35 protein-coding genes (1 of these 35 only partly in view) are annotated in these 57671 nt (G+C 54.1%); 12 read left to right on the top strand and 23 right to left on the bottom strand.

What is annotated here, in order from left to right:
• Positions 1 to 918, bottom strand: the beginning of a protein-coding gene (locus IE099_RS09530) for a DNA gyrase/topoisomerase IV subunit A (protein ID WP_189569692.1). The gene continues 1065 nt to the left of window position 1, outside the view; only the first 918 of its 1983 coding nucleotides appear in the window; it begins with the start codon at positions 916 to 918; its stop codon lies off the left edge, out of view.
• Between the two features lie 172 nt (positions 919 to 1090).
• On the opposite strand from IE099_RS09530, the gene IE099_RS09525 reads away from it, so the two are divergent.
• Genes IE099_RS09525 through hisH form a run of 3 tightly spaced genes read left to right on the top strand, consistent with a single transcriptional unit; the run spans position 1091 to position 3427 of the window.
• On the top strand, positions 1091 to 2224 hold the full coding sequence (locus IE099_RS09525; RefSeq protein WP_189569691.1) for a PTPDL family protein: 1134 nt from the start codon (positions 1091 to 1093) through the stop codon (positions 2222 to 2224).
• A complete protein-coding gene (hisB, locus tag IE099_RS09520; protein ID WP_189569690.1) occupies positions 2225 to 2812 on the top strand; it encodes an imidazoleglycerol-phosphate dehydratase HisB in 588 nt (195 codons plus the stop codon).
• 6 nt (positions 2813 to 2818) lie between these two features.
• Positions 2819 to 3427, top strand: a complete 609-nt coding sequence (hisH, locus tag IE099_RS09515; RefSeq protein ID WP_189569689.1) for an imidazole glycerol phosphate synthase subunit HisH — start codon at positions 2819 to 2821, stop codon at positions 3425 to 3427.
• A 117-nt stretch (positions 3428 to 3544) separates the two neighbouring features.
• Here the strand turns inward: hisH and IE099_RS09510 are convergent, their stop codons facing one another.
• Entirely contained in the window at positions 3545 to 4861 is a 1317-nt protein-coding gene (locus IE099_RS09510) for a DUF1501 domain-containing protein (RefSeq protein WP_189569688.1), read from the bottom strand.
• 27 nt (positions 4862 to 4888) lie between these two features.
• The gene (locus IE099_RS09505) at positions 4889 to 6805 is read right to left on the bottom strand and encodes a DUF1549 domain-containing protein (RefSeq protein WP_189569687.1); all 1917 of its coding nucleotides are present in this window, start codon (positions 6803 to 6805) and stop codon (positions 4889 to 4891) included.
• 199 nt (positions 6806 to 7004) lie between these two features.
• Here IE099_RS09505 and IE099_RS09500 point away from each other — a divergent pair, with 199 nt between their 5' ends.
• Together IE099_RS09500 and IE099_RS09495 are read left to right on the top strand one after the other, a co-directional pair.
• Positions 7005 to 7880, top strand: coding sequence for a sugar phosphate isomerase/epimerase family protein (locus IE099_RS09500; RefSeq protein WP_189569686.1), 876 nt, complete (start codon positions 7005 to 7007; stop codon positions 7878 to 7880).
• Between the two features lie 12 nt (positions 7881 to 7892).
• Entirely contained in the window at positions 7893 to 8282 is a 390-nt protein-coding gene (locus IE099_RS09495; RefSeq protein ID WP_189569685.1) for a hypothetical protein, read from the top strand.
• A gap of 8 nt (positions 8283 to 8290) precedes the next feature.
• On the opposite strand, the gene IE099_RS09490 is transcribed toward IE099_RS09495, so the two are convergent.
• The 10 genes from IE099_RS09490 to IE099_RS09445 all read right to left on the bottom strand — a co-directional run bounded on the left by IE099_RS09490 (position 8291) and on the right by IE099_RS09445 (position 21901).
• Positions 8291 to 9322 (bottom strand): alkene reductase, encoded by a 1032-nt coding sequence (locus tag IE099_RS09490; protein WP_189569684.1) that lies wholly within the window; start codon positions 9320 to 9322, stop codon positions 8291 to 8293.
• A gap of 106 nt (positions 9323 to 9428) precedes the next feature.
• Positions 9429 to 10793 carry an asparagine--tRNA ligase gene (gene asnS, locus IE099_RS09485; RefSeq protein WP_189569791.1) on the bottom strand — a complete coding sequence of 455 codons (1365 nt, stop codon included), beginning with the start codon at positions 10791 to 10793 and terminating at the stop codon, positions 9429 to 9431.
• Between the two features lie 183 nt (positions 10794 to 10976).
• On the bottom strand, positions 10977 to 12998 hold the full coding sequence (locus IE099_RS09480; RefSeq protein WP_189569683.1) for an ATP-dependent helicase: 2022 nt from the start codon (positions 12996 to 12998) through the stop codon (positions 10977 to 10979).
• Entirely contained in the window at positions 12998 to 14725 is a 1728-nt protein-coding gene (locus tag IE099_RS09475; RefSeq protein ID WP_189569682.1) for an amino acid carrier protein, read from the bottom strand. The genes IE099_RS09480 and IE099_RS09475 overlap by 1 nt, the downstream gene beginning before the upstream one ends.
• Positions 14726 to 14996: 271 nt before the next feature.
• Positions 14997 to 17510, bottom strand: coding sequence for an ATP-dependent Clp protease ATP-binding subunit (locus IE099_RS09470; RefSeq protein ID WP_189569681.1), 2514 nt, complete (start codon positions 17508 to 17510; stop codon positions 14997 to 14999).
• The gene (locus IE099_RS09465) at positions 17503 to 18624 is read right to left on the bottom strand and encodes a protein arginine kinase (RefSeq protein ID WP_229809462.1); all 1122 of its coding nucleotides are present in this window, start codon (positions 18622 to 18624) and stop codon (positions 17503 to 17505) included. The genes IE099_RS09470 and IE099_RS09465 overlap by 8 nt, the downstream gene beginning before the upstream one ends.
• Positions 18621 to 19121 carry a UvrB/UvrC motif-containing protein gene (locus IE099_RS09460; protein ID WP_229809461.1) on the bottom strand — a complete coding sequence of 167 codons (501 nt, stop codon included), beginning with the start codon at positions 19119 to 19121 and terminating at the stop codon, positions 18621 to 18623. The genes IE099_RS09465 and IE099_RS09460 overlap by 4 nt, the downstream gene beginning before the upstream one ends.
• A gap of 114 nt (positions 19122 to 19235) precedes the next feature.
• The gene (gene ilvE / locus IE099_RS09455) at positions 19236 to 20108 is read right to left on the bottom strand and encodes a branched-chain-amino-acid transaminase (protein WP_189569679.1); all 873 of its coding nucleotides are present in this window, start codon (positions 20106 to 20108) and stop codon (positions 19236 to 19238) included.
• Positions 20109 to 20277: 169 nt separating this feature from the next.
• Positions 20278 to 20568: a hypothetical protein gene (locus IE099_RS09450; protein ID WP_189569678.1), complete on the bottom strand. Its 291-nt coding sequence runs from the start codon at positions 20566 to 20568 to the stop codon at positions 20278 to 20280.
• A gap of 76 nt (positions 20569 to 20644) precedes the next feature.
• Positions 20645 to 21901, bottom strand: a complete 1257-nt coding sequence (locus tag IE099_RS09445; protein ID WP_189569677.1) for an MGH1-like glycoside hydrolase domain-containing protein — start codon at positions 21899 to 21901, stop codon at positions 20645 to 20647.
• A 327-nt stretch (positions 21902 to 22228) separates the two neighbouring features.
• On the opposite strand from IE099_RS09445, the gene IE099_RS09440 reads away from it, so the two are divergent.
• Positions 22229 to 24670, top strand: coding sequence for a family 20 glycosylhydrolase (locus tag IE099_RS09440; RefSeq protein ID WP_189569676.1), 2442 nt, complete (start codon positions 22229 to 22231; stop codon positions 24668 to 24670).
• A gap of 31 nt (positions 24671 to 24701) precedes the next feature.
• Here IE099_RS09440 and IE099_RS09435 read toward each other — a convergent pair whose 3' ends face one another.
• The gene (locus IE099_RS09435; protein ID WP_189569675.1) at positions 24702 to 25691 is read right to left on the bottom strand and encodes a TlpA family protein disulfide reductase; all 990 of its coding nucleotides are present in this window, start codon (positions 25689 to 25691) and stop codon (positions 24702 to 24704) included.
• Between the two features lie 197 nt (positions 25692 to 25888).
• Between IE099_RS09435 and IE099_RS09430 the strand changes: the two genes are divergently transcribed.
• Positions 25889 to 26884, top strand: coding sequence for a 2-hydroxyacid dehydrogenase (locus tag IE099_RS09430; protein ID WP_189569674.1), 996 nt, complete (start codon positions 25889 to 25891; stop codon positions 26882 to 26884).
• A 96-nt stretch (positions 26885 to 26980) separates the two neighbouring features.
• Here the strand turns inward: IE099_RS09430 and IE099_RS09425 are convergent, their stop codons facing one another.
• The 3 genes from IE099_RS09425 to IE099_RS09415 form a co-directional block, all read right to left on the bottom strand.
• Positions 26981 to 27703 carry a hypothetical protein gene (locus IE099_RS09425; RefSeq protein WP_189569673.1) on the bottom strand — a complete coding sequence of 241 codons (723 nt, stop codon included), beginning with the start codon at positions 27701 to 27703 and terminating at the stop codon, positions 26981 to 26983.
• Positions 27704 to 27706: 3 nt separating this feature from the next.
• The gene (locus IE099_RS09420; RefSeq protein ID WP_189569672.1) at positions 27707 to 31144 is read right to left on the bottom strand and encodes a hypothetical protein; all 3438 of its coding nucleotides are present in this window, start codon (positions 31142 to 31144) and stop codon (positions 27707 to 27709) included.
• 391 nt (positions 31145 to 31535) lie between these two features.
• Positions 31536 to 32618: a substrate-binding domain-containing protein gene (locus IE099_RS09415; protein WP_189569671.1), complete on the bottom strand. Its 1083-nt coding sequence runs from the start codon at positions 32616 to 32618 to the stop codon at positions 31536 to 31538.
• 124 nt (positions 32619 to 32742) lie between these two features.
• Between IE099_RS09415 and IE099_RS09410 the strand changes: the two genes are divergently transcribed.
• The gene (locus IE099_RS09410) at positions 32743 to 33435 is read left to right on the top strand and encodes a PEP-CTERM sorting domain-containing protein (protein WP_189569670.1); all 693 of its coding nucleotides are present in this window, start codon (positions 32743 to 32745) and stop codon (positions 33433 to 33435) included.
• A gap of 18 nt (positions 33436 to 33453) precedes the next feature.
• A complete protein-coding gene (locus tag IE099_RS09405; protein WP_189569669.1) occupies positions 33454 to 36672 on the top strand; it encodes a beta strand repeat-containing protein in 3219 nt (1072 codons plus the stop codon).
• A gap of 537 nt (positions 36673 to 37209) precedes the next feature.
• Here IE099_RS09405 and IE099_RS09400 read toward each other — a convergent pair.
• Both IE099_RS09400 and IE099_RS09395 read right to left on the bottom strand, forming a co-directional pair.
• Complete coding sequence (locus IE099_RS09400; RefSeq protein WP_189569668.1) at positions 37210 to 38727, bottom strand: hypothetical protein; 1518 nt, start codon at positions 38725 to 38727, stop codon at positions 37210 to 37212.
• Between the two features lie 114 nt (positions 38728 to 38841).
• Entirely contained in the window at positions 38842 to 39936 is a 1095-nt protein-coding gene (locus tag IE099_RS09395; protein ID WP_189569667.1) for a substrate-binding domain-containing protein, read from the bottom strand.
• A 173-nt stretch (positions 39937 to 40109) separates the two neighbouring features.
• Here IE099_RS09395 and IE099_RS09390 point away from each other — a divergent pair, with 173 nt between their 5' ends.
• The 3 genes from IE099_RS09390 (at position 40110) to IE099_RS09380 (ending at position 47215) form a co-directional block, all read left to right on the top strand.
• On the top strand, positions 40110 to 40877 hold the full coding sequence (locus IE099_RS09390; RefSeq protein ID WP_189569666.1) for a PEP-CTERM sorting domain-containing protein: 768 nt from the start codon (positions 40110 to 40112) through the stop codon (positions 40875 to 40877).
• 340 nt (positions 40878 to 41217) lie between these two features.
• Positions 41218 to 43407, top strand: coding sequence for a LamG-like jellyroll fold domain-containing protein (locus IE099_RS09385; RefSeq protein ID WP_189569665.1), 2190 nt, complete (start codon positions 41218 to 41220; stop codon positions 43405 to 43407).
• 394 nt (positions 43408 to 43801) lie between these two features.
• Entirely contained in the window at positions 43802 to 47215 is a 3414-nt protein-coding gene (locus tag IE099_RS09380) for a sialate O-acetylesterase (protein ID WP_229809460.1), read from the top strand.
• Between the two features lie 26 nt (positions 47216 to 47241).
• On the opposite strand, the gene IE099_RS09375 is transcribed toward IE099_RS09380, so the two are convergent.
• From IE099_RS09375 to rplL, 4 genes are all read right to left on the bottom strand, one after another.
• Positions 47242 to 48651 carry a toxin-antitoxin system YwqK family antitoxin gene (locus tag IE099_RS09375; RefSeq protein WP_189569663.1) on the bottom strand — a complete coding sequence of 470 codons (1410 nt, stop codon included), beginning with the start codon at positions 48649 to 48651 and terminating at the stop codon, positions 47242 to 47244.
• A 102-nt stretch (positions 48652 to 48753) separates the two neighbouring features.
• A complete protein-coding gene (gene rpoC, locus IE099_RS09370; protein WP_189569662.1) occupies positions 48754 to 52941 on the bottom strand; it encodes a DNA-directed RNA polymerase subunit beta' in 4188 nt (1395 codons plus the stop codon).
• 36 nt (positions 52942 to 52977) lie between these two features.
• Positions 52978 to 56856, bottom strand: a complete 3879-nt coding sequence (gene rpoB, locus IE099_RS09365) for a DNA-directed RNA polymerase subunit beta (RefSeq protein WP_189569661.1) — start codon at positions 56854 to 56856, stop codon at positions 52978 to 52980.
• Between the two features lie 207 nt (positions 56857 to 57063).
• Positions 57064 to 57438 carry a 50S ribosomal protein L7/L12 gene (rplL, locus tag IE099_RS09360; protein WP_189569660.1) on the bottom strand — a complete coding sequence of 125 codons (375 nt, stop codon included), beginning with the start codon at positions 57436 to 57438 and terminating at the stop codon, positions 57064 to 57066.
• Positions 57439 to 57671: the final 233 nt, after the last annotated feature.

Here is a 57671-nt window from a genome sequence, read left to right as displayed (position 1 = left end):
GGGTGAGATTGAGACTTCACAATCAGTGAAGGCAAAGAGGGCATCGCGAGCGTTCTCAGGATCGATGCCAGTGGGAAGCTGGACCACGATGTCAGCAGTCGCCGCAGTGTAATCCTCCACCTTGGTAATCTTGATTTTCCCCTTTTCATTCGCCGAGACAATCGATTCCGCGAGGCTCTTGGTGGTGACCCCGAACGGCACCTCCGTGATTCTAAGCTGCCTATTTTTTTCAATCGAAATCTTTGCGCGAACCCGCAAGCGCCCTCCTCTCAGGCCGTCCCGATAGTCGCTCGCATCGAGCACTCCACCTGTTGGAAAATCAGGTAGCAGCTCGAATGGTTGTTTGCGCAGGGCTGCAATGCATGCATCCAGAAGTTCGTTGAAATTATGAGGCAGAATTTTACACGCCAATCCCACTGCAATTCCCTCTGCGCCCTGAGCCAGTAAAAGAGGAAATTTCACCGGCAAGGTCACCGGCTCCTTGTTGCGCGTGTCGTAGCTAAGAGTCCAATCCGTCGTCTTGGGATTAAAGGCGATTTCGAGTGCGAAGGGAGTGAGCCGGGCCTCGATGTATCGGGCCGCAGCAGCAGGGTCTCCAGTCAAGACGTTGCCCCAGTTCCCTTGCGTATCAATGAGCAACTCCTTCTGGCCCAGGCCGACAATCGCATCTTTAATCGCCGCATCACCATGGGGATGATACTTGATGGTATCGCCCACAATGTTGGCGACCTTGGTATAGCGCCCATCATCGATGTTGCGCATCGCATGCAGAATTCGGCGCTGAACCGGCTTCAAGCCATCCAACAGGTGAGGCACCGCACGCTCAAGGATCACGTAGCTGGAGTAGAGGACGAAATAGTCCTTGTACATATCGCCCAGACTGGTGTGCTCGTGACTTCGGTTTTCTTCGTCGCTCATGAATTCGTTACGGAAAAATCATTAAGACATCCAAAAGACACCGCAAGGCTTTCGAGAGTTCTATTTGCGCGGGCAAGTCGGCGGCGTGACTCAAAATCATCCTCAGAAACCAATTTCCCCTTTTCGTGCCGGCCATTTTGGCAGACATTTCTATTACGCAACTCCAACACCTATGAAAATCCTCACAACCTCGCTTTTTGTCGCTCTCGCAGTGCCAGCTGTGGCTGATATCATCACTTTGAAGGACGGCACCAAGCTCGACGCCCAGATTCTCGAGAAATCTCTCGAAGAATACGTCCTCGAAGTCAACGTCACCAAATCCATTAAGGAACGACGCACTATCAAGCGCTCCGAAGTGGCTGATGTTGAGATCGTTAACGAGTCCGACACAATCTTTGAGGACAATATTGCGGGATTGGCCCCCGCTCCTCCGTATCTCTCGCTGAAGGAATACGATGCTCGCATCAAAAAAATCGAGTCCTTCCTTTTGGCGCACAAGTTGACCTCCGCCGGCACAAAGGCCAGCAAGATGCTGCGGGAATTGAAAGCCGAGCGTGAGTTCATCGCCAAAGGAGGAGTGAAGACTTCGATGGAAAAATCAGGCCTCATGAGCGCTGAAGAGCGGGAAGAAAATGCGCTCGCTGTGGATGCGAGCAGCGCGGCCAAGGAATTCAAGGACCTCGTGGAAGCCCGATCTTATCTGGGAGCTCTCCGCAGCTATGACAATTTAGAGCGCAAATTCTTTGGGACCAAGGCCCATCGTGAGTCCCTTCCTCTCATCAAGGCCGTGGTCGGAACTTACACCAAGTTGCTCTCCTCGGAACTGAACGGCTTCGACGCCAGGGAAGAGCGCCGTCTCGCAGCGCTGGAACGCCTCCCTGCCAGTGACCGCCAACGGGCCCTCCAGGCAGAGGAACAGCGGAAATCTACTTTCGAACGTCTCTGGACCAAGGAGGAGGACGAAGAGCAGACCTGGTTCACCGTTGACACCCGCAACGCGGAATCAATTGAGAGCACTTTGGATGCTCTTGAGGACGAAGCCGAGAGACTGGAGGCAGTCGAAGCCGAGCTCAAAGAGTTTGAAGACGTGGGAGAACTTTACCGCAAGGGCTGGACCGCAGCTGGCGAGAAAGACAAGGAAGCCCTCGAACCTATCCTCGACGCTTTGGACGAAGCGGGAGTGGAAGAGAGCTACCTCGACGCCCTAATCGACCGCTTCGATCCCACTATCAACAACCCTCCTGCCGAGGAGGAAGCCGGGGAAGAAGAAGAGGCTGATAGCGAAGAGACCGAGACTGCCGAGTAAATGCGAGAATCCTCATTGAACCGCGAAACCGCGGAAACCAAGATCGCTCTCTCCCTGAACCTCGACGGGACAGGCCAAAGCGAGATCGATACTGGCATTCCATTCTTCGATCACATGCTGACCTTGTTCTCGAAGCACTCCCTCATCGACCTGGAGGTCTCGGTTGACGGAGACATCGAGGTCGACGGGCACCACACGATTGAAGATACCGGAATCGTCTTGGGAGATGCCATTCGCGAGGCTCTTGGTGACAAGGCTGGGATTCAACGTTATGGGCACTCATATGTCCCAATGGACGAGACTCTGGCCCGAGTGGTGGTCGATCTCAGCAACCGCCCCTATCTCGCGTTCAACCCGCCTGCCGACACTGCTTCCGCGCCAAACATGCCCTTCACCCTGGTCGAAGAGTTTTTCCGCGCAGTCGCATCCAACCTGCGGGCGAATATTCACGTGGACCTCTTGGCTGGCCGGGACGGGCATCATATCGCGGAGGCGATCTTCAAGGCGCTCGCTCGCTCGATTCGAGTCGCGGTGACCATTGATCCCCGTCAAGAAGGAGCAATTCCCAGCACCAAGGCCGTACTTTAATCTGTAATGGAACTTGGTGTAATCAACTATGGCGGAGGCAATCTCCGCTCACTGGTTCGCGCTCTCGAATTCCTCGGAGTTCAGCCCCGGAACGTGTCGAAGCCTGAGGATTTCGAAGGACTCACCCATCTGGCTTTTCCGGGGCAAGGCTCGTTTGGCGACTCCATGCGCAACATGGAAGAGCGAGGCTTGGTTGAGCCTTTGAAAGAATGGTTGGAAGCGGACAAACCCTTTTTTGGAATTTGCATTGGCTATCAACTTCTCTTCGAAGGCTCGGAAGAAAGCCCCGAGACTCCCGGTTTGGGCATTCTAGAAGGAAAGGTTGAACGCTTCCCTGCCGACATGGGCCTGAAGGTGCCGCACATGGGCTGGAATACAGCACAGCCGACGGATCCAGCCGATCCCATTTGGAAGGATTTGGAACCCGATCCTTATTTCTACTTTGTCCATTCCTTCTATCCCCACCCCTTGGACTCAGATGTCATTGCCTCCACCACAGACTATGGCTTCCCTTTCGCCTCGTCTGTGCGGAAAGGCAATTTGTTCGCGACCCAGTTTCATCCGGAGAAAAGTCAGCACACCGGCTTACAGCTGCTGAAGAACTTTCTCCAGTAGCCCAGCAGGCACCCAGCTCATCAGCCGTGGGAGACTTCCAAGCTCAGAGTTGCACAAAAAAAACTCCTTTCCCGCAAAAGCAGGAAAGGAGTGAAAAAACCGTTACGCCAAACTCACTCAGCTGAAGATGGATGTAATGGGCGTGCCCAGGTCCTTGTCAGCACCACCCAGACGGAATGGCCGCCCGCTGGGTGAGTAGATAACCTGCGAGTGATCGAGCCCGAGAGCATAGCCGATGGTCGCGTTGAGATCTTGAAGGGTGACCGGATTCTCGTCTGGACGGTTTCCGTTTTTGTCGGACTTTCCATACTTGATTCCACCCTGCACCCCGCCACCCGAGATGACCGCACTGAAGCAGGCCGGGTGGTGATCCCGCCCGCTGTTGTGCTCGGCCACGATATTGGGCGAACGTCCAAATTCAGTCGCAATCACCACAATTGTACTATCGAGCAAGCCCTTGGCCTCCAAGTCCTTCATGAGAGCCGAGTACCCTCTATCGAGCACGGCCGCACGGGCTTCCACGGCGGTGAAGTTGTCATAGTGAGTGTCCCAGCCGCCCAAGGTCACCTCCACGAAACGCACCCCGGACTCCACCAAACGACGAGCTAACAAACACCCCTGACCGAAGTTGTCGGTTCCATACTTGGCGCGAGTATTGCCAGGCTCTTGATTGATGTCGAAGGCCTTCAAGTCCGCACTATTCATCAGCTTGACCGCCTCGTCGTAGAGGCTTTCATAGGCTTTGACCTGTGGGACGTTATACTTCTCGTGGAATTTTTTGTTGAGAGCATCCGCTATCGCCAAGCGCTTGTCGAAATCCTCGGCACTCACCGAGTGAGCCCGCTTGGAATCCTTGAGCCCCTCATTTGCCCGTCCAAGAGGAACTCCGGCGAACTCGGCCCCCATGAAACCTGAGGAAGCATTCTTGGGATTTCCACCGACCGAAACAAAGCCGGGCAGAGTCTCGTTCTTGCGCCCCTTGAGCCGGACGACCCAGGAACCGATTGAGGGGTGCGTGATGGTGCCCCGCTGGGAGTAACTGCTGTGAAGCATGTATTGCCCCTGCTCGTGAGCTCCCTGCGTGGAGGTCATTGAGTTGATCACACACATCTTATCCGCAACCTCGGCAGTCTTGGGCAAATACTGCGAAAGCTGAAAATCACCGGCGGTAGAGATCCCTTCCACGGGACCCTGCACGTCTCTACCAGGCTTCAAGTCGAAGGTGTCCAAGTGGCTCATGCCTCCTGCCATATTCAGGAAAATGACATGCTCCGCAGCCTTTCGCCCCCCTTTGACCGATTGAGCAAAGGCAGGCGTGGCCAGGGTCGCGCCTAACATCGGAGCCACGGTCACTCCCAAGTAAGAGCGAGCGGCATTGATCATAAACTGGCGGCGACCCAATTCGTCGGCCTTATTAAATTCGTTGTTTTTCATGGGTTGGTCTTCCTTTTTTAAATTTGATTACTGAATGAATAAAAACTCGTGCGTCGACAGGAGTGCCGAGGCCAAATTGCGATAACTTCCGTCGGTTCCGTCGATGACATCGCGCATCAGCAACTTCATCTCATCATCCGATGGCGGACGACCCAGAACGGCGTAGTAGAGATAGCGGACCTTATCGCGGTCACTGCTTCCTGCTTCGAGGGCCTTGTAGAGAGCGGAATTGTCATTGCTGACAACCATCTTCTCGACATGCCCATTCATCAGGGAAAGAACTTGGGCCATGTTGGCTTCGTTAGTCGCCGAGTCCAACAGGATGCGGTCCGATTGCCCGAACTGGCGCAAGAAGTGGCCCTCGGGGGCTGGCGAAGCCAATTCGGAGGCTCGGGCCATACCGTTGGCAGGTCCCGGGCGACCAGCTCTGGCCATCATATCCATGGACTCCATCTTCTTGTCCTTTTTGCCGCTGCCATACTTCATATTCTTCAGCAGCTCGTTGACATATTGGCGGTATTCACCGGCCGACTTGATGGCGAGAAGCTCCTCGGCCAACTCAGCCATGGTTTTTTCTCCGCCCAATACATTTTTGCCATTGTAATAGATTCCGTTTCCAAATTTACGCTTGGGCAGGGCGTCGGGATTGCCTTTCACCAAAGTCACCATTGAGTCCCAGACCTGCTCTGCAGTCATGCGCTCGAGCTGACGCCCGTTGAAGGACTGGGGAACACCTGCATCAAAGGCTTGAGAATTGGCGGCAAACTGGAAGGTCCGGGTCAAAAGAAGCACGTTCTGAAACGCCTTCACGTCATATTCAAGGGTCTGCATCAGCTTGACGAGGTCTTTCACCAAAGCTGGAGCGACTGTATCCTCGGGCTCCTTATACTCATCGACAGGTTCCCAAATCCCCCGCCCCATTACCCGCTGCCACATCCGATTGACGATAGTGGCATTGAAGCGTGGATTATCGGTTGATGAAATCCACTCCGCAAAAGTCGCGCGTGAGTCTCCCGCGTCTTTGCGATCCGAGGTGCGCTTGCGGTCGCCGAAGGGAGTCTTGCCTCCGATCATCTCGCCCGGGTCACCATCGCGATACTGATAATCATTTGGCAATTTGATGCGGCCATTTCCGCCTCCGCCCAAGGTTGCGTAGTGGATGTTGTCACCCAACCAACGCATCAACTCCCCAAACTCACTGCGCTCCTCCTTCGCATCTCTCACCTCGCGCCAAACCTGATCCCAAGGTCCACGATTGATTTCCCGCTGACCGGAAACAAATGCGGCCAAGTGGTAGAAGTCCATGCGCTCATACTCTCCAAACGGATCATCGTGACACTGCGCACACTCCATCCGCGTGCCGGTGAAAATCCGCATTGTGTTCGACAAATTGTCCAGCTCCATGCCCTTGTCGCGCACGAAATAACCGACTGCACCATTGCCCTCGCTCCACAAGGCCCCCTTCGAGGCAAGCAGCTCACGGGTCATGACGTCCCAAGGCTTGTTCTCCGCGACTGAACTATGAACGAATTCCAGATACGGAGCCGCGTCACCACGGTCGAAATTGTCTTGGGCACGCAAGATATCCAAAACCCAGTTGGTCATGTGGCTGCGATATCCATCGGAACCCATCAAATAAGTCACCAAAGCTTCGCGCTTGTCCGAATCCTCAATCTCTAGAAAAGCGCGGGCCTCTTCCAAATTTGGAATGCGGCCTGCTGCCACGAGAAAACTACGGCGCAGAAATGTTGGATCATCCACCACATCAGGAACCGGGAGCTTCTTCGTCTTATAGAGAGAGGCAACATGACGATCGACCATCAAGGCCGACTTCTTGAGAAACTCAGGATCGTCCTTGGGTGCGAGTGGTTTCTGAGCCAGCAGCTGCCCCGGCAAGAGGGCTATCGCCGCGAGGCTACTCATGAGCATGGATTTGTTCATCATTTGAATATTACGAATTACGTTGCTTTAAATTAGAGTCTTTTTCTCGAATTGCCGAGAATTCTTTAATTTCGCGCGGGCGGAAGGCCTTGGTTGACGAATTAAGTTAATAGACTGCCGACTAAGGATTTGTCGGTTTCTTCCGATTAGACAAAATTTTCGTTCGAAATTGGGCGAAGCCTCCGTTTAGGCTCTTGCAAATATGAACCGTCGCCACTTCCTCACAACCGCAGCAGCCGCTTCTCTGACTCCCTCTCTTTTTGGACAAAACGCCAAGAAGCCGCTTTTCGAAATCTCTCTCGCCCAATGGTCCAACCATCGCGCGCTGAAGGCTGGCAAGTTGACCAACCTCGATTGGCCCAAATACACGAAAGAAACCTACGGCATCAATGCGCTGGAGTACGTGAACCAGTTCTTCAAAGACAAAGCCGAAGACGCGGCCTACCTCGCCGACCTCAATCAAAGGGTCAATGACCTCGGGATGACAAATGTGCTCATCATGATCGATGGCGAGGGCAGCATCGGAGCCAAAACCGAAGAAGGTCGCAACAAGACTGTCGACAAGCACAAGCGCTGGGTCACCGCAGCCAAGACCCTTGGCTGTCATTCGATTCGGGTCAACGCCTACGGCGACGGCTCTCCGGAGGAAGCGGCCAAGCAAGTGACCGACGGCTTGCACAAACTCTCCACCTTCGCCGCGGATCACGACATCAACATCATCGTCGAAAACCACGGGGGAAATTCTTCCAACGGCAAGTGGCTCTCCGATGTTCTTACCGCAGTGAACCTCCCGAATTGCGGCTCCCTTCCTGACTTTGGCAACTTCCACGAATACGACCGCTATCAGGGTATCCGCGACCTGATGCCTTTCGCAAAAGGAGTCTCGGCAAAATCTCGCGAGTTCGACAGCGCGGGCAACGAAGTGCAAACTGACTTCAAGAAAGCAATGGAACTCGTGCTCAAGGCCAACTACCACGGCTACGTTGGCGTTGAATATGAAGGCAAGAAGCACAGCGAAGACGAAGGCGTCATGCTGACCAAGGCCCTCTTGGAAAAAGTGCGCAAGGAACTCGCATAGCCTCGCCCAAGTATGCCAATTCTCGCCCAGCAGAGCATTCGACAAGGTGAATGCTCCTGCTGCGGCAATCACACCTACACGTCAACCGGCACTGCGGTTCTCGCCGACCAATCGGAAGCGCTCTACATCGCCCGTTGGACCGAAAACGGCCCCCGGCATGGAATGGCGTTTCTCATTGTGCTCCCCGGGTCAGAGGCTTTCGTCAGTGTTCTTTACAAATTCGAAGTCGAATCCTTCATGGTCGTCAGTGAGGCCGACTACGATTGGAAACTGGAGAAAGGCCAACGTGTTTTTGCTCGCGAAGAGGTCATAGCCACTCCGCTGGCTGCGCGGGTTTTCGCCTTTTTAGACGAAATTTGGCTCCATGACCCTGCGGTCTTCAGCTTTCACAGTAAACACTAGTCTATAGCCTACCCAACCTCCTCGAGGGTTGGATAATCCGTGTAGCCATCCGGGCCTTCGCTATAGAAAAGCTCCTCTCTCGGCTCATTCAATGCCGCCCCACTAACAAACCTCTGAACCAAATCAGGATTGGCAATGAAAAGTCGTCCCCAGGAAGCGGCATCCGCTTGTCCGCTCTCAAGAAGTTGGCTAGCGACCTCCATACTCAGTTCTTGGTTAACGATGAAAGGCCCGCCAAAGAGCTCCTTGAGCTCCCCTCCCAATCGGGAGTCTTCGATGGGCTCGCGGGCGAAGATGAAGGCGATTTTCCTTTGCTTCATTTCCTCCGCGAGATAGCGAAATTCCCGTTCTCCTTCCTTGGATGGAGAGAGATGCAGCCCCACTCGCTCCGGCCCCCAAACCGAAATCGCGGCATCCACTGCCTCGCACATCAGACGGGCTCGGTTCTCGACCGAGCCTCCATAATCGTCCGTACGATGATTCGAGCTTTCCAACAGAAACTGCTGCAGCAGATACCCGTTGGCGCCATGTAGTTCCACCCCATCAAAGCCAGCTCTCTTGGCGTTTTCAGCACCTTTGCGATAGGCCTCAATCACTTCCGCAATCTCTTCCAGCTCCAGGGCCCGCGGGGTCTCGAACTTCTTCTTCGGTCGCACCAGGCTGACATGTCCCTCCGGGGCAATCGCACTCGGGGCAACCGGCAAACGGCCGTCGAGGTAAAGAGGGTCGGAAATCCGGCCCACATGCCACAACTGCAGGACAATCCTGCCACCAGCAGCATGCACCGCATCAGTGACGAGCTTCCACCCCTCCACCTGTGCCTCCGACCAAATGCCGGGGGTATTGGGATAGCCGACCCCCATGGGACAGATCGAAGTGGCTTCCGAAAGAATCAACCCAGCCCCGGATCGCTGAGAATAGTATTCCGCCATCATCGCATTGGGGACCCGCCCCTCGCTCGCCCTGCAACGCGTGAGCGGAGCCATCACAATTCGATTTGGCAACTCGAGTGCGCCCATTTTCACAGGCTCGAACAACATGGTAGGCGTAAAATGATTCACAACGTTTCAGTCCGCCGAGCGGAGTCGAAAACTCGAACCTTTCTGGAGAAAGGCCAGCGATTTTTTCATAAAACCTGACCGAGCCCTAGAAATCGCAGTTTCCCGGCGTGCGGGGGAAAGGAATGACGTCACGGATATTGCCCACGCCCGTTACAAACATGATCAAGCGCTCAAAGCCCAAGCCGAAACCTGCGTGAGGAACGCTTCCGAACTTCCGCAGCTCCAAGTACCAATCATACCCCTCGCTCAGGCCCTCCTCGTCCATCTTGGCCTTCAGTCGGTCATAGCGTTCCTCCCGCTGACTGCCTCCGATCAGCTCGCCAATGCCGGGGACCAATAGGTCCATCGCCGCAACGGTCCGATCATCGTCATTCTGACGCATATAGAACGGCTTGATGGTCTTGGGATAATTGAAAACCGTAACTGGTGCCTTGAAATGCTTTTCGGTCAAATAGCGCTCGTGCTCGCTCTGCAGATTCTCTCCCCAAGCAACCGGATATTGGAAAGTGGCGCCACTCTTCTCGAGGATTTCCACCGCATCAGTGTAGGACACCCTGACGAAAGGCTGTTCCAGGACCTGTTGCAAGCGCTCCCGCAAACCTTTGTCCACAAAGTTGGCAAACAATGCAAAGTCCTCAGGCATTTCCTCCACCACCTCGCGCACCATGGCTCTGACGAAGTCTTCCGCCAGCTCCATGTCCCCTTCCAAATCGCAAAATGCGATTTCAGGCTCAATCATCCAAAACTCGGCCGCGTGACGCGAGGTGTTCGAATTCTCGGCGCGGAAAGTCGGGCCGAAGGTATAGATGTTAGAGAGCGCGCAAGCGAAGGTCTCCCCTTCCAACTGACCGCTCACGGTCAAGTAGGCAGCCTTTTCGAAAAAGTCATCCTCGGGCTTCCCTCCCCCCTTCATAGGGTCATGAGTGGTGACTCGAAACATCTCGCCGGCTCCTTCACAATCGCTGGCTGTTAGAATTGGAGTGTGCACGTTCACAAAATCCCGCTCCGCGAAAAAGCGATGCACTGCCTGGGTCAGCTGGCTCCGAACACGGAAAATCGCTCCGTAGAGATTCGCGCGGGGACGCAAGTGAGCAATCTCGCGCATGAATTCTGCCGAGTGCCGTTTCTTCTGGAGAGGATAGTCCTCGGGAGCCTCACCTACTAGAGTGATCGTAGTTGCCCGCATTTCCCAAGTCTGTCCTTTGGCCGGGGAAGCCACCAGTTCACCGACCAGGCTGACCGAGCTGCCGGTCAACATCCGCTTAAGGTCCTCCGAGCCCGGAATGCCCTCATCCACGACCACCTGCAAACTGCCCAAACAGGACCCATCATTCACCTCCAAAAAGGAAAACCCCTTGGCATCGCGCCGGGTGCGCACCCAGCCCGCTACCGAGACGTTCTCCCTCTCGCTCTCACTCGCCAAAACCCGCCGAATCAACTCACGCTTCATGACGTTCTTTTCGCGCACCATGCCACTAAACTCAAGCCCTGCGTCTTCTCATGGAGCACTTTCCAACGCCATTTTTCTGCATTGTAAAAGCCCCACGGATGATTGCCTCTTGGTATACGCTGAAGATTTTTACCCACAGCAACCTTCCCTGCTCTCTCCTCTAAAAAGTCGACACGGAAGAGCCTACCAACCTCCCCCACCCACGCGCCACTCTTCCATCATCTCATCGGGACAATCTTCCAGGAAGCGCGAGGGGCGCTGGATGACATCCCCAGTATAGCTCCGCGGATTGATCTGGGGATAGATGAGGTAAAGTTCATCCTTCGCGCGAGTGATGGCCACGTAGAAGAGCCGACGCTCCTCCTCCATCTGCCCCTCATCACCGGACTCGATGATTCGACCGTTTGGAAACATTCCATCCGTGAGCCAAATCACAAAGACGACTTTATACTCCAATCCCTTGGCCTGATGAATGGAGGACAAGGTGATTTGCTCGGGGTCGATCTCTTCTTTCTTTCCTGTCGGTTCTCCATCGACCGATCCCATGAGAGAAAGTTGAGCCAGGAACTCTTCGATATCATCAAAAGTCTCGGCGTAGCTCATCAATTGCTCCACATCCGCCCGGCGGTTATCGTAATTTTCAAAATTGGCCTGCAAGACCTCATCGTAGATTCCCTCCAGAATGGAATAGATCATTTCGGACGGACGGGCGAAGTCGCCGTTGTTGACAAGCTCATCCAGGACATACGCCAACTGTTCCCAATGGCTTGCCGCTTTCTTCGGCACCGAGAATTCCAGCAGCTTGTCAGAAAACTTCTCCGGCGGCTTCTCCATTTCACCCCATCCGGTCTTACGCCAGGCGGCCCACAGCTTGTCAGCCCCTTTCGCCCCCACTCCGGGGAGCATTAGGGCCATACGCTTGAAGCTAACCTCATCCTTACGATTGACGACGAGCCTAATGAAGGCCGCCACATCCTTGATATGCGCTTGTTCAAAGAAGCGCAGCCCGCTGGTGACCTGAAACGGGATTCCCCGGTTGGTGAGCTCCATTTGAACCTCGAGACTCTGATGGTGCGCCCGATAGAGAACTGCCATTTCCTCCAACTCCACCCCCTCATCGCGAAGCTCGAGAATCCGCTGGGCCACAAACTGGGCCTGGGTTGTCGGGTCTTCCACCGGAACAAGAGCCGGAGGTGCCGAACCAGCTTCGCGGGAAGAGCGCAGAGTTTTGTGAAACTGACGCGTATTCGCTCGAATAGCGCTGTTGGAAAGGTCGAGAATCTCGGGGACACTGCGATAATTGGTCTCGATTTTGAAGACCTTGGCTCCCTCGAAACGGTCGGGAAAGCCGAGAATATTTTCCATATCGGCACCCCGCCATGAATAGATCGACTGGGCATCGTCTCCGACGACCATGAGACTCTTGTGTCGTTCCACCAACAATTCGATAAGCGCGCTTTGCACGTGGTTGGTATCTTGAAACTCATCGACCAGGACGTAGCGAAACCGCTTCTGATAGAGGTGCCGCAACTCTTCGTTCTTTTGCAAAAGCTCAAGAGTCAGAACTAACAGGTCATCGAAATCCATCGAGTTGACTTCGTGCTTCTTCTCCGCGTATCTCTGCTCTACGCGCGCAATTTCCTCGCCCCACTCTTCGAAGTAGGGATAGCGAATTTCGATAATTTCTTCGAGAGTCTCTCCCGTGTTGCGCATCATGGAGAACATGCTGGCCAGCACGTCAGCCTTGGGAAAACGCCGGGTCTTGGTATCGATCTCGCATTCCGCAACCACGGTATTCATCAAGGACTTCTGGTCATCACGATCGAGAATGGAAAATGACCGGGTGAACCCGATTTCATCCGCATGACGACGCAAAATACGGTTGCCGATCGAGTGGAAGGTCCCGCCCCAGAGGGTCGAAAGATCCTGAGGAACCAGTTCCTTAACCCGCTCCAGCATTTCGCGAGAAGCCTTGTTGGTAAAGGTGAGCAGGAGGATGTCCTTGGGGTCGACTCCTTGGTCCAACAGATAGGCCACCCGGTAGGTCAGTGTCCGGGTCTTTCCCGAGCCTGCTCCCGCAATGACTAGCGCCGCCCCAGGCGGCGAGGTCACTGCCGCATATTGCTCCTCGTTCAGAGCGGCCTTGTAGTCGATCCCCGAAGTCCCCTTTCGCTCCGGCTGCTGCAGTTGATAATCGCGCGCCATTACTCCGCTTCCTCCGCCTCGTCCAAGCTTGCGCCCTCGTCTACCCGCTTGGCAAAATCCTGGAAGCTCGCGAGCTCCTTTTTAACCACTGGAAGAAGGAAATAGAGGCCAATCAAATTGGGCATCACCATCGCAAAATACATGGCATCGGACAGCTTCAAAACGTTCTGCAGCGAAGCGCCCGCACCAAGAACGACGCAGATGCAGAAGATGATTTTATAGATCAGGATGGCAATCTTGTTACTCCCCGAGAGGTAGTCGATGGCTTGTTCGCCATAATAAGACCAAGAGATCATGGTGGAAAAAGCAAAGAGCACCACTGCAATAGTGAGCACATAAGGGAACCAGGAAATCACCGAGCCAAACGAACGTGAGGTCAGCCAAATTCCGCCCGACCAACCCGTACGGTCAACCAGCGAGTCCAATGCGATAAAGCCGGTTTCCGTACCCTCCTGAGTGTGAACAGGAACCCACTCTTCTCCGGCTTTCTTCACTTCCGCAATACTTTTGTCGACCTTCACCAGATCGCTCGCTTCCAGAGTCTTCACCACCTCGGAAGAGGCATCGGGCGCGGAGTAGATCGTCGCTTCCCCGGCCAAACTTGCATCCACTTTCCAAACTCCAGTTACCACAATGACCAACGCGGTCATGAGGCAAATCACCACAGTGTCGATAAAGGGTTCCAAAAGCGCTACCACCCCTTCACTCGCGGGCTTGCGGGTTTTGACGGGAGCATGGGCAATCGCCGCAGAACCGAGGCCGGCCTCGTTGGAGAAAACCCCTCGTTTGATCCCTTGAATCAAACCTCCGATGAAACCGCCAATCCCTGCTTCTGGAGAAAATGCTTCGCTCACGATGGTCCCCAAGGCCGCTGGAATCTGACCCGCATAACCAAACAAAACCACGATACAGGCGATCACATAAATAATGGTCATGAACGGAACCAAAAAGGCCGTGACCCGGGCAATCGATACGATACCTCCAAGAATGACCGCACCCACTGCAATAGCGACAATCACACCCAACTTCCACTCACCCCCGCCACTGAAAACACCAAATGTTTCGGTCACCTGTTGAGCCGATTGGTTCATCTGGAACATGTTGCCTGCGCCCAAAGCGCCCCCCACACAGGCAATGGCGAAGAAGATGGCCAAGCCCTTTCCTAAACCGGCAAAACCCCGTTCCTTCAGTCCCTCCTGAAGATAGCGCATTCCACCCCCATGGACCTTTCCTTCGGAGTCGATTTTACGATAGCGCACCCCAAGGGTGCACTCGGTGAACTTTGAGCTCATCCCTAGGAAACCCATTACCACCATCCAGAATACCGCGCCCGGCCCCCCAATTCCGATCGCAACCGCCACACCGGCGATATTCCCCAAGCCAACGGTAGCAGAAAGCGCGGTGGCGAGCGCCTGGAAGTGAGTGATCTGCCCCGGGTCGTCGTCCTTGGAATACTTCCCCTTCACCGTCCGAACCGCAAGACCGAAGGCTCTCAAGTTGATAAACTTGAAATAGATTGTCAGAAAAATAGCTGTCACCGCCAGCAGGATCAGGACAATTGGAGCACTGTTGCCATTGCCCAGCGGAATCGAGTAGAAGACAATCTTATCAGCGGTGGTCGCAATTGGCTCCAGAAAGCCATCCATCTTTTCACTGACTGATTCGGCGCTCGCGGAGACCGCCGAAAGAAACAGAAATAGGAAACCAAATAATCCTTTATGAAACATGGCAAAACCCTGTCCCGCTCGGCAAGAGGCCACAAGTCGGAAAATCGGCATAGCGAGTAAGATTTGCCGTTTCTGCGCCCTCCTCTCCAAGCAATCGCTCTGTTTGGACCTCATCGGTCTCACGGCAGGCCACTATTTGCCTATTCACCACCCACGAATCAGACCAAGAAACTCAAACTTCGACACGCGCCATACCCCATAAAAAACTCCCTGAAATTCGAGACGCTTGCTCGAAATCCAGGGAGTGATAAATCAATTCGCTCCGAGAAAATTAGACCGCCGCCTTGGGCTCCTTCTTCTTTTTCTTGGGCTTGAAGGTGAGTTCCTTGGCGTCCTTAACGAGGGAAACCTCGATGAAATCTCCATTCTTGACGTCCCCACGCAGAAGGGCCTCTGCCAGAGGATCTTCGAGATACCGTTCCACGGCACGACGCATTGGGCGCGCTCCGTATTCGGTATCATAACCTTTCTCAATCAGGAAGTCGCGGGCATCGCTGGCGATCTCAATCTCCATTTCGCGTTCCTTGAGACGGGCCTCAAGCTTGGAGACTTCCAAATCGACAATCTGGCTGAGCACCGGTTTTTCCAGAGTGTGGAAAACCACCTGCTCATCAAGACGGTTGAGGAATTCAGGCCGGAAGTGCTTCTTCGACTCTTCCAGAATCTTAGCCTTCATCTCGTCAAAGCCACCATCTTCCGCAGTCATGGCATTGAAACCCAATGAAGTCTGCTTCTTGATCGTGCTCGCGCCGACATTGGAAGTCAGAATGATAATGGTATTTCGGAAGTCAATTTTGCGTCCCTGGCTGTCGGTCAAAGTGCCTTCTTCGAGAATCTGGAGCAAAAGATTCATCACGTCAGGATGAGCCTTCTCAACCTCGTCAAAAAGAACCACGGAGTAAGGCTTGCGTCGAACTGCTTCGGACAACTGGCCTCCTTCTTCGTGACCGACGTAGCCGGGAGGCGAGCCGATTAGGCGGCTGGAGGTGAATTTTTCCATGTATTCCGACATGTCCAACTGGATGAGAGCATCCGCATCACCGAACATGAATTCAGCCAAGTTGCGGGCCAAATAGGTTTTACCCACCCCAGTTGGGCCCAGGAACAAGAACGAACCGATGGGACGCTTGGGATCCTTGAGGTCGGCCCGAGAGCGACGAAGCGCCTTCGAGATAGCCTCCACTGCGGGGTCCTGACCAATGACTTGCTCGCGAAGTTCTTCCTCCATTTTCAGGAGCTTGCCCGCTTCGGCCTTCTCCATTCGCTGCAAAGGAACTCCAGTCCACTTCGAGACCACAGCCATTACGTCATCCTCGTCAACGTCCACGACCTTTTCCTCGGAGTCGGCTTTCCAGTTCTCGATGGTGTCTTCCAGATCCTTCTTCGCAGCTTTCTCCTCGTCGCGGAGAGCGGCCGCCTTTTCAAAGTCCTGTTCTGCAATGGCCTCGGTTTTGCTTTTGAGAATTTCCTCAATTGCCTTCTCCATGTCCTTGATGGCTGGAGGACGGGTCATGGTGCTGATGCGGGCTTTCGCACCCGCTTCATCCACGATGTCGATGGCTTTATCCGGCAGGTAACGGTCGGTCAAATAACGCGCACTCAGCTTCACCGCGCCTTCGATGGCATCCTCGGTGTAGTGCACCTTGTGATGGGACTCATACTTCTCCTGCAAGCCTTTCAGAATCGCAACCGCATCTTCAGCGGAAGGCTCTTCAACCTTCACCTTCTGGAAGCGGCGCTCCAGAGCGGCATCCTTCTCAATAAATTTGCGGAACTCGTTCAAAGTAGTCGCCCCAACACACTGCAACTCCCCGCGACTCAGGGCGGGCTTGATAATGTTGGAAGCGTCCATCGCTCCTTCCGCCGAGCCTGCTCCCACGATGGTGTGAAGTTCGTCAATAAAGAGAATCACGTTCCCCACTTTACGAATCTCATCCATGACAGCCTTGATTCGCTCTTCGAACTGCCCACGGTACTTCGTGCCCGCAACCATCAGGGCGAGGTCGAGAGTGATGACCTTTTTCTCGCGCAAGATTTCAGGGACATTTCCAGACGAAATCTCCTGTGCCAAACCTTCTACGATCGCGGTCTTCCCGACCCCGGCCTCACCGACCAAGACCGGATTGTTCTTGGTGCGGCGGCAAAGAATTTGGATCACGCGCTCGATCTCCGAAGCCCGTCCAATTACAGGATCCAACTTTCCCTCGCGGGCGTATTTGGTCAGATCGCGGCCGAAAGCCCGCAAGGCCGGAGTCTTGCTCTTTCCTTCGCCGTCCTCTTCATCCTCATCGTCGTCGTCATCTGCATCGGAATCAAATTCCTCAAAAAGATCATCGTCATCGGGAGCGAAATTGGGGTCAATTTCCGCCAAAATCTCGTTCCGGGTGCTCTGGATATCGACTTCCAAACGCTGCAATACTCGGGCCGCAATGCCCTCCCCTTCGCGCAGCAAGCCAAGCAGCAAGTGCTCGGTGCCCACGTAGGAATGATTCAGGGATTTCGCTTCTTTGTTGGCTAAGGCGAGCACTTTCTTAACGCGTGGTGTATACGCCACGCTTCCAGTAATCTTGGTGTCGGGGCCAGTGCCCACTTCCTTTTCCACCTCCATACGGACGGTGTCGAGGTCAAGGCCCAGGCGCTCCAACACGCTGACGGCCACCCCTTGTCCAAGTTTGATGAGCCCTAGCAAAAGGTGCTCAGTTCCCACGTAATTGTGGTTGAATCGGTCCGCCTCTTTGCGGGCCAAGGCCAGCACTTGCTGGGCTCTGGGAGTGAAGTTATTCATCTTTGTTTTCAGCGGAATCTTTCCGCTCTTTTAGTGTTGAAGGATTTATAGCAGGGGGTTCGAGAGTTTGCAACCGACCCCGGATGATTTCTGAGCGAATGGAGTCCCGGGATTCGGCGTCCAGCTTCTTGCCGGTATGGAGTTGGAGGTGCGCAGGTTGGATATCCATCAAAAGCAGATCGCAGACCCGCCGTAGCCCTTTTTCAAAAAACCCAAGTTCCGCCCCCAACCGTAGCAGGGACAAAAGGTTAAGCGCCTCCTTCGAAGCGATGATGTGAGAGTATTTCAGCACGCCATAGGCTCTCCCCACCTGATCAAGAATCATCTGGGGGTCGTTCTCCATCAGACGCTGACGCGCATTCAGTTCGTGGGTTTCAACGTCGCGAATGACACGTTCCAAACGACTGATAATTTCTCCCTCCGACTCTCCCAGGGTCGACTGATTGGAGACCTGAAAAAGATTACCCAAGGATTCCGTGCCTTCGCCATAAAAGCCACGAACCGCCAGGCGCAATCGGGCCACCCCTTGCAGAACCGGGCCGACCTCGTCCGACAGGACCAAGCCCGGGAGATGCAGCATCGCAGAGGCCCGCATCCCCGTCCCGACGTTGGTGGGACAAGCGGTTAAATACCCCAGACGCCCATCGAAGGCGAAGGGAACCTTGCGAGAAAGTTCCGTCTCCAAATTCGAGAGCTTTTCAAAAGCCTTCGTGAGACTCAACCCCGCCCGAATGGATTGCATCCGGAGATGGTCCTCTTCGTTCAACATCAGGCTGAAGGTCTGCTTGCGGTTCACAATCGCCGCGCTGCCCTCGCTTCGCGCCGCCTGCTCCCGACTGATCAAATGGCGCTCCACAAGAACCTGCTTTTGAACCGAGCTCAAATCTTCCAACCCATGGGAAAAAGCCCCTTTCATTCCGGGCAAGGCCTCAACTTCTCCCCTCACTCTCTCCAAAACGGCAACCCGCTCCTCCTTCTTAGCCCAGCCGGGAAACGGCTCTCCGGCAATATTCCGCGCCAGACGGACCCGGCTGGTCAAAACCACCGAGTTCGACTCGTCATCATTCGCCATCCAATCGGCGGGATTCTTTAATAAAGTAGAAAAACGCATCATGGTGCAGAGTCTCCATTTTCAGCGGAAGCTTCCGAACTCGTCGGAACCGATTCCAAAGTCTGGGACAGCTGTCGAATCTCGTCGCGAATCCGGGCAGCCTCTTCGTAATTCTCGGCAGCCACGGCTTCAGCCAAACGCTCTTCACATTCAGCCAGAAGACGCTCGGAAAAAGCATCTCCAGTGAAGCCCTCGGGGTGCTTGCCTAGATGGCGTAGACCCCGGTGCATCGGACCCAAGCGGGCTAAAATATCGTCGGAAAAGGTCAAATAGCACTGACTGCAGCCCAATCGCCCGGTTTGCTGAAACTTGCTTCGCGTGAAGCCGCACCCGGGACACTGGTCACCATTGTCGCTTCCTTTTGTCTCATCTGACCCCGCGCTCAAGACCGAATCAGCGAGCCCAAAACCAGACAGATCCATGATTCCCTCCGCGGCAGCACAGCTTTCGCAGAACGACATCTTGTTCATCTGGCCGTTTTCCAACTGTGTGAAATGCACAGTGGCTTTCTCTTGGCAGTTTTGGCACTTCATCTCTTCCTTTAGCTTAGCCCTGCCACGCAGGATTTCGAAAAGAAAATCCGCGCCATCTGCGGAACAAGTTTTCGACTTTGCTCAAAACGGAGTTCCCGTCGACTGAGTCAGAGCCTTGAAAGCGGTGATCAGCTGCCGGGTAACTGGCCCGGGCTTGCCGTCGCCAATCTCCCTTTCATCCAGCTTGGTAGCAGGAATCACCTCAGCGGCCGTCCCCGTTAGGAAACATTCGTCCGCAGTGAAGATATCGTATCGAGTCAGCGTTTTCTCTTCAATCGACAACCCTGCCTCTTCACAGAGTTCGAAGATGACCTGACGGGTGATCCCGTCCAAAGAGCCATCACTCACCGGAGGGGTCAGCACCTTCCCGTTCTTCACCAAAAAGAGGTTGTCCCCGGTGCATTCCGCAACGTAGCCATGCTCGTTGAGCATCAAGCCCTCCACGCAACCCGCCTTGATGGCCTCGGCCTTTGCCATGACATTGTTCAGATAATTCAAAGACTTCACCTGTGGACTCAAAGAACCAGGGGTGGGCCGACGGGTTCCGCAGGTAATCAACTCCAAACCATTTTCGTAATGCTCTGCAGGATACAGACTGATGGTGGAGGCAATGATGAACATCGAGGGAGTATCGCAGAGGTAGGGATTCAGCCCCAATCCCCCCACTCCACGCGTAATGACCAAACGGACGTAGCCATCCTGCAGCTTGTTTGCCCGAATCGCGTCGCAAACGGCCGCATTCACCTCATCCTCGGTCCAAGGGAGCTTCAACAGAATCGCTTTGGCAGAAAGGAAAAGACGCTTGGTGTGTTCCTCCAAACGAAAGACCCGACCATTGTAAAAACGAATTCCTTCGAAAATCCCGTCTCCATACAACAGGCCGTGATCAAAAACTGAGACTTTCGCCTCTGCCTCCGGGACAATCTTCCCGTCCAACCAAATCATTCTTTCCATGTGGCGGAAAAGTGACCAGAGGAAGCGCCGTTGAAAAGACTGAAATCCGGCTGCACCCCAGGAAATTCTCCCCGAGGCCAGTCAACTTCTCCAGCAAGTAACCGATTCGGCCTCTTCAATTTAACGGAGAAAACCAGAAGAACGCGTCCCATTCTCAGCGAGAGAGAATTCAGAATGGTCCAGGCTCCTCGCCCATCTCCGCGATAAGCTTTTCCTTCAGCTCCGGCGAAACCGTCTGATAAGGTGCGGTGAGAAATTCCGAAAAGGACTGCCGTCTATTGGAGTGGTCACTTCCCAGCCCCATCTCATCTCCCTTCTTGGAATGCATTCCCTTTGGCAACCGGGGATGGAATCCCCAAAGGACAGACTTCTCCTCCCGCTCGACCTCGATGAAGTAATCCACCGTGGTCAACTCATCTTCCTCCGACTGATACCAATACCTCACCTTTCTCTCGTCCAAGCCATACCTTGGCGCGCGAAAAGAACAACATCGAAAAGCAGAACATTAGAGGGTCCCTCCCCGCCAATGAGCCGAATCAAAGGTCAAGCAACATCCACCGATCATTGACCACTCCTTCCAGGAGATTCTCGATACAAAGATTCCAACTGACGAACCCCACGATATCCCCCTCCGGGGTTCGATGATCATGGGACGGAGCCAGTGGCGCACCGGTTTCAGCATCGTAGTTCTCGTGCATCGTGCCATACTTCTCAATATCATCGGCAAGCAGAGTCCCCTGCACGACGGCGAGCCATTCATTCTCGGCCTCGAACCCATAGTGATGAAGTGCAACAGAATAAAGATAATTGGCTATCGGCCACACCGGTCCCTGCCAGTTGGAAAAAGGAATGATAATATTCTCATTATTATAGTCCGGATCCGAACGAGAAAGAGAACGAAATCCAAAGGGCGACTTCATATGCTCTTCAGTGAGAAGATAGCGCTTAATCATTGCTCGTCCATCCTCCTCAGGGGCCAATTTGGCGAACAAAGGAACGAAGGACGAATAGCTCATCCGACGATAGAGCTGACCCGTCTCGCGATCGATATTGTAGAAAGCCTGGTCCTCCGGACACCAGAGTTTATCAAGAATTGCGGCACGCAATTGTTCTGCCGACTCCTTCCATTCGGCGGCCTCACTTTCCAAGCCCAGCGCTCCTGCAATAAGCGATTGCGCTTCGAGCTCACGAACCTGATAGGCACTGATATCACATGCCAGGTATGACCGGGGATCCTCGCCATCATAGTTCAGGGCAGGGTTGTTGTCGGCGCCGCTCTGCATCGCGTTCATCCAGAAATAGAGCCCCGATTCTTCATCACGTTGATTATGAATCCGATAATTCAAGACTCGGCAGAGCCCCTGGTATTGGTCCTTTAGCCAGGAAACGTCACCTCCCTCAGCTTTGCTGGCGATCCAGGCTCCTTGAGACAGAAATGGCTTCGCCGAAAACCGCCCCATAATCTCACGAGGCCCCTCGGGGGTAATACACCCCGACACGTGACCGTCATCTTCAACATGATCCAGAAAGTTGAGGACCCAATGCTTCAGCTTGTCGGCTTGCCCCTGGTGAGCAAAGTGACACCCCATAAAAAAGCCGTCCCAATCCCACATTTGCTGATAGAACCCGGAGGGAATGAGATATGGGTAGCTCAAGCACCCCGCCGGCTCCCTCACTACCCGCTTCTTGAGCGGCTCTAACAGGAGCGAAAATCTTTCCGCAATATCGCCAGCCGAGGGCGCGTTTCTCAATAACTCTTGCAGCGGAAGAGAGGTCATAAGCTCGCCATTCATAAACCAATTTCTATTCACCAACACCGCCCAAAGAAGCAGCTTGTTTGATTCCAAGAGACTTCTTTCCACAGGGTGAAAAGACAAATCTGATTTTAGGTGTTCATAAATTGAATACCGCAAAACCCCACTCTTCCTCGGATTGGGCTCTCGCGTGCTCTCTTCCATGCAAGGCTCGCGACAGAGTTGCCAGCATTCGCGCCCACATCAGGCCCAAAGGATTATTTAGCCAGAAATTGTACAATTCAATCACGCTTCGTTCCCCTCGACGAAGTGAAATTGGTATCCTACTTCTTGGCCGCGGCGTGCCGCCACATCTGTAAACGTTCTATGAAGACATTGCTCGCTCTCTTATTTTCCCTCTGCCAACTGACGGCCCAAAGCTCTCCGCAGGTGGACATCATCCCTTGGCCCCAAGAGGTGAAGATCAACTCCGGGGAATTCTCCCTGGAGTCCAATGCCCGCATTATCTTCACCGCGAAAGAGCTCGAACCTCTGGCCCAAGTTCTTTCCCAAGAACTTTTCCAAATCAGCTCCCAAACGCTCGCGGTTGCTGGAACGCCTCCGCAAAACGGAGATATCGTTCTACGATTGGATCCGACCCTTACGGGCGAGAAATACGTTTTGCAGGTCGACGACCAAGTCGTCATCACCGCAGGCAACTACAAAAGTCTCGCGCAAGCCTCGAGCAGTTTCCTCCAAGGCTTGAAGGAAAGCGGCAAGCGGTACTTCATCCCTAAACTCATTATCAGGGACCATCCTCACAGCAGCTATCGCTCACTCATGGTCGATGTAGCCAGGCAGCCCCACACCATCGACACCCTTTATCAGTGCGTAATGCTCTGCCGCCTTTACAAGGTTAACTTCCTGCAACTGCATCTAACCGACGATCAATCCTTCACCTTCGAGAGCAAGGCCTACCCCAAGCTGGCGACCCCAGGACGGCACTTTACCCAGGCTGAACTCAAGGAGCTTGTGGCTTTTGCCGACGCCCGAGGGGTTACCATTGTGCCGGAATTTGACGCCCCCGCCCACACTACCGCGATGCGGGTGGCCATGCCAGAGCTCTTTGGACGCCCCGGACTTTCGGTCATCCACCTTGGCAAAGAAGAAGTATACAAGGCCATGTTCACCATCGCGGATGAGATGATGGAGGTGTTTCAGAGCTCCCCCTACTTCCACATTGGGGCCGACGAGGCCTACTTTGGAGCTTTGGAAAAAGACGAACTCGCGATCGAGGCGATTAAGAACAAGGGCTACGACAACGTCCACGATCTCTTCCTCGAGTTCATCGTCCGCATGAATGAGCACATCAAGTCCAGGGGCAAGCAAACCGTTATGTGGGAGAGCTTTCACGGCACCGGAAGTCGCAAAGTCTCCATCCCAAAGGACATCATCGTGATGGCTTGGGAAACCCTCTATCAGCACCCCCAGTCCCTCTTGGACAACGGCTATACGATTCTCAATGTCTCTTGGAAACCCACCTACCTCACTCCCGGAAAGAGATGGAACCCGGAGTATATTTATGGCTGGAATATGTTTCGGTGGGAAAACCATTGGAAGGTGGCGCCCTCCTACACCCCTATTCAACTGGAAACCTATCCTAACAATCGCATCATCGGCGGCATGATGTGTTCTTGGGAGTCTCGCGACGAAATGCAGATTCCCGGGATTCGTCTTCGCCTCGCTCCCCTCTGCGAACGTTTCTGGACTCCCGACGGCAAGCTGCCCTACGAGCATTTTGCCAATCGATTCGAACACACCGATCAAGTCCTGCAAAAACTCATTCGCCCGCTCAACTTTCGGACTGAGGGCCTAACAGATCCCGACTACGTCGGCCCCTTCTACAACCGGGAAAATCACTTCGGCGACCAACTCACCCTGCGATTGGAGCCTCTGGTCCAAGACAGTGTGATTCACTACACCCTCGACGGCACCCCTCCCAGCATCGACTCCCCTCAATTCACCGAGCCTCTGGTCTTGAATGAAAGCCAGGTTGTTCGTGCTCAAGCCTTCGACTCCAGCGGCAAAAAACTGGGCTTCATTGCCACTCGGCCATTCGAGCTCCATCCGGTCCAGGGCGAAGTCGACGGCCTTCTCATGAATGTCCCTCACGACGAAGCTGGCCGTGGCGAGCACCGCACCCAGTTTGGAGACCAAGTCACCATTTCTCTCTCCACTCCTATTGAATCGGGCACCATTCGCTACACTCTGGATGGCTCGCAACCGAACGGAGATTCACCCGAATACCAGGGGCCCGTTACCCTCACCACTTCCGGGGTCATTAGCGCGCGATACTTTGCTCCAGACAAGCAAGCCAGAGGAGCAGTCTGGCGGCGGTCTTTTGTCCAGATCGACGCTGAAACCAACCTCACAACCAACAAACCTGTGAACGCCTCCAGCGCCGAACCCAATGGGAAAGCGAGCTATGCGGTCGATGGCATTGTTGACCGGGACTTTCATTGGGACGGGTCGGGCGGAGCTCCACAATGGATGCAGATCGATCTGGAAGCATCACAGGTCCTGAAACGCATTCAAGTCATCACCTACTGGGACGGCAATCGCCACTATCAATACAAGGTAGAACTCTCGTTGGATGGGGAAAATTGGAATGAAGTGGTGGACTTCAGCAAAAACACCGAGCCGGCTACCGACAAAGGTTTCACACACGAATTCGACCCACTGATCTCTCGCTATATCCGAGTCACGATGCTCCACAACAGCGCCAACCCCGGCCTTCATCTTGTCGAGGTGCGAGCCTACACCGAATGAGGATCGACTCCATCTACGGAAGCTCGAGTCCCTACTTCTTGGTCGGTGTAGCCAGCCGCCCATAGTAGGTTCCTGGATACTTCTCGGCAAACTTGACCAGGGCTTTGGCCACTCGCTCGCGAGAGCGTTCGTCGTCGGCACGAGCCGCCCGTTTCATAATCGACTGATAGTCTTTCAAGGCAGCCTCCTCATTACGAACCCAGGAACTGCTCGAATATTTGGATGCCAATTGACCCGCGGCCTGACCTTGAGCCGAACGGCCAAAGTCTTCCTCAATCTTACGTAAGGACAAATAGACCAAAAAACGATTCTCGTTGGACTCATCCTCAATCGCCTTTTCATAGCGAGCGATGGCAGAACCAAGTAACTCGGCGATACGCAGTCGAAAGCGACCGACGTCTTCCTTCAGATGAGACGCATTGGCCTGCTTGGACACGCTGTTCAGTGCGCTGAGAAACAATCCTTGCTCCGCGAGCTGAATCGCGGGCTGCAGCACCGGGTCCAAGGGAGGATCGAGGGTCATCAGAGGTTTAGCACCCTCGACCAATTCTTTTCTCAGTTTGTCACTCGCAAGGATAAACTCCTTGTTCGCTTCCTTGCCATAGAACATCCCCGCCTTATCTATCTTGCGGACTGAACCATCTGGCGCCACAGCCATAAAGTAATAGAGCTTATCATCTCCAGTGGCTTGACGATAATAGCTGGCGTTTTCATCCACGCCCACAATCCAACGCCCGGTATCCGTGCGTCTATCCAAGTAACCAAGCGCATCACTCAAACTGCCTCCATCAGTCTTGAGAGCAACAAGGGTCACCCGAGGATCGTCCCCGTAGGCCTTCTCCACCTGCTTAAAAAATTGACCCGACCATTTGTTACAGATCGGACACCAATCCTGAAAAAACACAACCACTACCGATTTACCATTGAGTGCCTCTAGGGAAGGACTCTCCTTTCCGGTATTCCAACTGATCGAATCAATGAAGGGAGGAGGTTGCGGAGCAGCGAAGGCAGAAAAGCTCACGAATAAAGAAAGCAAACCCGTTAGAACATTTGAAGAGCGCAGTTGAACCATAATGAATGCGATATAAGTTCAGATAATCGTTTGGGTCAACATTCATCGCTTTCCCGGACTCCCAGTTCTCGGCTTCGCTCGCTGCAATCTTTGAACCGCAACGGTTTGGCCTTGCAGTCGGCTATTTCGCATCCAGCATTCGGGCCATGAAGGTCGCTTTTTATGACGCCAAAGCCTATGACCGCGAAGCATTCGAAAAGGCCGTGGAGGGAACTGAACTGGAGCTTGTGTTCTACGATTTTCGGCTCTCGGAGGAAACCGCCTCAACGGCTAGCGGAGCGTCCGCAGTCTGTGCATTCGTCAACGACCAGCTCGACCGAGCTTGCCTCAAGGCCCTTGTCGGGCAGGGCGTCAAGATGCTAGCGATGCGATGCGCAGGCTTTAACAATCTCGATCTGGACTCCGCCAAGGAGCTAGGCCTCTCGGTAGTGCGGGTCCCGGCTTACTCTCCTCATGCGGTAGCGGAACATACGCTGGCGCTCCTCATGACGCTCAATCGCAAGGTTCACCGCTCCTACAATCGGGTTCGCGAACAAAACTTTTCCCTCAACGGTTTGGTCGGCTTTGACCTCAACGAGAAGACCGTTGGCATCTTGGGCACGGGCAAGATTGGACGAGTCACCGCAGGCATCTTTCAAGGCTTCAATTGCAAGGTAATCGCTCACGACGCCTACCCCAACCACCAGTGGGCCGATGATACCGGAGTGCGCTACACCACCCTGCAGGACCTGCTAACCCAAAGCGACATCGTGAGTCTGCATCTTCCTCTAACAGACGACACCTACCATATCCTCGATGCGGACACCATTCCGCGCATGAAACAGGGTGTCTACCTCGTCAACACCAGCCGAGGTAAATTGATCGAGAGCGAAGCCCTCATCCAAGCTCTCAAGTCCGGACACTTGGGAGGCGTCGCCCTCGATGTCTACGAGGAGGAGGAAGGCATCTTCTTCGAAGACAAGTCCGGCACCATTCTACAAGACGACAAGCTCGCCCGGCTGATGACCTTTCCCAATGTTCTCATCACCGCTCATCAAGCCTTTCTGACCCGGGAAGCGCTCGCGGAAATCGCCCGGGTCACGCTCGCCAATGTCGAAAACTTTCGTGACGAAAAACCACCTCTCGAAGGCACCTCGCTCTAAGCCGGACCCGTTAGGAACCAACCACGGCTTCTTTGCTCTCCACCTTTTAACACAATCGACTTGTTCGAACACAGCTCTTTAGACGCAGAGAAAGACCTACTGCAAGTAAAGAACCGAAGAACGCAGCCGAGGCCGAGCCGCATTGAAGACCGGAGTGATAACAGTCACCGGTTTCCAAGAAGAGACTCCACGATAGTCGGTCACGACCAGACGTACTTCCCGTTTTTCAACCTTTGCCAAGATTGGTAGAGATGCCACCTGACTCCCCTTTTCACGAGGAACTTTCGCAGGTATCCATTTATGCGACGCCAGGGTGGCGGGCTTTCCAGATGAGCCCAGGTAGTGAAGAGAAACTGGCGCCAGATTCAGCAAGGTTGTTTCCAGAGCTGATCCACTTCGGTCTTCCAAGGGAATCGCCAATGCCTCAACCCCCTTGCGCCACGATTTGTCTGAAGCCGGATTGTAAATGACGATGAGGGTAGGCCGACTTGTTAGCTGGAAGTGAGTCAAGGTGGCTTCCCCCTCCAGCCCCAATTCCAAACTGGTAGCGCTAGCAGGCAAATCGAGGCGAATGGCCGGATGATTCAACTTGAGCTCCAAGGATTCTGAAGCCCCTCCGGCCGAGAGTGACCACTGCCTAGGAAATTGTAACTTGGGATCAATCTCCTCGGGCTTGTATCCTCGGAAGCCGTACTCTTCTACCACTTTCAATTTTGCCACTGGCGGATCACCCACTGCCGCAACCCAAATCGGTCGCTTGGCTTCTTCAGCGGCGAGAGAAAGAACTGACAGGCAAAGGACGGTGAACGCTTTTAACATATTTTATATTTCGGAAGGAGTTAGCCACCTGAAATCAAGAACTTCAAAACGTCGGCCATATTTTAGGTTCAACGGATGCATATCAGGATTCGCTTGCAAGGTGGAGTCGCTTTCGTTTTCGAGATAGGGTCGAAGCAATGCGGAGTTGGGTTCGGTGGACGAACCAGGCTCGGTCAGGTCGCCCGCCAACAAATACTCCGGGCTGCGCACCACGGTGGCCTCGCAGTAGACCTGAGCGAGAATCCGTCCACTTTCATCCTTGGAAATCCCGGTGGCGCGAATGCGAAACGTGTCACCTCTAGCACAAAGGGTCCCGCCCAGAGGTTCGAGGATATCGCTTTGTTCCAATATACCTGGGGCCCCATCGAGCAGCCACTCGGCGTTGTGCTCTTGCGTCAATCGTTGCCGCGGTGGCACTGCCGAATCTTGGTCCGTGGCCATATTGAGAAAATCACGCCCTTCCTCATAGCGGAGAGAAGCCCTTTGGATCGCCTCATCCAAAGCGCCGGCGCGTGATTGAGTCTCGTCCTTACTCAGACGGCGGTTGACAAAATCCGACACTCCCAAAAAGGGACCTCGTTCTCTCACCACTTCCACCAAAGCCGAGGAAAGCGTGGAGAGTTGGGAATCATCCAGGCCTACCCCGCCACCCCAAAAACCACTCTCTTCAAGAGGCTGACGAAAGCGAGAAAAAGGATGACTGGCCGCCATCTCCTGCCCGTTGGAAGAAGGGCGGCTCACATCCTTCATTCCACTCAAGAAGGCTAGCCATGATTCCGTTGAAAGAGTGTTCACGTTGAATGCTCCTTCATTCACTAGCAGGTACGCCGGTAGCCAGAATGAAAGAGCCTGCCTCCCACTGCCAGTCTCCATCAAATCCTTATCCGCGCGAAGAGTCGGGTGCGGCCGATAAAGAGCGTTCGGAAGTTTGTTCAACTCCTCGTCAAAGTCCTCTTCCCATGAGGAGGCGAAGTAGGAGTCCCAGAGACGCCGGTTCACCTCATGGCTAATATCGTAGAGCAACACGTCTTTATGATCATCGGATTGCACCAGATCATCGAAGACCGCATCGGTCTGAACTACCGTCCGGGTCCATGGATTGCGGGTCTGTGCAATGGTGGGTAAGGAAGTCTCATCGGCAGTCGCATGAAGCGAGGGACGCGAGTTTCCGACGATTCGCAGCGGATGCCAAAGCCAAGGAGAAAGTGGCGCATGCCTCAGTTGCCCCAGCGATTGGAGAGGAAGGTTCCGACTCGGAAGGTCGATCACGGGAAAGGCCAATTCACTGGCAAAGTCGAGAGGGTTCGCGTTCGGACAGCCTCTGGCCTTACCTTCAATAAAGACCCCCCAATTTTGCAAACCACCATGGGCATCGTGGGCGGCCTTACATCGATACCAAGGTCCCACATGCAAATCGAAGTGCTCGCGCAGGTAGGTCGAAGGCGTGCGACACACCACCGACGCGATCGGATTCCAATCGGCCATAACTGCGGCTTCATAAGGAGGCTGCGGATTGTTGATCCGCCCGACGACTCGCAACTCCTCAATGTCATCCAACCAACTGAGATGGACGCGATAGTGCCACCGGCGGGGAGGATGACGGTTGGGGTTGCTCGCAAAGGTCCCCCACTCGGATCCGTTGTTCTCGGCATCGTTGCTCCACCCCGGATACATGCGGATATAGCCCGCCCGCTTCCCTGATTCCGCAAAGTAGTCCTCCCCCGCACCTCCATCATTCACATAGAGCCGTTGTAAAGTCGCGTGACTTTCCCGCGTCATCACATCGCGGGAGGTCATGTTACCCGCCGTCCCTTGCTTTAGGAGAAAGGGCTTGGGATTCCAGTGCAGCGCATTCTGATAGTTCTGACTGTCCCAAGGCGTCGAAATATACCGGGTAACGGTCGCCCCCCTCGCCAAGCGCTGCTGCAAGAGGCTATTGCGAGACTGCAGGCTCAGGGTGAAATTTTCGGGGCCCACCGGTTGGTTCGCGGTTAGAATATTTCGCGAAACGACTCGATCGTCGTAGGGCTGCATCCCGACCCGGGCATTTACCTTTGGAGTGAACACCAGACATTCGCCCGCTTCGAAAGTCGTGGGCTCGATAGTGAACATGAAATAGTGCTCTGTCGGACTACCCGCAGTTCGAAACTGCTCTCCCCAACCCCGCACAACCGTTGGAATGATCTCAACTTGCCCCCGCAAACTCACCTCCACGGACAAGCCCCCGCCGCTATCAATATGCTTGGGCATCAGGATCACCATCGGCTCGCTAGTCAGCTGGGTATTGTATGGATTCCACAAGGACACCCGCGGATAAATGTGGCAATAGAACGAACTCCCCGTCTCATCCTCCGGGGTGAAATCCCAATGGAACCCCGCATCGACCACCATCGGATGGACAGGCTGTTCCAGAGAAGCCATCGCATCCACGGAATAGCCTTCCCCTCCAAAGGCCTTGCGAGCGACTCGCGTATTTTCAGCCTCCATCGAGGTCAACCCCGAGGAACTACCTGTTCGGGATAACTGAAACCAGGAACGTAGGCGCTGCCATTTCGGCCCCGAAGATTCATGAAATTTCTCAGATAACATGGACGCCGAGGCATCGATCCCCGCCAACCCCAGTTCCTCATCACGGCCAAAAACCTGCCCTTCCGATTCCACAAAGCGAGTCAGGTCTCCTTTCAATCCACCAAAAACAGAGTCGGTGAAAAGTCCGTAGGAGCGTGCCACCGCCTGTGACTGGGCCGGCAGGGGTGAGGTGCTGGCCGCGAGAGCCAGACTCTGATCAGTAACAGTCAATTCCCGCTCATGACTATCGCGAAAGAAATCGGTCTCCCACTTCTCTTCAACGAGAGCTCCGGAATCGTGCCGCGGCGCACTCGCAAATGCTTCCTCGCCCACGCTATCGGCATTTCGCCCCGGGGCCACGCTGGTGCGTTGCGAACGGTCATCGGTCCACCAACCAAGCGCACCGGATTGCCCAATCCCTAACAGCGGGACCTCGACAGCAGGTAGCGAGTCGGTCGCCGAGGCCAGAGACGAAACCGCTTCAGGCGATGAATTCGAAACATTTGTGACCAAAGGTTCGAGAAACCAATCGCTCCGCCAAGAGGTCACGCTCTCTCTTCTATCCTTGAACGACTTGGTAGTCCCCCAATCCGAACCATAGCCAACGGCGGGCATGAGCGATCCATCCACTTCCTCCCCCGTTCGCCACACGCCAGTCCACTGCTCCGGATAACCGTTCCCTGCGAAAGCGGCAGAGGCGGTAACCCGTTGATCGGGTCCGGCCGTTCGCTGCAACTGGGCAATGGCCATCTGTAGCGCCAAGCGAGCATTCGCCCGCGCCTCCAATTGGGCCGAGTTGGCTTCCCGCCCTCGAAGCACCATGGCACTCAACCCAAGAAGCCCCAACGCCAACAATGACAGCAAGACCATCATGCTAACTACTGCTACTAAGGAGAACCCTTTTTCGGCCCGAAAACTTAAACGTTTTCCTTTCATCTTATTATTTGGTGAAAGAGGAAGAAGGAGGTATCTGACCTGATTGATACTCTCGAAACCTCTGTTCCGGAAGCTAGCCGACACTAGCAATCGCAGAACAATTGACTGCAAGATACGTACCAGTTTTTAACCAAACACATAAATTCGAGAGTTTACGACACTCAAACATCGATCTCCCTTAAGCAGAACAACTCAGGAGAACCCAAAAAATAATCCGCAGCTCGAGAAGCCTACCGGGTCACTTGGGATGTGACTCAAACGGAAGATCAAATCCAGCAACTTCAGGCCCCGACAGCGAATCCCAAAATGACAATTCTTCAGAGCACCACTACTCAGCAAGGGCTCGGACGCTCTCCCCTCCAGAAGTTTGCTCCAAGCTCAGATAGTGAAGACCGGATGAAACGAGGCCACCGTTCATCCAGTTGACAAAAATCCGCAAAGCTTGCTCTTCGGGATAGCGCATTGTCACAGGAATCGGGGACATCCAACTTAACAAGTCGTTGTGCTCCAAACAAATCACCGAGAGTTCCTCCGGAATTCTGACCTGCTCGCGAAAGCAGAACATGTAGAGCGAAACCAACATTGACGAGCCTGGAACGATCACCGCTGTAGGCTTGCTTCGAGAGATTGCCTCCTTCCACATCTGCATATTCTTTTCTTTGTCGGAAGCATCAAAGACCGGAAACCAGGACTCGAGCATATGACGGTCACCTTGGTAATTCTGCTTCCGGCAAAAGGATTCGATCGTGGACTGAACCAGAAAAGACCGCTCCTTGGAAACCGTGACCAAGACCTTCCGGTGACCCAATGCCTTGAGTCGACTCAATGCCCTTTCGACCTCACTCACGAAATCATGAGCAGCGCCTGTTAGAAACTTTGGGATACTCTTCGAGAACTCTCCTCCGCTGCAGAAAACAGGAAGCTGCAGCTCATCGGCACCCTGTATCCATGGGGAGGTTGGAGAGGAAAGAAAGAGTGCGTCGGCCTCTGTTTGCTGCACTATTTTTTCAAGAATCCGTTGAGCATTTTTTGTCTTTTGAAAGTCTACTCGTTGATGACGACAAGGTCCCATCGCCTGCTCCCAAAGTTCTCCCTCTCGCTGAAAAAGCCGTCGCTCGACCTCTTGTTTCTCGGAATAGGCACTGTAGAGATGAAGCAAAGTCTTTGACTTCTTCTCTTGCGCACGATCCAGAATTCTTCGCTGACATCCTGGCTTGGCCTCCGAAATAAGGCCTTGGATTTCAAGCTCCTCCAAGGCACTTCGGCAAGCATTCCTCCCCACCCCCAGGTCCTTGGCCAGCCGTCGCTCGCCAGGCAGGGACTCGAGATACACCCCCTCTTGAATCAAGTTTGCAAGATGGCGGGCGGCAGTCGTCGCCAGATACCGTCTTTCCACTCCGACCTTCTTCATTCCCTACTAACAAGGCCTAATCCTTCAAAATGTCAACTGGTTCCAGAAAAGGACCAGAGCAACTCACCACGAGAGGACACCCTCTGGTCCTCTAATTGCTGCAAACGGTAAGTTGCCAATATCCATGAATTCCAAAAATCGACTTCTCGCCAACTCTTCCACCTTGCTGTTTCTCAGCGTCAACACCCTCTCGGGCGCAACTCTCGCTCGATGGACTCCGGTCAGCACTGCACTCCCTGAGGGCACGAGCTACGACTCAGGGTCTGATACTCCCAGCCCCTCGGAAGCAGCCGCCAACCTGGTTGTCTCCACCTTAGCTCGCGTCCCGGCAAACTCCTTTACGAACGCTGGAATACGCTATCCCGGACTCGCCTCCCAGTCCTTTGACACCAGCGAATACACCGAGTTTGCAATCGCACCTGCGAGCGGCTATCAGGTCAACCTCGAAAGCCTGAGCTATAGCACCAACACCTACGGACGAATGAACAACGCGGATGGATACACGGTATACGTGCGCACCAGCACTGACGGATTTGCGACCGACCTCGGCTCCCAGACCATTACCGACTCTTCTGCTGACACCTTCGTAATCGACATCAGCGCTCTACAAGGAGTCGACAGCCCAACAACCTTCAGGATCTATGCGGTCGACAATGCTCAGGCTGGAGGGAACGCCTGGTTCGATCTGGACGGCAGTGACACATCCACGACCACGGGTCTCATCATCTCGGGTGATGTCGTCAGCATCCCCGAGCCTTCAGCCGTTCTTCTTCTTTCGTTTAGCTCCATCGCCTTGCTTTCTCGCCGCAGGAAATAATCCTATTCCCAGAACACTATGAAACTGAAGAAAAGTCTGTCACTCGTTCTGCTAACAAGCGGAATCACCCAAGGAGATGTTCTTGTGCAATGGCTTCCCATCCCGGGAGAAGCAACGGATAGCGAGTTCTTCCGGAGCTCGCAAACACCCGCCCCCAGCTTGGCAACCTTGGGTGTTGCAGGAAGCCGAATTGCACGAATCAATCAAGCCACCGTTACCAATGCAGGTTCAGTATGGCCTGGCGAGATTTCAAACAGGTTCAGCCCTGCGGGGGAATATGATGCTGAGGTGGGAGGCTATACCGAGTTCACCATCACCCCTCCGCAGAATGGGGAGATCACCTTTGAGTCGATTAGCTATCAGCTGAACTCGTATGGAGGAATGAACGACGACGACGGCTATACCGGTATCGTGCGCACTAGCGTGGACAACTTTGCGACTGAGCTCGCAAGCCAGACGCAAACCAATACGAGTTCGGCCAACTTTCTCTTCGACATCTCGAGCTTGGGATCGGTCACCGAGGCTATCACCTTTCGGATCTACTTCGTCGACAATGCGGGTCCCGACCGCTGGGCCGATCTCGCTGCCGCCAACGGCGGACTCATTGTCAATGGCACCGCAACCGGAACCCGGTTTGAAAACATCACCTGGACAGCGACTGACTCCGACATTTGGGAAACGAACGGAACCGATTCTAATTGGAACTCTTCTGACAACACCTTCCAGGGAAGTGACAATGTGTTGTTCGACGACAGCCCGGACCCTGCTTTTTCCGGAGTTGTGGAGATTCCGACCACAACCTTCCCCTCCTCCGTCACCTTCGACAACAGCCTCCTCGACTACACTCTTGCGGGCAAATTCAGTTCGTTAAACGGTCTCACAAAGAACGGCTCAGGGGTGGCCACTCTGCAAGTCCCTGACAACTCCCTCCCGGTCAACGGTGTGATTCAGATTAATGAAGGAGTGCTCGAGCTTGCAGGAAACAGCACGGCCTTCCGCAATGCCTCTGAAGTCAATATCGCCGAGGGAGGCACCTTCCGCTTTGTGAGCGGAAATGCCGGACAAGACTCGAGTGTGCCAATCAACTTGAACGGTGGAACTTTAGATGTGGAGGACCAAATTCTCTATCTGTGGCCTGCAAATACCGTTCCGATCACACTAGCCGACGCAACCACCAGCACGATCGAATGTGATGGCACGCTGTATCTCTTCGGAAATCCAATTGTGGGAACTGGAAGTCTGGTCAAGACCGGTCCCGGACTCCTCAGAGCAACATCCAGCACCACCGGAGCAACCGAAATCCTCTCCTACACCGGCACCACGACAATTAGCGAAGGAACTTTCGAACTGGGCGGAGCCAATACCGCGGCCTCCCAGAGTTGGACGGTTACGGATGGAGCCACGCTGCGATTGGCTTCCGATGTCGCTCTCCCCATGGAAAATCTTCCCAATTCCTCCACAGTCTCCATTACTGGTTCCACTCTCGAATTGGCAGGCAATGAGGAAACGATTGGCAGCCTGACCCTTGCTTCCTCACCCGCTGATGGAGCCAGCACCCTGACCATTGATGATCTCGGAACACCACTTGCGGTAGACGAACTCATTCTAACAGGGACTGAGAACTACGTGAACTTTGTCCCCGCGATTTCCAGCAACGGTGTCTACGAGGTGATGACGGCGGATTCAGTGACCGGCACGGTCGGAACGAATTTGACCGCCTATGGTCTTTCACCCGCAGTTCAAACTTGGAACCACGACCCTACCACCGGAGTCATTTCCGTTACAATTGACCTAGCTGCCGAAAGCAATACTACCCTGACCTATAGTAATGCTTCCGGTGCTGGAGAGTGGAGCCTGGGAGTGGAGACAGATTGGTTAAATGCTTCTTCACCCAGCCAATTCTACAACAACTTCGAAGCCCATCTCAGCGACGTTGCCTTTTCGAGTCCGGGAGAATTGCCTATCACGATCCTCGATACCGTATCCCCACTTCAAACCCTATTCAGCAACACCGCGGGATTCGACTATATTGTCACTGGAAATCCTATCTCGGGTTCTGGCGGGCTAACGATCAATGGTGGCGGCTCAGTTTCGCTGAATAGTTCCAACTTCTTCACTGGTGAGACCCTGATTAGCAATGGGTCCGTCGCGACATTGGGCCTGGCCTTTACCACACCGATCCCTAACTCTTCTAACGTGACGGTATCCGGAGGTTCCACCCTGGAAATCGCAGCGACCAACACCATCGTACGAGAGGTAATCGATGGTCGCATCACCATCGACAATTCCACCCTACTCCAATCCGGCGGGACGCATTCTCATATCGGGAACCTAACCTTGCGGAATGGCTCGACTTGGACTGCCACTAGTCCACTTAACTTCGATGACGAGAACGCCCAGCTCAATGGAGATGTCCTCGTTGAAGGGAGCGGACTCTCCCAGATTGGACCGTTCACATCAGGAATTGGACTGAGTGACACCTATTACTTCGACGTTGAAGACGTAAGCTCGGACAACGGGCCCGACCTCATTGTCAGTGCACAGCTCGAAGATGCAGCAGAAGCAGTGGGAGGAGTTGGGAAAGCACGGGCCGGGACCATGGTTTTGAGCGGAGTCAACATTTACACCGGCCCCACTTTTGTTGACGGGGGTTGCCTGCTTTTGGACGGTTCCTCCGCAATCCCCGCCATGGGTGCGCTGGTAGAAGTTACCACCGATGCTGAGTTTGGCTTCATCGCTGGTTCAGCCTCGAATTCTGACATCGTCACCATTGCAAACAACGTCACATGGTCGGGGGGAGCCTTGACCTTTTATGTGCCAACCGGTTCGACCGCCTCTTTTGCCGGCGACCTGACTGGAGGTGCCTTTGAAACGGCGACGGCGGCTATTACGGTCAAGGGAGGAGGAACTCTCAACTTTGCGGGGTCCAGCCTCCCCGTCACCCCCACGACTGATGACGATTCCATCATCACTGGCGTCGGGGTTGGAGGAACGACCTCTATCGAAGAGGTGACCCTCACAACCGAACCCGGAACCAATGCTGGTCGAAAGGCAACCCTCACCTTCAGCTCAAGCGGACCGGTTGATATCTATACCTCCAGCGACTTGAACCTCTGGGGAGCACCTATCGCAGAGGGAATCACTTCCGAGCAACCCTTTGTAGTCGACGACATCGGTGCAACCAAAGCCTTCTTCGCCATCGTTCCCGCTGGCAACACCTTCCCCGAGTCGAACTAGAATTGAGAATCCTTCGTTAGACTGACTGGTCTCGACTCAGGCCGCTCTGCTTGGCAGAGCGGCCTTTTCAATTCCTGTTGAGGCGGAACCACCTTTTTCTTCGCTCATTCTCTGAGGACTAAGCCAGCAGCGCAAAATAGAGAACCACCGAACAAAAGACACCATGCGAAACCGCCAAGAACCAGGCCCAGACCATCGAGCCACCTATTCTCGATAATGAGATCTGAATTGAGGAGAGAAACGGGAGCACCGGCAGAGCAACCAAGGCATACAGAGGCGCAGCCAAAAGCCATAGGAAAACCAACGCCAAGATAGTAAATCCCCAGATCAACCCAACGACCTCACGATCGGCTGCTGGACGAGACTTCGTGCCCGATGGATAGCCCCGTATCGTAACTGCCTCAGTGGATGGATTCTGAAGCCTTCGGGTAGTTGGACTGATTTGCGCAATGTTCTTCACAGGAGAAGTCTGAAGCGCACTCCTGTGCCCGACGATTACAAGAGCGCAGTCGTTTTCCACTCACTCCTTGGACAGACTCAATCCTTCGAATTGAGGGTTAGAATTCTGTTATCTTTCCCATTGTCCTCCACCGGACCGAGCGATCGAATCGTGCAGTTCCGGACATTGTCATTGAGAATCAGGCGAGCGGAAGTTTGGTTTTCGACCACGGAATCGACCAAAGGCCTTCGATGGCCTCCGCAGGTTAGAAAGTTCACGTCTGCCGGAATTGGGCGACTCGTCTCGTCTTTCAAAACAAACTCGCAGCGTTCACCGCTGATAATGCCCAGGCTGGTTCGAGGCGTCGGCCTGGCCCCTTCTGGCGGGCTCATGATGGCAACCTCATAGCGCGCATTCCTGGGCAGCTCTCCACGCATCAGATTGAAGACCGGGTTATAGGCCAAATCGCTGCGACAATTCTCCAATAGAACCTTCCCACCATTTCCTACCGAAACATCAAAAGAAAAATCCCCCGCCTCACGAACAGTCACATTCTTGAGGATGACGTCACCTCCACAGAGCAATTGCACCGCTCCCCGCATTCTCTCCACCGTGGTATTGATAACCGTTATATTGCGCACGTTGTCATAAGAGCGGATTCCGTCTTCGACCAAAGGAATCATCAGGTCCCGGGGAATCGGTTGCTCTTTGCGATACATCATCTTGTAATCGTAATCCACGGCTCTCCCAACTTTCTCCTTAAAGATATCATTAGTTGGCCTCAGCGCTCCGGTGAAAGCGCAATCCTCAATCAAGACTCCATCAACAGTGTGAAAGTGAACACAGTGTCCGAATGACTGTTGAAAGACCCGGCAACGCACTAGTTCCGTGCCATTGGCATGATCGATGGACATAAAGCAGTGCTTATTCAGTCGCCCGAAGTTAGGACCACCTTTTCCATAGAAATCAGAATAACCGTAAGGAACAGACCCCCTGATCACAAAGGTGCAGTCATAGAAGCGATTGCGGTCTCCACAGACCTCGAACTCGTTGTTGGTGACTTGAAATTCGGGATATGGCTGATCGAGAACGTTCTGAAAAAAGCCACCAATGAACACGTTGTTCGCCCCATTGATATGCCAGGAGTCCGAAACATGGGGACGACGAGACAACTTCCCTTGCAGCGAGACCGGTGTCTCGAAGACCACGCCCCGCAGGTCGAAGAAGTTGTTCGACCCATTCACGGCAAAGATGTGCTCCTGCATTCCCTTTCCCCGATAGCGCCCTGTTCCCGGGGCCGGATTATCGAGCGGGAGCTTGACTGGGGGGTCAACAGTCTTGGCCCGATAGACCCCCGGCTTAACCCGTATCTTCTGATTGTCTCTTTTGATAGCCTGACGGAATTGCTCCAGAGAATCGATTAAAGTGTAGCCTGGGCGAATCTCGAAATCCTTGGGAATCTTCGGAAGAGGTGGAGCCTCTCGCACAATCACTTCCATCGGCGGATTCTCCGGATGCTGGAGACCCGGATCAGGACGCGAGTCTTGCGACCAGCCTCTCCCTTCCAGACCAAAGGTTAAAAGGACGACCAGGATCAATTGGGACGAACGATTCATGATTGCAGCGGAACCTCTTTCTCTGCGACGATCTTCGCCAGCGAGTGGGGGTTGAGGCGCTGGTAAACGTCAGAGGCGGCAGGTTTCTTGCAGTTGAAGAACTTGAGCCCGCTTTCAACGGGGAACCCTCGCCTCGGGAGGAATGAAACCAGGGGCGGGGCCGACGGTCCCGCCGGAGATGAACTTGGCAGGAATCATCGTCTGCCGGGTATCGACCTTCCCTTGACTCACCCGGGAAGCCCATCGAAGAATTCTTCTGACGCCTTGATTGGAATCCCAGTGCAGGTGTGCCACCGACGGGTTGCACCAGCGGAAGTTGGGCTCGAACTCTGCGCAAAACATCGAAATATCCTCTGGAACCCGTAGGCCGATCGACCCCAGATATTGCAATATCGCAATGAAATGCATCGCCTCGTCCACGATGATGGCCGTCGGAGGAGTGACGTTGAATAAAGATTTCAGCAAATCTCGCAGACCGTTTGCGGACTCTTCCCAGTCCGGCAGGTTATAATCACCGACCGGAATCCGGTTTTTCCGCAAAATTTCGAGGAAAGACCTCTCACTCCATCCCGGGCTCGGCTTACGTCGCTCGCTTCGGCAAATCTTCACGATCCGTCGATGACCATTCGCGATGAGGTGATTGATTGCATCCGCAAATGCGGCTTCTGTATTGGGTCCCGCCGACGCAATTGCCAAGCTATGGCGCCGACCAAAAAGAGCAAAGGACGGAGCCGAATGCTCCGCAAAGAATTCCAAAATCTCCCGCGATCCCGCAACGATCACCCAGGCATCGACCTCTGACTTCCTGACCAAGCGCTCCACGGTCGTCACATTCATCTTCATTTCCGTCAGACTCTTGGCGCTGTAGACAACGGTGTGCCCCGCATCCATGAGCGCATGCTGCATCTCTACAAAAAAGGACGTTTCCCGGTCGGACTGCTCGTAAAGAAGGAAGCAAATTTGCATCGGACGCGGGCCGTCACTCGTGATTCCAGCCACAATGCGTTTACGTCTGGGCCCCTGATTCAGGATCAGCCCTTCGTCCTCCAACAACTTCAAGGCGGCTACCACCGTCTTGTGATTGACGCCCAGCTCAGCAGCCAACCAGTTCACTCCAGGCAACGAATTTCCGAAAGTTCGCTGGGCAACCTGAGTCCTCAGATGTGCCGCAACCTGTTCTACTGCAGAGAGAATACGAATTCGCTTCACGCGAGAAATCTATCACCCTGCAGGGGTTAGAGGCAAGACAATTTGATCTCGAGACTGAGCTTCTAGGCATTACACCTGCTACTGAGCAGATGTGATTTGAACTAATCCAAAGGTTCACTCCAACGGGTTTGTTTCAAAAACTGCTAATTAACCACATATAAATTGTCAAATTTATGAAAATACTGAAAAACCTACACAAGAAACCTGACAATTCATGGCTACTCGCCTCAACAACATTGGCTACGGCCGCCATGCTGGGATCGGCTTCGGGAGCTGTTGTTGTATCGGCAACCGAGCCTAGCACGGACATCATCACCTCCTTCAACCCCAACGGCAACATCAATTCGAACTTGTTCCCTCTCACCGGAACCGCGCCCTCTCCCATCGTGGGAAATAACAATCACGCTCGAGGCGAATTCTTCTCACTCCCTGATGGAACTGGCACCGGCTTCGAAATCACAGCAATTAGCATTGTTAAGAGTGGCAATCAGACTTTCAGTTCCGATACCATCACCTTGTTCGTTTTCGAAGGTACCGAAACGGAGTTCACCACTGGAACGGGTCACACCGTTGCTAGCTCTTCCTTCTATGAAGGGACAACCGTCACTCCTCTTTATTCCGAGGCGTTCACCGTTGACGGGCTCATTTCAAACGATTCGTTTGTTACTTTCGTCCTCAACACTCCAATCCTTGTTAACGAAAGCAGCGACTTTGGGTTCTTTCTGACCTATGACCCTTCTCTAGGCACTAACCCCGATCGCTTTGGGTATTCGGAGAACCAGAACGTGGGTGGACAACGATTCTCCATCACGACTACAGCACATGGAGGAGTGGGAACGCGAGGGATGGACTTCTACATCACTGGAACCGCAATCCCTGAGCCAAGTTCACTCGCTCTCCTGGCTCTTGGAGGTTTCGCCTTTGCCCGCCGTCGACGCTAGGAAGTTAGCTTCCGATCAAATCTTCAAGCCTCCTCAATTGGGAGGAGGCTTTTCAAGAGGCTCTTTGACAACGCCTCTTTTTCTCCCCCTTCAGTCCCACAAACAATCACTTGCCCCAGCCCACTTTAGAACCATCAAAGCAGAGAACAGCCTATCGCTTTTCCTCCTATCAGAAAAATCTGGATGAAGATTCGAGAGTGCCCAAAGCCGAAGAATCAGACGCAGCCCATACCTATCGCGCGGCTGGCTCCAAGAATTCGCCGTTCTTTGCACCCTTCTCAAATACCGCTCGAACACGCTCTTCGAGAAGGATTTCAGACTCCCCCTCCCACAATTCAAAATGAAAACTAAATCAAATAAACTGTTGCTTATGATGCTCGGCATCATTGGACCTGCTTCTGGCCAGGTTGTCTACGAAGACTCCTTCGACGAAGACGGATTGACTACCAACAACGGAACCGGTGGAGGCGGAATCGTCGAAACCTTTAACAATGCCTCCGGTTCTTTTGCTTGGAATGATGATGACGATGACAACGAGGGTCTCTCCTCCGGCGTTGCCACTTCCGGCGGCCAAATCACGACTTTCCGAAGCGAGAACTCTTTCAACGTGAGTAACGGCTTCACCTTGGAAGTGACATTCGACATGGCGTCGAATCTTCCAGGCAACCCCTATCCGTCCAATCACTTCAGCTTCGGGATGGTCTCCGACGAATTGGATACAAAGAACAACCTCTTCGCCACATCGGGAGAAACCCCTCTCTCTGACGGCATTGGCTTCAGCCTCGGCCTTAGGAATGGATCCGCCGACGAAGGTCTCATTGAGTGGGATCTGGATGCGGTGTCTGGCGAGGCGTCCTTGCTCAATGCCATCACCTTCGCGACGGGCTCAGCTCAGACTCTCGTGCTCGATGTTGGACCAGACGGAAGCTATACCTATACCTACGGTGCCATCTCTGGTTCGGGAATGACTGTTATCGATCTGACGCAGACCTACTTCTTCAAAGCAAGAACCCAAGGGTCACAAGACAACGTGATTCAGAGCGTCACCCTGACCACCAATAGCACCCAGTTTGATGCTCCCACGATCACCACTGCCGCTGCAGTCTACGACCTCAGCGTCCCCGTGGACTTTAACATTACCTTCGATGCATCAGCTACCACTGCGACATTGGATACCCCTGCCAACTCTGCGGTGGATTTGTTGGCGTTGGACACTGACAACGACGGAATCGTGGTCTTCACCGAAGCTCCTCCGATGGATTTGAGCACTTACACGGTTACCGCATCTCGTTCCGGGATTCCCGCGCCATTGAGCGAGAGCACCGAGGTCACCGTGATCGACCCCGCAGAGGAAGCCGCCGACAACGCCTTCAGCCTGGCCATCAAGGCAGACTCTCCATTGTTCTACTACCGTTATGAAGAAGAGACTGGCACGACCTTCCTGCGGGACTCCTCGGGAAATGGTTTCCACACCAACGACTTTTCCGAAAGCTTGACCTTCGGAACCAGCCCGGCTCCCGGCGGAATGCAGAATGCAGCGGACTTCAGCCCTTCGTCAGGCGCGAGATACATTCTCTCCCCTGCGACCTCCGAGATGAGCGCGAGCTTCTCCTTTGTCTCCGTTCTCAATGTATCGGGAACTGTTCCCAATGCGAACACGAGAAACCTTCTTTCCATGACCAATGGAACAGGAAGCGGAGCAAGTATCTTTGGCAAGCACGAAAGGTTCAGAACCTTCATCGATGGAACTCTCGACAACTTGACGGAGATTGATGCCTTCCCCAGCGACACCAGCTGTCTCGTCCATTACGTCTTTACTGCGGATGAGGTCAATGGAGGCGGCGAAGCGGCCATCTATATCGATGGAGAACTCTACGGCACTCCCGTCACCGTAGGGACTGTTGGACCAAATGTAGGCAACTGGGTGATTGGAGCGACTCAGATTCTTGGAGACCCTTCCTGGCTGGACTGGCTGGACGAAACGGCAGTCTTTGAAGAAGCACTCACGCCCACACAAATTGAAACTCATGCGACAGCATTTATCGCAGGAGCTGACCCACTACTTGGTTTCAACGCTGATGCAGAGACCATCACTCTTGGCGAGTCTGTGACGCTCAGCTGGAAAGTTGGCGATTCCGCGACGGGGGTTTCTCTAGACGACGGGACTGAAACAACCACCATGACTGAAACCAGCGTGACGTTGAGCCCGGCAAGCACCACGACCTACGAGTTGAAAGTTGCTGGCCCTGGCGGTCCCTTTACCAAATTTGTGACTGTCATCGTCGACAGCCCTCCGGGGCCGATTGAGATCACAGACTGGTCCGCTGATCCTGGAGCCTTGGGAATCGACTTCACGATTGAAATTATGGCTTCACCCGAGACCGAGTATGAAATCTATTTTTCTGAAGATCTCGTTACTTTTGAACCAACAAACGTCACGATTTTCACCGCACCTGACGGCACAGGTTCTGCCACCGTCCCTGGAATTGGCAATCTCGCCGAATATTATCGGGTTGAGAGTATTAATTGATTGCCTGGCTTTCAGACATCACTTCCCAGATGTCTGGTAGACCTCATTTCGACAAGCGCCTTTCCCGCTCATGGGAAAGGCGCTTGAATTCATAGCGAAGGCCGCTCCGTCCAATTCCCGAGGAGTTGCCTCCTTTCCCCTTTATCCCACTCGACTCCTCCCCAACCGCTTGCGGACACCCTGGCTGCCCGCTCATTGCTTCCCACCCAATCCAAAATTTTTGGACAAGTGGTCTTCCCTACTTAACTTCTTCCCCCTTTCCACTCCAATTGCGAACAACCTCATCCCGTTCGCTCGTTCCAAAATTCAATCCTGCATGAATCCCACTCTCCCAAACAAACTGATAGACCTAAAGGACATCCTAAGCTCTGCCCCCCATTTTCAGGTCCTCGCGATGATACTCGCTCTATCAGCACCTTTCACTCCTGCGGCAGCGGATGTCATCATATCCGGCTCGGCTCCCAATAGCGAAATCTTAGACTCCGTGAGTGGAGGACTGATCAACACCTCGCTCTTCCCTCTCACCAACACTGCGCCCGCCCCCATTACCGGTAACGCAAACCATGCGAGAGGTCAGCTATTCAGCTTGGGAGAAGGAACGGGCACGGCTTTCGAGATCTCTGCCATTACTTTTCAAAAAGACGTCGCCGCGACCTTTGCAAACGACTCACTAACTCTGAGAATCTTCGAGGGAACCTCGGCTCAATGGACAAGCGGAGAAGGCCATCTCGCTACTGATAGCACCTTTTACAAAGGAACCTCAGTCACTCCCCTCTACACCGAAGTTTTTACGCTCGATGGACTCATCGGGGACAATCAGTTCATCACTTTAGAGCTATCCACTCCCCTTTTGGTTAATGAAAACTCTGACTTTGGTTTCTTCCTCACCTACGATCCCTCAAGCGGAACCAGTCCCGATCGCCTCCAGCATCTGGAAGGAAATTCCGGAGGGCGGCTCTCGATAACGACCTCAGGTCACTCGAACTCCAGTCGTGGAATGAACTATTTCATCCAGGGAACTCCCGCAAGCGCTGGCAATGTTCTCTTCCTCGACAACCCGGTCGTGTCCAACGTCACTACAGCTGCCGCAACCCTGGGAGCCACCATTTCCGGAGGCAGTGGGATCACGGAACATGGCACCAGCTTGTGGGAGAATGGCGGTTCCCTGGGAGATCTACCCACCACCCTGGGCGCAGTGAGCAACACCCCGACCACAGTAAGCGATTCCCGCTCAGGCTTGTCTCCAGCCACGGTCTATAACTTCGCGGCATATGCAACCAATTCGACCGAAGGAACCGTCTACTCACCGGCAGCATCTTTTCTCACCGAACCCAACCCCGCGAGCAACCTGACGATCGAGGCAGCAGACTCTTCCACGATTTCAGTCTCTTGGACTGATGAAGTGAGCTCAAGCGGGGCTCTCGTGATCATAAGCGAGGGTTCTGCACCAGGTTTGCCAATCGATGGCACGAACTACACTGCCGACCTTGACTTCGGAAGCGGCTATTCCGTAGGCGGCGGATATGTGGCTCATAGCGGTCTCTATCCAGGAGTTCCCATCTCAATCAATGTGCCGGGTGGCGAATACTTTATCTCGGTTTACTCCTACGCGGATGCAAGCGTTCAACCTCGCAATTACAACACCAGCAATCCCGCACCAACGGCGAGCATTCTGGTTGAACCGCCACTACAACTTGGTTCCCCCTTCCAAGACCGGATGATTCTGCAAAGAGACAAAGCCGTCAAAGTTTGGGGAAAAGGAGAACCACTTACATCGGTTTCGGTCTCCGTGGATAGCTCCACTGTCACTGGCACGGTGGACGGACAGGGAGACTGGGTGGTCGAGCTCCCCGCTCACCCTGCAGGCGGTCCCTTCAGCTTGACGGTTACCAACGGTTCGGACAGCGAAACCATCTCGGACATTCTCTACGGTGATGTGTGGCTCTGCTTCGGGCAATCCAACATGGTCTATACCCTCAACCAAATGGCGGACTGGAAGACTACCTACATTAATGAAATCGCTGGCAACGACGAAATCCGTTGTCTGAAGGCCACTCAGGACGCTTCTCTAACAGAGGCAGATTTTCAAGACTCGGCCTGGCTGGCCAATAGCACAGCCTCCAGCTGGACGGCTATCGGCTCAGTCTTTGCAAGCCAGCTTCATGCAGCCACTGATGCTCCGGTGGGAATCATTTGGGCAGCCTATGGCAGCAGCTCCATTGAGGGCTGGCTTCCTCTCGAACAGGCAGAGGAGCTTCCTCACTTCGAGGGCATGCTCGGACTTTACCAGAGCTTGAGCGAATATAATGCGGGGACACCGGTCGCTACCCGGGCAACAAACTTGGGCTATTCTTCCAACGAAGATGCGATCAACGGGATTTTATCATCTGGTTGGACAAGAGGTAATAATGATGCCGACATCTTCATCCGCACCCGGCCCAACATACTTTACAATCAGATGATTCACCCCCTGGTGAACTTTGGGATCTCAGGCTTCATCTGGTATCAAGGTGAAGCGAATGCCGGGGAGATTAACAATATTGCGCAATATCGGGAAACCTTCCCTCGACTGGTCAAGGAATACCGCGAGCGATTCGACCAAGGGAGCATTCCATTTCTCGGCGTCCAACTTCCTTCCTTCAGACAGGAGCAATGGCCTTGGTTCCGGGAGGTTCAAGGGGATACCCTAGACGAGTTGGAAAACGCCTTCTATTCAGTCTCCATCGATACCGGGCTCCTGAACAACATTCACCCCACCGACAAGGAACCGATTGGCGCCCGCTTGGCTCTCCTTGCGAGAAAGTATGCCCTCGGCGAAGCCATCGAAGCGCATGGACCGACCTATGACTCAATGTCTGTCGACGGCAATATCGTTACCATCAACTTCACAAATGCTGACGGCCTGGGGACTGGTGGCAGAGTTGGACCAGCCGCTTTCGAAATCGCAGGGTCAGACCAAGTCTTCTACCCGACAACATCTTCCTCGGTTAGTGGGAACTCAGTCCTGATTCGCTCCGACTCGGTACCCAACCCCGTGGCTGTGCGTTACGCTTGGGCTCCATATCTCGCCGATACTGTGAATCTAATAAACAGCAGCGACCTCCCCGCCGCCCCCTTCCGTACCGACTCGTGGGACCTCCCTGGCCTCTCTGCTTGGGCTCCTACAGCGAATTCCGATGCCTACTCCGTCGCGCGAGATTCCGTCCTGACAGTTCCTCCAAGTGGAGTCCTCGCCAATGATTTCGATCTCAACTTGGACACTCTCGCGACCAACTTGGTGACACCCCCAGCCCATGGTTCATTGAGCATCCTTCCCGATGGTTCATTCACCTATACACCAGAGGCGGGTTTTGCGGGCACCGACTCGTTCGCCTACGAGGCCACTGAATCCACGGGAAGCCTGACCTCGAACCTCGCCAACGTGAGCATCACGGTCGAAGGAGAGCCTACTGGCTACTATCTCTGGAAGAACGAAATTCTCTGGGGCCCGAGCGATGACCAGAGCTTCGAAGGCGACCCCGACGGCGACCTCGTCGTGAACTTCCTGGAGTTTGCCCTAGGCATGAACCCCCTTCAGCAGGACCCATCAGGGCTTCCCTCCCTGAGCTATGACGAAGCTGGTGCGGTCTACGACTTCAACAATATCCGACCTGGAGTGTCCTACGAAATCCTTCTCTCCACGGACCTCATCACATGGAGCGATCCTCCCTTCGCAATTTTAACAAGCGAGTCCGCCACTCCCGTCATTCTGACTCCGGGCGAAGAGGCCAATGGTAAGCTCTTTATCCGGCTGAAAGTCTACGAATAATCGAGCCATGTCGGCGGACTCTTTAGTCACTCCGCTTTCTCTTCTTTCTCTTCCATCAATTCGCCTTGGGCAAACTCCCGTTCTCTTTCGACCGTGCCATCCTCACGAAATTCAACGAGTTTGCCATCGAGGATACCAGCCCGGTAGGAGGCAACAAAACTCTTCCCTCCACCCCGATAGAATCCTTCCGCCTGCCCCGCCAGTTGGTGAGCCTCATATCGCAAAACCCGGGCCACACTCTCATCAGGAAAAAGACTGGTTTCAGTCCATCGTCCATCTCCAAAATACTCGATGGTTCCCAACTTGTTTCGATACTTTCCAGCTGGAGGCTCCACCGCAACAACCACTTTCTTGCCGCCTTCTCGAAAATAGTAGAGCCGGCCCACTTCTTTCTCTCCGTGATAGAAAGTCGTTAGATTTTGCTTCGCGAGACCTCCATAGGACCACCCTTCTTTTTCAGGATTGAGCGTTGAGAAGTCACTCGCCTGTGACACCACTCGCTGAACCTTTCCTCCCATCACTTCGAACCCGAAATAGTCGTAGTAATAAGTCGTTTTTCCCAATTCTACGGCGTCGGGATCACCTCCTCTGAACTCAGCGAGTTTCTTTTCTTCTGCAGCGGTCTGCACAAAATCGGCAGGTCCATGGGTCTCGATTATATCAGCAATCAATGGCTCCGATTCACAAGCCGGGACCTCGATTTGCATCGTAATGAAGAAGCCGCCCTCCAGGTTTTTAGTCTGCCTAAGAGTGAAAAAAGCAGAGTCGATCCGTCCGGCACCATACGCGGGGTCAAAGAATTTCTCATTAAGCAAGATCTCTCCTCCTTTTGATTTAAGTGCTTTCACTTGTTCTAGAGCAGGAAGGGGCACGAGTCCCAGAGCGTCTTCGATTGCTTCATAATCCCATCGTTCCCCCTTGGCCGGCATGAATGCGATCTTCCCCTTCACCGGAGAGTCCTCACCCTCCTCGTTGCGACTAAACCACATCACATACTCTTTCCCCTCCTCAAAGTAACCCGCTTGCAAAGTTTGGAGAATCCGGAGCCGTCCCTCTTCAGCCTTACCATCTACGCCCTCGTAGACTTTGTCTCCCTTTAGCCAACTCTTGAAGCTCCGACGGAAATCCCCTTCCACCGGACAGAGATACCAACCCTTCCAATGGCCTGGCGCATTGAAGTACCAAACGAAATCCAGCTTCCCGGAATTCTTTGGAGCAACGAACCGAAAGCCGTCAAACACGGAACCTTCCTTCAAGGTAAGAGCAGGATCCCCCAAGGAAACAGTGAAAGAACTGGCCTCTCCAACTTGACCCAAAGCCACCTGCTCAAAGACGTCGGGTTGAGACTGAATCCCCTCTACCAAGAGACTTTGGATATCTTCCTGTCCCAAAGACAAGGAGGCCGACAGCAAGAGGAATAGAAAAATTTTCTTCACCTTGTGAGATTCCGGGAATCACCCTCAATCACAAGCAGAAAAAAATCCGGTTTCCTTTCGGAAACCGGATTGAAAATTCTGAGAAGCGATTGGCCTCAGCCCTTAGGCACTCTCCTTGACGTCGTCCACCTCGGCAGCAGAAGTCGCCTCAACGAGCGTTTCTTCGCCTTCGGGAACTTCAGTCTCGGAAACCTCAACAATCGGCTCGGGCTCCTCGACAGTAAACTCGATGTCCACTGAACGGTGACTGTGGAAACCGGTTCCTGCAGGAATCAGGTGGCCCATAATCACGTTTTCTTTGAAGCCAGTCAGACGGTCAATCTTACCCATTGTTGCAGCTTCGGTGAGAACACGAGTGGTATCCTGGAAGGAAGCTGCAGAGATGAAGGACTCAGTCTCGAGCGACGCCTTGGTGATACCCAACAGAACAGGCTCAGCTTCGGCGGGCTTACCACCTTGTTCAGCCAACTCTTCGTTGACCTTCTTGAAGGTGATGCGCTCCACTTGGTCGCCCCAAAGGAAGTCGGAGTCGCCGGGCTCGGTGATGCGGACTTTGCGCAACATCTGGCGGATGACCACCTCGATGTGTTTGTCGTTAATCTCCACCCCCTGCGCACGGTAGACAGACTGTACTTCGGAAACGAGGTGCTCTTGGAGAGCTTGCGTTCCGCAGGCCTCGAGGAGGTCTTCCGGTGCAATCGGTCCTTCCGTAATCTGGTCACCACGCTTCAGAATGTCACCTTCGGTGACGATAATCTGACGTCCCATTGGCACCAAGTGGTCAACTGAATCTCCGCTTTCGACGTCGGAGACAATGACCTTCTTCTTGCCTCGAACGGTTCCACCAAAGGAGACTTCACCGTCGATCTTTGCAATCACACAAGCATCCTTCGGACGACGGGACTCAAAGAGCTCTGCCACCCGGGGAAGACCACCGGTAATGTCCTTTGTCTTGGCAACCTTACGCGGGGTCCGCGCAACCTGCGTTCCTCCAGCGACCTTCTGACCTTCTTTAACAGAAAGGTGAGCGCCGACAGGAATCGAATAGCTTGCCAGAACCTCGCTCGTTTTGGGGTCAGTGATGACCACCTGCGGGTGAAGGTCTTCCTTGTGCTCCGTCACGGTCATTCCCTTCTTGCCGGTCTCCTTATCGGTCTCGGTCTGAACGGTAATTCCGACGATCATATCGCGGAATTCAACCTTACCAGGCTTCTCGGAAATAATTGGCACAGAGTGAGGATCCCAAGTCAGAATCTGCTGACCCTTCTTCACTTCGGCACCATCCGCAGCCTTGATAACGGAACCAATCACAACCTTGTGAGACTCCAGCTCGAGACCATCTTTGTCGCGAATGGAAATCTTACCGTTCTTGTTAAGGACAACGAAGTTGCCGTCGACATCTTCAACTGCACGCAAGTCGATGTAGGCGATGAAACCCTTCGTCTTGGTTGTGATGAACGGCTGCTTGGTCGCACCAAATGCAACCCCACCTGAGTGGAATGTCCGCATGGTCAACTGGGTTCCGGGCTCACCGATGGACTGCGCGGCAATGATGCCGACTGCCTGTCCGATCTGTGCCAACTCGTTGGTTGCCAAATTGAGGCCATAGCACTTCACGCAGCAACCCCGGTCCGACTCACAAGTCAGAGCCGAACGCACACGCAGTTGCTCCAAGCCAACATTCTCCACTCGAATCGCGGTTTTCTCGTCAATCAAGTCGCCGGGCTTCAGAATCACTTCACCGCTGACCGGGTCAGTCACTTTCTCCAAAGAGGTGCGCCCATAGATTCGGGTTGCCAGAGAGGTCGACTCCTCATCACCACTGTAGATGGTGTGAAGGCTCAATCCATTAACTGTTCCGCAATCCGGAATCGTGACGATCACGTCTTGAGAAACGTCGACCAGCTTACGAGTCATGTAACCCGAGTCGGCAGTCTTCAGAGCGGTATCGGCAAGTCCCTTACGAGCACCGTGGGTCGAAATGAAGAACTCCAATACCGAAAGACCTTCACGGAAGTTCGATGTAATCGGGCGCTCAATAATTTCACCAGACGGCTTGGCCATCAGACCACGCATACCCGAGAGCTGCTTAATCTGGTTCTTGTTACCACGTGCTCCAGAGTCAACCATCATGAACAATGGGTTTGCAAGGACGCGACCTTCGTTGTGCTCAAGCTTCCGGTAAAGGGCGCTTGCGATGTGGTCGGTGGCACGGGTCCAAATGTCGACCACCTTCTGATAGCGCTCACCATTGGTGATGATACCATTGCGGTAGTGCTTGGTGACCACTTCGATTTCGGCGTAAGCCTTGTCGACTTCGACTTTCTTCTCCTCGGGAACTACCATATCCACGATACCAATCGAGATACCGGAACGACTCGCTTCCTTGAAGCCGAGCTCTTTGAGCAAGTCGAGGGACTCCACAGTCGGTCCCCGTCCAGCCGCCTGATAGCAACGCCAGATGATGTTACCGATCTGCTTCTTGCCCACGGTCTCGTTCACGAAACCAAGGCTGTCAGGCCAGATTTCGTTGAAGCGGACGCGGCCGGGAGTGGTGATGATGTGGCGAGACTCCTTATCACCCATGATGGTGTCTTGACCATAGTTGGGGTTCCGGAGACGGATCCACTGGTGATAGGTCACCCCACGCTGAGAAATGGCATACTCCACCTCGTTGGTGTCCGAGAAGGAAGGCAAGCTCACATCGGTGGCAGGCTTCACCGCCGAACGGACGTAGGTGAGGTAGTAAATTCCCAAAATAATATCCTGGGAAGGAGTTGTGATGGGCTGACCACTCGCAGGCGAGAACAGGTTGTTCGGCGCCAGCATGAGCTGACGACACTCCATCTGCGCTTCCACCGAGAGAGGAACGTGAACCGCCATCTGGTCACCATCGAAGTCGGCGTTGTAGGCCGAACAAGTCAATGCGTGCAAACGAATGGCTGAACCCTCAATCAAGACGGGCTCGAAAGCCTGAATGGAAAGACGGTGAAGAGTCGGAGCGCGGTTGAGCAACACCGGGTGACCCTTGGTGACCTCGGCAAGAATGTCCCACACTTCGGTGGTCTTGCGGTCGATCATCTTCTTGGCCGAACGGACGGTGTGGCAGTAACCCAGTTCCTTGAGGCGACGAATGATGAAAGGCTCGAACAAAGTCAGAGCCATTTTCTTCGGCAATCCGCACTGGTGAAGCTTCAGGTCGGGACCAATCACGATCACGGAACGACCGGAGTAGTCCACCCGCTTACCGAGAAGGTTCTGACGGAAACGACCACCCTTACCCTTGAGCATGTCGGAGAGCGACTTGAGAGGACGGTTGCCTGCTCCAGTCACCGCACGACCGTGACGACCGTTGTCAAACAAGGCGTCGACAGCCTCCTGCAGCATGCGCTTCTCGTTTCGGATGATGACCTCGGGGGTCTTCAACTGGAGAAGGTTGCGGAGACGGTTGTTCCGGTTGATGACGCGACGGTAAAGGTCGTTGAGGTCGGAGGTCGCAAAGCGGCCACCTTCCAAGGGAACCAAAGGACGGAGATCGGGAGGAATGACCGGCAGGACATTCATGATCATCCACTCGGGACGCGTGTTGGAACCGTGGAAGCCTTGTGCCAGCTTAAGACGCTTGGCGAGCTTCTTGCGGTTCTGCTTGGAGCGAGTGGCGTCCATGGCTTCTTCGAGCTCGACGATCAACTTGGGGAGATCGACTTGCTTGAGAGCTTCCTGGAGAGCCTCGGCACCCATAGCGGCGCGGAAGTTGTCTTCGCCGTAGTCATCCTCGGCGTCGCGCAACTCGGTCTCGGTCAAAAGCTGACCCAACTCGAGAGGAGTCTTGCCGGGATCGATGACCATGTAGTCCTCGTAATAGATCACCCGCTCCAACTGGCGGGCAGCCATGTCGAGCACGAGGCCGATGCGGCTGGGCATACACTTGTAGAACCAGATGTGGCTGACGGGCACCGCCAACTCGATGTGGCCCATGCGCTCGCGACGGACACGGGAGAGAGTCACCTCAACTCCGCAACGGTCGCAGATCACACCCTTGTGCTTGATGCGCTTGTACTTTCCGCAAGCACACTCCCAGTCCCGGGTGGGTCCGAAAATTCGCTCACAGAAAAGACCGCCCTTTTCAGGCTTGAAGGTCCGGTAGTTGATCGTTTCAGGGTTCTTCACCTCACCGTGACTCCAGCTCCGAATGGTCTCGGGGTGGGCAACGGTAATGGCGACGTGGTCAAAGGCCTCTGGCTTCTCATCCACCCCGTAAAGGTCACGCAAATTAGTTTCAACGCTCATAAATCGTAATTCGTATTAGGTAGTTATTCGGGGAGGTTAGATGGTGAGATCGTCCAAGGAGAAGTCGTCGGAGAGTCCCACCCCTTCGCCAGCTTCTTTCGCCGCAAGTCCGCGTCCTGGCTTCACGTCCAGTCCGAGAGATTGCATTTCCTTGATCAATACGTTGAATGATTCGGGTGTTCCTGCTTCGAGGGTGTTATCCCCTTTCACGATGGATTCATAGATTCGGGTCCGTCCCTGCACGTCATCCGACTTCACAGTCAGAAGCTCCTGCAAGGTGTAAGCGGCACCGTAGGCCTCGAGGGCCCAAACCTCCATCTCCCCGAAACGCTGACCACCGTATTGGGCTTTACCACCCAATGGCTGCTGCGTAACGAGCGAGTACGGTCCGACCGCACGGGCGTGAATCTTGTCGGCAATGAGGTGACCGAGCTTGAGCATGTAAATCTGCCCAACCACGACCGGCTGGTGAATCGGGTCACCGGTGCGACCATCATAGAGCATGCTCTTACCAGCAACGGAACCGTCCTTGCCATCGCCAATCCAGCTGAAGCCATCAACGGCTTTCGCTTCGCTCATGTATTCCCAGATGCGGTCCTCGTGGATACCGTCGAAAATCGGAGTCGCGACCTTGAAGCCGAGAGCCTTGGCGGCCACCCCGAGGTGAGTCTCCAATACCTGACCAACGTTCATTCGGGAAGGAACGCCCAGTGGGTTCAAGCAGATGTCGATTGGAGTTCCGTCGGAAAGGAACGGCATGTCGGCCTCGGGAACGATGATGGCCACAACCCCTTTGTTTCCGTGACGTCCAGCCATCTTGTCACCCACGTCCAGCTTGCGCTTCTTGGCGACGAAGACTTTCACTTCCTTAATGACGCCGGGATCCACCTCGTCACCGCTCTCGATTTGGTCGAGGCGACGCTCGCGGTCGGAGTCCAACTCGCCGAAGCGGCTTTCGAAACCGGAGATGATTTCGAGGATCTTGTTCCGAATCGGGCTCGGGTCGATCTCGATGTGGTCATGGGCACTCGCGAGCTTGCGAAGAAGAGTCTTCGTAATCTTGCGGTTGGCCGGAATGATGATTTCGCCGGTTTGGGCGTTGACGACGTCGAGAGGGATTTTTTCTCCCAACAGAATGTCGGAAAGCTTCTCAGTGAGGTCGTCAGTGAGCTTGTCTTTCTTCTTCTTGTAGTCGTCGTTGATCTTCTTGAGCTGCTTCTTGGCTTCCGCAGTGTTGACCTCCTCGTTGCGCACGCGGGCGACGCCGTGGGAAGACATGCGGATTTCCTGCACGATACCGATGGTGCCGGAAGGAACGCGCAAGGAAGTGTCCTTCACGTCGGCTGCCTTTTCACCAAAGATGGCGCGAAGAAGGCGCTCTTCAGGAGCCAGCTCGGTTTCACTCTTGGGAGTGATTTTACCAACGAGAATATCACCAGGGTGAACTTCCGCACCCACGCGAACGATACCGTCATGGTCGAGGTTCTTGAGAGCCTCTTCCCCCACGTTCGGGATGTCACGGGTGATTTCTTCAGGTCCCAGCTTGGTGTCACGGGCAGCAACATCGAACTCACTGATGTGAATCGAGGTGTAAACGTCATCCTTCACGATGCGCTCGGAAATCACGATGGCATCCTCGAAGTTATAACCGTTCCAAGGCATGAACGCGACCAGCACGTTGCGACCGAGGGCCAACTCACCCTTCTCGGTGTTTGGACCGTCGGCGAGAACATCGCCCACCTTCACCTTCTGCCCACGCTTGGCGATCGGCTTCTGGTTGATGCAAGAACCGGAGTTCGAGCGCATGAACTTGCGGAGAGGATAAACGAAGATTCCCTTGTCGGGGACTGTCTTGAGAACCTCTGGGGTGCTCAGGAACTTCTCGTCGGAAATCGGAAGCTCACCGTCCTTGGTGGTCACGATATATTCGGCAGTTGCAGCGGCAACTACGCCGTCCGCTTCCGCCACGATTACCGCACGCGAATCCCGGGCGGCTTTGCCTTCAAGACCAGTTCCCACGTAGGGGGACTCGGAAACAAGAAGAGGAACACCCTGGCGCTGCATGTTCGCACCCATCAAGGCACGGTTGGCATCATCGTGCTCGAGGAAAGGAATCATTCCTGCGGCAACCGAAACCAGCTGCTTGGGAGAAACGTCCATGTAGTTCACCTCGGAAGGCAAGACCTCGAGGAATTCTCCCCGTTCGCGGGCAGTGATGCGCTCAGTCTGGAAAACTCCCTTTTCATCGATAGGGTTGTTGGCCTGGGCAATGAGGTATCCTTCCTCCTGGTCGGCGGTCAAATACTCAATATTCTTGGTCACCTTGCCGTTCTTAACCTGACGATAAGGAGTCTCGATGAAGCCGAACTCGTTGATTCGGGCGTAGGTGCACATCGAGTTGATGAGACCAATGTTGGGACCCTCAGGGGTCTCAATCGGACAAATCCGGCCGTAGTGGGAGGGGTGAACGTCACGCACCTCGAAACCGGCACGGTCACGGTTCAGACCACCAGGTCCCAGAGCCGAAAGACGACGTTTGTGCGTCAACTCGGCGAGAGGGTTGGTTTGGTCCATGAACTGGGAAAGCTGGGAACGTCCAAAGAAGTCACGCACCACGGCGCTCAGAGCCTTGGGATTGATGAGCTTCTGGGGAGTCATGCCCTCGATGTTGACATCGAAAAGGGTCATGCGCTCCTTCACGAGGCGCTCGGTACGAGCAAGACCCACACGGCACTGGTTGGCGAGAAGTTCACCCACCGCACGAACGCGGCGAGAACCGAGGTGGTCAATATCGTCGAGAACACCTTCTCCCTTTTTCAGACGCAAAAGATACTTCATCGCCGCGAGAAAATCCTCGGGCACCATGATGCGCTCGTTGGGATCAACCCCCAACTGGAGCTTCTGATTGATCTTGTAGCGACCCACGCGAGTAAGGTCATACTTCTTGGGATCAAAGAAGAGGCGCTTGAGAAGAGCGCGCGCATTGGCTGCGGTCGGAGGATCTCCGGGACGAAGCTTTTTATAGATATCCTTCAACGCGGACTCCTCATCGTGAGCAGGGTCCTTGCGGAGAGACTTGAGAAGAATTTCATCTTCGGTCGAATCAATCACCTCCAAGGATTTGACCCCCAGAGCGAGAAGCTGGTTTACAACCCCGATGGTCATGGGCTCGTAGGCACGGGCCACGACAATCTCACCATCGTGAATGTCCTCAAAAGGAACCTTCGCCGCGAGCTCATCCTCATCCATGCCAGCGCTCAACTTGAGCTTCTGGACATTGTAGAAGTTCTCAACGATATCACGGTCTGTGGGATAGCCGAGAGCACGCAGGAAAGTGGTTGCCAGGAACTTTCTCCGGCGACGGCGACGGTCCAGGTAAACGTAGAGAAGATCGTTGGTATCGAACTGGGTTTCCAACCAGGAACCACGGTCCGGAATAATGCGGAAAGAGTGAAGAATCTTACCATTCAGGTGAATGGATGTTTCAAAACAAATACCTGGCGAACGGTGCAACTGGGCGACGATCACCCGCTCTGCTCCGTTGATCACGAACGTTCCCCGGCGGGTCATCATCGGCAACTCGCCCATGTAGACTCGCTCCTTCTTGGTCGCGCTCTCATCCTTGAGCTTGAAAGTCACATAAAGCGCGGAGCTGAAAGTCTCACTTGAGCGCAAGGACTCCAAAGAACTCATTTTAGGGGCCTCAATATCGTAAGCCACGAAATCAAGCTCGACGGTATCGTCATAGCTCTTGATCGGGAAAACCTCCTTGAACACAGCTTGCAAGCCCGTCTCGGCCCGCTGCGATGGTGGGATGTCCTGTTGCAAGAAGTCTTCATAGGACTTGCTTTGGACCTCGATCAGGTTGGGGGGTTCAATGACCTCTTTGATTGTTCCGAAGTAACGGCGTTCCATCTTAGGTAGTATTATTAGTTGGGCGGTGGCGCAAGCGAACCGCGGGCTGGTTGGATATGGGCGGGATACGGGCTCCCTATGTTAAAAATTTCGGACTAGTCCGGCTTCTGGTATCTGGATTTGCTAGCAGGAAAAGCATCGCTGATACCAGAAGCCGAAAAGTCCGAGGAGGCACGAAGCCCCCTCGGATCAAAAGAAATCCGGTGATTACTTGAGTTCGACTTTGGCGCCAGCCTCTTCGAGAGCTTTCTTTGCTTCTTCAGCGGCATCCTTGGCCATTCCCTCAGCGAGAACAACTGGAGCGCTTTCAACAAGCTTCTTAGCTTCAGCGAGACCAAGACCGGAAACAACTCCGCGAACTGCCTTAATGACAGCAATCTTGTTGCCACCAGCTTCAGCAAGAAAGACGTCAAAATCAGTCTTCTCTTCCACAGGTGCAGCTTCAGCAGCAGGACCAGCAGCAGCAGCCACGGGTGCCGCTGCGGATACGCCCCACTCTTCTTCAAGCTTCTTCACAAGTTCTGCCGCTTCAAGTACGGTCAACTTGCCCAATTCTTCTGCAATGCTATTAATATCAGCCATTTTTTTATTTTTTCGGTTGGTGTCGTCGCGGACCGGAAGCCTCCGGTCCATTTCAGTTCTCACAGCCGTGAGCCCCGACTAGGGACCATTCCCTTGACAGCTGCGGAATGCGAAAACCCGCAGCATCTGTTCTAAATTCGTAAATTCTCTCTCTCAACTGTAACCCGCCCAGCCCCATCTCCTTCGAAGAAAGAGAGCAAGGGGCGAGGTGTCTCGACCATATGGACCAACCA

Origin of the sequence: Roseibacillus persicicus, assembly GCF_014651675.1 — a bacterium.
Classification (GTDB): domain Bacteria; phylum Verrucomicrobiota; class Verrucomicrobiia; order Verrucomicrobiales; family Akkermansiaceae; genus Roseibacillus; species Roseibacillus persicicus.
Note: the sequence above shows the minus strand (reverse complement) of the source record. Positions and strands in the feature narration are given on the sequence as shown.

What these genes read in the sequence shown, in the direction of transcription:
- IE099_RS09525 (WP_189569691.1), top strand. Translation starts at nt 1,091, where the DNA reads ATGAAAATCCTCACAACCTCGCTTTTTGTCGCTCTCGCAGTGCCAGCT.
- hisB (WP_189569690.1), top strand. Translation starts at nt 2,225, where the DNA reads ATGCGAGAATCCTCATTGAACCGCGAAACCGCGGAAACCAAGATCGCT.
- hisH (WP_189569689.1), top strand. Translation starts at nt 2,819, where the DNA reads ATGGAACTTGGTGTAATCAACTATGGCGGAGGCAATCTCCGCTCACTG.
- IE099_RS09510 (WP_189569688.1), bottom strand. Translation starts at nt 4,861, where the DNA reads ATGAAAAACAACGAATTTAATAAGGCCGACGAATTGGGTCGCCGCCAG.
- IE099_RS09505 (WP_189569687.1), bottom strand. Translation starts at nt 6,805, where the DNA reads ATGATGAACAAATCCATGCTCATGAGTAGCCTCGCGGCGATAGCCCTC.
- IE099_RS09500 (WP_189569686.1), top strand. Translation starts at nt 7,005, where the DNA reads ATGAACCGTCGCCACTTCCTCACAACCGCAGCAGCCGCTTCTCTGACT.
- IE099_RS09495 (WP_189569685.1), top strand. Translation starts at nt 7,893, where the DNA reads ATGCCAATTCTCGCCCAGCAGAGCATTCGACAAGGTGAATGCTCCTGC.
- IE099_RS09490 (WP_189569684.1), bottom strand. Translation starts at nt 9,322, where the DNA reads ATGTTGTTCGAGCCTGTGAAAATGGGCGCACTCGAGTTGCCAAATCGA.
- asnS (WP_189569791.1), bottom strand. Translation starts at nt 10,793, where the DNA reads ATGAAGCGTGAGTTGATTCGGCGGGTTTTGGCGAGTGAGAGCGAGAGG.
- IE099_RS09480 (WP_189569683.1), bottom strand. Translation starts at nt 12,998, where the DNA reads ATGGCGCGCGATTATCAACTGCAGCAGCCGGAGCGAAAGGGGACTTCG.
- IE099_RS09475 (WP_189569682.1), bottom strand. Translation starts at nt 14,725, where the DNA reads ATGTTTCATAAAGGATTATTTGGTTTCCTATTTCTGTTTCTTTCGGCG.
- IE099_RS09470 (WP_189569681.1), bottom strand. Translation starts at nt 17,510, where the DNA reads ATGAATAACTTCACTCCCAGAGCCCAGCAAGTGCTGGCCTTGGCCCGC.
- IE099_RS09465 (WP_229809462.1), bottom strand. Translation starts at nt 18,624, where the DNA reads ATGATGCGTTTTTCTACTTTATTAAAGAATCCCGCCGATTGGATGGCG.
- ilvE (WP_189569679.1), bottom strand. Translation starts at nt 20,108, where the DNA reads ATGGAAAGAATGATTTGGTTGGACGGGAAGATTGTCCCGGAGGCAGAG.
- IE099_RS09445 (WP_189569677.1), bottom strand. Translation starts at nt 21,901, where the DNA reads ATGAATGGCGAGCTTATGACCTCTCTTCCGCTGCAAGAGTTATTGAGA.
- IE099_RS09440 (WP_189569676.1), top strand. Translation starts at nt 22,229, where the DNA reads ATGAAGACATTGCTCGCTCTCTTATTTTCCCTCTGCCAACTGACGGCC.
- IE099_RS09430 (WP_189569674.1), top strand. Translation starts at nt 25,889, where the DNA reads ATGAAGGTCGCTTTTTATGACGCCAAAGCCTATGACCGCGAAGCATTC.
- IE099_RS09425 (WP_189569673.1), bottom strand. Translation starts at nt 27,703, where the DNA reads ATGTTAAAAGCGTTCACCGTCCTTTGCCTGTCAGTTCTTTCTCTCGCC.
- IE099_RS09420 (WP_189569672.1), bottom strand. Translation starts at nt 31,144, where the DNA reads ATGATGGTCTTGCTGTCATTGTTGGCGTTGGGGCTTCTTGGGTTGAGT.
- IE099_RS09415 (WP_189569671.1), bottom strand. Translation starts at nt 32,618, where the DNA reads ATGAAGAAGGTCGGAGTGGAAAGACGGTATCTGGCGACGACTGCCGCC.
- IE099_RS09410 (WP_189569670.1), top strand. Translation starts at nt 32,743, where the DNA reads ATGAATTCCAAAAATCGACTTCTCGCCAACTCTTCCACCTTGCTGTTT.
- IE099_RS09405 (WP_189569669.1), top strand. Translation starts at nt 33,454, where the DNA reads ATGAAACTGAAGAAAAGTCTGTCACTCGTTCTGCTAACAAGCGGAATC.
- IE099_RS09400 (WP_189569668.1), bottom strand. Translation starts at nt 38,727, where the DNA reads ATGAATCGTTCGTCCCAATTGATCCTGGTCGTCCTTTTAACCTTTGGT.
- IE099_RS09390 (WP_189569666.1), top strand. Translation starts at nt 40,110, where the DNA reads ATGAAAATACTGAAAAACCTACACAAGAAACCTGACAATTCATGGCTA.
- IE099_RS09385 (WP_189569665.1), top strand. Translation starts at nt 41,218, where the DNA reads ATGAAAACTAAATCAAATAAACTGTTGCTTATGATGCTCGGCATCATT.
- IE099_RS09380 (WP_229809460.1), top strand. Translation starts at nt 43,802, where the DNA reads ATGATACTCGCTCTATCAGCACCTTTCACTCCTGCGGCAGCGGATGTC.
- rpoC (WP_189569662.1), bottom strand. Translation starts at nt 52,941, where the DNA reads ATGAGCGTTGAAACTAATTTGCGTGACCTTTACGGGGTGGATGAGAAG.
- rpoB (WP_189569661.1), bottom strand. Translation starts at nt 56,856, where the DNA reads ATGGAACGCCGTTACTTCGGAACAATCAAAGAGGTCATTGAACCCCCC.
- rplL (WP_189569660.1), bottom strand. Translation starts at nt 57,438, where the DNA reads ATGGCTGATATTAATAGCATTGCAGAAGAATTGGGCAAGTTGACCGTA.